We start from the raw sequence: 57,671 nt of genomic DNA, 5'->3' as shown, positions 1-57,671 counted from the left end.
GTCCTGCGCGCTCATCGCGAAGGGGATGACACCGGCATCCGAGAGCTTCTGGCTGTCGGCCAGCAGCTCCTTGTACGTCGTGGGCGGCTCGCTGATGCCGGCCTTGTCGAACAGGGCCTTGTTGTAGATGATGCCGTTGCCCGACAGCGAGATCGGCAGATTGTAGGTGCCGCCGGAGCGCTGGCTGTCGGTGGCGGCTTCGGGAGTGAGCTTCGACAGGTAGCTCTCTCCGCCGTCGGAGAGGTCGGCGGCGAAACCGTCGGCGACGAAGGTCTCGATGTTGCCGAGGTCGAAGCCGTAGACGTCGGGGCCCGCACCACCCGACAGGCGGGTCTTGAGGATGTTGTCGTAGTCGTTCGTGTTGAAGAACTCGGCGTTGACCGTGATGTCGGGGTTGGCTTCCTCGAACTTCGAGATGACGTCCTCATACGCGGTCTGGGTGTCACCGCCGTCGCCCCACATCATGAAGCTGAGCTCGGTCGGGCCGCTGCTCGAGCCTCCCGCGCACCCGCTGAGCGCGCCCACCGCCGTCAGTGCTACGGCAGCGATCGCCGTGTGCTTCAGCCACTTCGTCATGGCCCGTCCCCTCGTCTCCATTGATCGCCGGTCGCTGCTGTGCGGCCGGAGTACGTTGGTAGCGATACTACACAAAGTCGCGGCGAACGCCAGTAACAGATCTCCGAAGCCGCTGATTTCTGCTCGAATCGCTAGTGAGACTACGCGTTCACGTGCTCGCGCTAATAGGGTGTCGCCTCATGGACTTCCCTTCGACGCCGATCGGCCGCCGGCTGACCATCAACACCATCGTGCGCCGCCACCAGATCGAGGCGACCCGCGACCGCTCCCTCTGGGAGGACGAGACCCCCCTTCATTCGGCCGCCCTCGTCGAGCGCTTCTCCGACGCCGTCCGTGACGCCGTCCCCGACGCCTCGCTCACCTGGGCACTGTCATGGGGCGCCCTCACCGACGACTCGCCCCGCTATCGCGATATCCGCCGGACCCTGGCCCGCATCGCCGCGGATCACGACGACGACGTCACCTTCGTCCCCGGCGGGTTTTTCGCCAATCTCTACGGCACCCGCGACGACGTGGCGCGCGACATCTCGGATGCCGTCGACCTCCTGCACACGCACTTCGACCGCCCCACGACGTCGCTGGTCGCCGGCTTCCTCTCCGCCGACAACATCGCGGCGGCCCGGGATCTCGGCATCCGCTCGGTGCAGGGGAACATCTGGAGTCAGTTCGACATCGACCTGCAGGACGGCGACGGCTCGCTCGCGTACCCCTATTACCCCTCGCGGCGGAACTTCCTCGTGCCCGGCCGCGGCGACGACCGCATCGATGCGGTGCAGCTCGACGGGTGGACCGTCGACCTCGTCGCCGCGCGCGGGGCGGGGATGTCGACGGCGTTCAACTCGCGCCTCGGCCTCGGTCCGATCGAGACGCTGCATCGCCTGCCGCGCGAAGACGCGCTGCGCGAGCTGCACGCGACGAGCGAGGCGCACCTGAACGAGCGCAATGTCGAACGCAACGGGCTGGGCTGGCTGACGGTGAACTACGAGATCAGCGAGGTCGCCCGCGGTCTCGACCACGACCCGACCACGCTCGACGCCTGGGCTGGCTGGCTGCGCGGTCTGCGCGAGCGCTGGAGCGACCTCGAGGTCACCACCATCGGCCGGTTCGGCGAGGAGTGGCGACAGCGTCACCCCGACAATCAGGGGCTCGCCTATCTGCTCGAGCAGACCGGCTCCGGAGTGCAGGGATCGACGGCGGGCGAGACGGTGACGTGGTTCATGGGCGCCGACTTCCGGCTCGGCGTCGTGCGTGCGGGCGACGACGTCGACGTCTTCGACTACACCGCGTACGCCGACGCCCCCGGGGAGCCGCAGCAGCTGGGCGACCGCCGCTGGAGCCTGCTCGGCGAGATCAACCAGAAGCAGACGCGCCCGCAGGACCGACCGGTGCCGCTCGGACGCTTCCTCTCGACCCACCCCGAGGTCGAGGAGGCCCTGGATGCCACCTGGGGAGCCGCCCCCGAACTGGCAGCGCTGCGGGTGACCTCGTGATCGCGGTCCGCGACCTCACGGTCGAGCACACCGTCGACCCCGTCGGCGTGGGCGCTGAGCCCCGCTTCGGCTGGACGCTGCACGCCGACGCCGCGGGCGTGCGGCAGACGGCCTATCGCCTCACCGTCGCCGACGCCGACGGCGTCGTCTGGAGCTCGGGCCGGATCGACACCGACCGCAGCGTCGACGTCGCCTACGCGGGGCCGCCCCTGCGTCCGCTCCGACGGCACACGTGGACGGTGGTGGTGACGACGACCGCGGGCGACGCCGTCGCCACCGGCGGCTTCGTCACCGCCGTGACCGACGACGACTGGCGCGGGGCGGAGTTCATCGGCGGTCCGCCCGACAGCGTCGCCGCCCCCCTGCTGCGCGCGACGTTCGAGCTCGACGCCCCGGTCGCCGAGGCCTACCTCGTCGTCGCCGCCGGCGGTCTCGCCCGCGTCGAACTCGATGGGCGGGCGGTCGACGACAGCGTGCTCGGACCAGGGTTCACCGATTACGACGTCACCGCGCAGTACACGCTCGTCGACGTGACCGAGCGGCTCTCCCCCGGCCGCCACACGATCGGCGTCGAGCTCGGCCGGGGCTTCTACGGCATGCGCGGCCGCAACACGTGGGATTGGGAGCGGGCCCCGTGGCACGCCGATCCGTGCGCCCGCGTGCTCCTGCTGCTGCGCGACGAGCGCGGCGAGCGCGTGATCGCCAGCGGACCGCACTGGCGTACGGCATCCGGCCCCACCGCCTTCGACGACCTCTACGCCGGAGAGGACTTCGACGCCCGACTCGACCCCACCGGGTGGAGCACGCCCTCCTTCGACGACGGGGGATGGATGCCGGCGCGGCCCGTCGACGGACCACGCGGTCGGCCGATCGTGCAGCGTCAGCCGCCGATCGTCGAGGGCGAGCTGATGGAGCCGTCGGCGGTGACCCCCCTCGACGACGGCCGTTGGGTCGTGTCGTTCCCACGCGTGATCGCGGGATGGGTCGAGGTCGACGCGGAAGGGGCGGCGGGCGAGGTCGTGGAACTGCGATTCGGCGAGTCGCTGCGCGAGGACGGCACCCCCAACGCGGACGACGAGAAAGGGTACTTCGACGGCCGGTTCCAGACCGTGCGCGTCACCCTCGGCGAGGCGCCGGTGCACTGGCATCCGCGGTTCACCTGGCAGGGCTTCCAGCACGTGGAGGTGCGGGCGCGACGGCTGCCGACCCTGCGTGCGCGGGTGGTGCACACGCGCGCGCCGCGCACGGGACGGTTCGCCAGCTCGTCAGCGCTGCTCGACACGTTGCACGAGCTCACCGTGCGCACGATCCTCAACAACCTGCACGGCATCCCCACCGACACTCCCAAGTACGAGAAGAACGGGTGGACCGGCGACGGCATGGTGGGCGCGCAGATGATGCTGCAGAACCTCGACGTGCACGAACTGCTCGCCAAGTGGGTCGACGACATCGCGGCGTCGCGGCACGGAGAGGGAGCGCCCGAGGTGATCGCCCCGCACGGCGGGTGGCACATGGACTGGTCGCCGGCGCCCACGTGGCACGCGGCGCTGCTGCTGGTGCCGTGGGAGATCCATCGCCAGCGCGGCGACGAGCGCGTGCTCGCCGCCGCCTGGCCCGACGCGCGCGACTACCTGCGGTTCGAGTTGTCGCGCGGAGTCGACGGGATCTTCGACACCACGCTGGGCGACTGGGTGAGCCCGGAGACGGATGCCGGCGGCGGCAACGCCCCGGAGGACACGCGGATCGCGGCGACGGCATTCGTCATCGCCATGTGCGACACCGCGGCGCTCATGGCGCGCGTGCTCGGTCACGACCCCCGGGAATGGGAGGACGCCGCGGCCCGTTCGCGCGACGCCTTCGTGCGGGAGTTCTGGGATGCCGACTCGGCCGAGGTGCGCGGGGTCGGCGACGCCGGGTACCGCCAGGCGCACACCGTGCTCGCCCTCGCCTTCGACGTGCTGCCGGAGCCCGACCGCCGGCGCGCCGCCGATCGCCTCGCGCGGGACGTCGTCGAGCGCGACCATCACCTGTCCACCGGAGCCCTCGCGACGAAGCACCTGCTGCCGCAGCTGACGCGGTACGGGCACGTCGACGTGGCCGTGGGCGTCGCCCTGCAGACCACGTTCCCGAGCTGGGGGTTCTGGGTCGAGCGCGGCGCGACGTCGCTGTGGGAGCACTGGAAGGAGGAGTCGCGCTCGCGCGGGCACTACTTCCTCGGCACCATCGACGACTGGCTCTACGCCGATGTCGCGGGGCTCTCGCCGCGGGAGCCCGGGTGGCGGGAGGCCCTCGTCGCCCCGCGCGTGATCGGCACCGCGATCGACCGGGCCGAGGCGAGCGTGCGCACGCCCCAGGGGGACCTGTCGGTCAGCTGGCGCGTCGAAGGCGCCGAGGTCGTGCTGTCGTGCACCGTGCCGATCGGGGTCTGCGCCGTGATCGAGCTGCCCGGGCTCCGTCGGCGCGTCGAGGCGGGCGTGCACGAGGTGCGGGCCGCGCTGCCGGCGGTCGCCGTGTGACCACGGCGGCGCCGGCGCTCCGGCTCCGGTGCTGCGACTCCGGCGACGCGGGCGACCCGGCGGCCCGCACGCGACGAACACACGAACGGTCCGCGCCGACCCCGACCGGGGTGCCGGCGCGGACCGTCACGGGTCACCAGGCGGCGTATCCGCCGTCGATGAGCACGACCGATCCGGTCATGTACGACGCGGCATCCGAGGCGAGGAAGGCGACGAGCGAGCCGATCTCCTCGGGCGCGCCCAGGCGGCCCATCGGGGTGCGGCGCACCCAGTCGTCCCACCACTCGCCGGGAACGCCCTGCTTGGTGAGCTCGGTGCCGACGTAGCCGGGCGCGACCGCGTTGACGCGGATGTTCTGCTCCGCGAACTCGATCGCGAGCGACTTCACCGCGAGGTGCACCGCGCCCTTCGAGGCGTTGTACGCCGCCTGGCGCTGGGGCGCGTTCGCGAGTTCACCCGACATCGAGCCGATCGCCACGATCGACCCGCCGCGCGCGCCCATCCGCCGCGCGGCCTCGCGGGCGCACCAGAAGGTCCCCGTCGCGTTGACCGCCATGACGCGATCCCACGTCTCGCGCTCGAGCTCGAGCGAGGGCTGGTGATTGGCGATGCCGGCCGAGGTGACGAGGATGTCGACCGATCCCTGGCGCTCGGCCACCTCGGCGAAAACCGCCGCCACGGCGGTCTCGTCGGTGACGTCGAGGTGCACGTACGACACGCGGTCATCGGGGAAGGATGCCGCAGCCTCGGCGCCGAGGTCGTCGAGCACGTCGGCGATCACGACGCGCGCGCCGAACTCCACCAGCGCCGTCACCACCGCGAGACCGATCCCGCGCGAGCCGCCCGTGACCACCGCGACGCGATCCGTCAGTTCCAGCCGTTCCCGGTACATCATCGTCCCCCTTCGACGCTCCGCCATGGAGCGTGGATCCGCTAAGATGTAGCCATACTACATGGAAGGAGCTCGCGATGACCCTCGACGTCGAGCAGGCCAGCGAAGAGTCCACCGACACCCTCCTCGAGCGCATCACGCGGCAACTGCCGTTGCTGCGCCGGTCGGAGCAGCGCGTCGCCGCCATCGTCCTGGACGATCCGGTGAGCGCCGCACAGTTCACGATGGCGGGCCTCGCCGAGGCCGCCGAGGTGAGCGAGCCCACCGTCATGCGCTTCTGCAGCTCGGTGGGATGCGAGGGGTTCCAGGACTTCAAGATCCAACTCGCGCAGACGCTCGCCCTGGGGCTGCCGATCACCCACTCGTCGATCACCGAGGCCGACGCGCCCGCGGACGTGGCCGAGAAGATCTTCGACCACACGATCTCGAGCCTCGACCGCGCCCGCCGCACACTCGCCCCGGCCGCCGTCGAGAAGGCGATCGCCGCGATCCTGGATGCCGGCGACATCCTCTTCGTCGGCTTCGGCGCGAGCGGGGTCATCGCCCAGGACGCGCAACAGAAGTTCCCGCTGTTCGGCGTCCCCTGCCAGGCGCCGGAGGACTTCCACCAGCAGTTCATCGCGGCGACCATGTCGAGCCCGCGCAGCGTCACCGTCGCCATCTCCAACACCGGGCACACCGAGCAGACCCTCACGGTGGCCCGCGCCGCCAAGAAGGCCGGCGGAACGGTGATCTCGCTCACCGGCCGCACGAGCCCGCTGTCGGAACTCGCCGACATCGCCCTGATCGTGCGCACTTTCGAAGACACCGACGTGTACACCCCGTCGACGAGTCGACTGGCCGGTCTGGTGGTGATCGACATCCTCGCCACCGCCGTCGCCCTCCGCCGCTCGCCCGAGCACACCGCCGCGGTGCGCCGCATGAAGAGCGAACTGGCCGCCATGCGCCACGCCGACGACGCCCCCGCGGAGCCGGTGTGACCCCCACCGTCGTGGTCACCTCCCGCTCCTTCGGCTCGGGCGCCTTCGACGCCGAGGCGGCGCTGGCCGAGGCCGGGTATCGCGTCGTGCGGGCCGGCGCCGCGCACGACCCGGCCGAGCTGGCACCCCTGCTCGCCGAGGCCGCGGGGTGGATCGCCGGCACGGGTCCCGTCACCGCCGGCCACCTCGACCTGGCACCGCACCTGCGGGGCATCGCACGCTACGGCGTGGGGGTCGACAACGTCGACCTCGCGGCGGCGGCGGCGCGCGGCATCCCCGTCACGAACACCCCGGGGGCCAATTCGGCCGCCGTCGCCGAGCACACCATCGCGCTGCTGCTGACCGCGCTGCGGGGCATCCCCGCCGCCGACCGCCGTGTGCGCGTGGGCGACTGGTCGGGCGCCCCCGCGCGGGAGCTGTCGGCGCTCACCGTCGGCGTGGTGGGCCTCGGGCGGATCGGGCGCCTCGTGATCGAGCATCTGCGGGCCTTCGGCGCGACCGTGCTGGGCGTGGACCCGTGGGTCGACGCCGCCGATCCCCTCTTCTCGAGCATCGAGCGCGCCGACACCGGGACCCTCGCAACGCGCTGCGATGTCGTGACACTACATGCGCCCGGGGGTCGGACCGTCGTGGACGACGCGTGGCTGGCGGCCTCGGACCGACCCGTGCTCCTGGTCAACACCGCGCGCGCCGATCTCGTCGACGAGGACGCCGTGGCCCGGGCGCTGCGCCAGGGCCGGGTCAGCGCCTACGCCGCCGACACCCTGGCGGTGGAGAACGTGGGTGAGACCTCGTCACCGCTGCTCGCCGACGATCTGGTCGACCGCGTGATCGTGACCGCACACCTCGGCGCGCAGACGCGCGAGGGCGTCGACGGCATGGGGCGCATGGCCGTCGCCGACATGCTCGCGCTGCTGTCCGGCACCGCCCCGGCGCACCTCGTCCCGGCATGATCGGCTCCGTCCGCACGGTCGTCGGCGACCTCGCACCCGAAGCCCTCGGCCGTGTCGACTATCACGAGCACCTCTTCCAGGTGTCGCCGCTGCTGCCCGGCGACGAACTCGACGACGAAGACGCCTCCCGCGAAGAGACGCGGCAGTTCGCGGCATCCGGCTTCGACGCGATGGTGGATGCCACGCCCCTGGGCCTCGGGCGCCGGCCGGCCGCGACGAGCCGCATCGCCCGGGCCACCGGGGTGACGGTCGTGCTGACGACCGGCCTGCACCGACGCGAGCACTACCGCGACGATGACCCCCTGCTCGGTCTCGGCGTCGACGACCTGGCGGCGGCCTTCGAGGCCGACCTCACCGCGGGGGCGGCCGAGCCCGGCGGAGAGCGCGATCCGTCCGTGCGCGCCGGCGTGCTCAAGGCGGGGATCGGCTATTGGCGCATCGATGCCCTGTCGGCGCGCGTGATCGAGGCCGTGGGACAGGCGCACGCCGCCACGGGCGCGCCCGTCATGGTGCATCTCGAGCACGGCACGGCGGCGTTCGAGGTGCTGGAGGCTCTCGCGCGGGCCGGAGTCCCGGCGCACCGCGTGGCGCTCGCGCACATCGACCGGAACCCCGACCCCGGCCTGCACGCCGAACTCGCGGCCGCCGGCGCCTTCCTCGGCTACGACGGACCGGCGCGGGCGCGCGAGCACCCCGACGCGGTCGTTCTCGCGTGCCTGCGGGCGACGGCGGCGGCCGGGGGCGGCGAGCGCATCCTGCTCGGCGGCGACGTCGCCCGGCGCACGCGCTATGCCGCCTACGGCGGGATGCCGGGTCTGCGCTACCTCGGCGAGCGCTTCGTGCCGCGCCTGCGCCGAGAGGGCGGCGACGATCTGGCCGACGCCGTGCTGCGGCGCAATCCGGCCGCCTGGCTCACCTGGCGCTGAGCCGACCGGCTGTCCCGGCCGCGCTCCGTTGGGGGGAGCGCGGCCGGGAGGCGATCAGCGGCGCACCGGCGCCCCGGCGGGCAGCAGGTCGTTCGCCGAGCGCAGCACGGGCGCTCGCGCGAAGTCCGCGGCATCCAGGCCCTCCGGCGCGGCGATGCGGAACACCGCCGACTCCCCCGGCAGCAGGGTGACCAGGGCCCGGTCGACGCGGGCGCCGGGGTGCACGCGATCCACGAGCAGGGTGAGGTCCTTCACCAGCGAGCGGGCGACGGCGGTCACCTCGTAGCCGCCGTCGACGGCCGCCGCCGACACCGCCACCGGTTCGGGGTCGAGCGCGAGCCCGGGGTCTTCGTCGAAGAACCACAGGGCGCGACCGCCGCCCGGCAGGTCGGCCACGAGCACCTCGCGCGCGGGGTCGTCGACGGCGGCGAGCGTGGGCGGGACGGCGACCACCGCGGCCCCGCGCGCCGCGACGTCGATCGCCACCTCGACGCGGGCGCGCTCCGCGCCGTCGAGGGTCACCCGTCGCAGCACCGCCGTACCGGTCCAGGCGGTGTCGTGGTCGTCGTGGAGGGCGAGCACGACAGCTCCCTCCCGCGGCTGGAACGACGCGAAGCGGTCGGCGTAGACCGCCCGCAGCGCGTGCCAGAGGGGCTTGCGGATGCCGAGGGAATCAACCGCCGCCCACGAGATCACCGGCCAGCAGTCGTTGAGCTGCCACACGATCGCGCCCTGATTGAGCGGATGGAGCGAGCGGAAGTGGGCGATGCCGAACGCGACGGCGCGGGCCTGATTGAGCTGGGTCGCCCAGTGCCAGTCGTCGATCGAGCGCGGGGCGGAGATGTGCGCACCCAGCCCCCGCTCGAGCTTGCCGTTGCCGTCGGTGGCCTTCTGATGCACGAGCATCAGCGGACCGTAGGGGTCGGCGGGGTCGTCGTGCACGACCGAGAACAGGGTCGACCACGCCGGCGGGCCCTGGAAGCCGAACTCCGACACGAAGCGCGGGCGGTAGTCGCGGTACACCGCGTAGTCGACCTGGTTCCACACGTCCCAGATATGGGTCGTGCCGTGCGCGGGGTCGTTCGGATGCACGTAGCGGCTGAAGCCGTACGGACTGCCCGGCGAGTACGGCGTCGCGGGCGCGAGCTCGGCGACGATCGCGGGGAACAGCCGCTGGTAGTACCCGTCGCCCCAGGCCGCCCCCTTCAGGCGCGGGCGCCATTTCCAGTCGACCCAGCCCCAGATGTTCTCGTTGCCGCCGTTCCACACCGCCAGGCTCGCGTGGCTCGACAGGCGGGTGACGTTGTCGCGCGCCTCGGCGGCGAATTCCTCCCACAGCTCGGCGTCTTCGCTGTACGCCGCGCACGCGAGGAGGAAGTCCTGCCAGACGAGGATGCCGTTCTCATCGGCCAGGTCGTAGAAGTCGTCGGACTCGTAGATGCCGCCGCCCCAGACGCGCAGCAGGTTCATGTCCGCGTCCGTCGCGTCGGCGAAGCGCTCGGTCAGGCGCGCACGCGTGATGCGTGGGAAGAAGGTGTCGTCGGGGATCCAGTTGGCCCCCCGCACGTAGACGTCGCGGCCGTTGACACGCACAGTGAACGGGACGCCGTCGTCGTCGGGGGTGGTGTCGATCGCGATCACGCGGAAGCCGATGCGACCCGTCCACCGAGCGGCGTCGGTGAAGACGCGGAGGTCGTGCAGCGCCGCCTCGCCGTGACCGCGCGGCCACCACAGCGCGGCATCCGTCACGTCCGCCTCCAGCACGACGTGCGTCTGCGCGCCGGCGGCGGTGGCTTCCACGACCGCTCCCTGCACGGCGGCGCGCACGACGACGTCGCCGGGGCTCTCGCGCTCCAGCTCCACCTGCACGCGCAGGCGTCGCGGGTCGCCGTCGACACCGGTCTGCGGGCGCACGGCGGCGAGACGGTGACCGCTCCACCCGTCGATGCCGATGCGGCGCCAGATCCCGCACGTCACCAGAGCCGGACCCCAGTCCCATCCGAAGTTGCACGCCGACTTGCGGATGGCGTTGAAGGGGTGGACGTACGAGTGGGGACGCTCGCCCAGCACGGCCTCCCGCTCGCGGGCGTAGGCGAGGGGCGAGGCGAAATGCACGCGCAGGCGGTTCTCGCCCTCGCGCAGCAGGTGGTCGACACGCCACCGGTAGGTGCGGTGCTGGTTCACGGTCCGGGCGATCTCGGTGCCGTTGAGTATCACGCGGGCGACGGTGTCGAGCCCCTCGGCGACGAGGTCGTGCACGCTCTCCCCGTCGTCCGTCCAGGAGAAGGCGGTCTCGTACACCCAGTCGGATTCTCCGATCCACGACAGCAGGGCTTCGTTGTCGTCGACGTACGGGTCGGGGATGAGTCCCGCGGCGAGGAGGTCGGTGTGCACGACGCCGGGGACGGTCGCCGCGACCGACCGCCCGCCGATCCGCGCGAACGCCGCGGGCAGGTCTCCACTCTCATGTCGGACGGTCCACTCGGCGGTGAGTTCGAGAAAGCTCATTGCTCCAGAAGTAGCACAACTACCCCTGGCCGCCCTCAATGGTGCACCTATCCCCGGGAATTGCCCCTTCGACCGCCTTTCTTGTAGTCTCACTACTCAGCGCGACCGTCGCGGCCGCGCGCGAAGGAGAACCACTGATGTGCGCCGCTGCACGACCGGCCGAACCGGCCCGGCTCACCGTGGATGCCGCCCGCGGGCTGCTCGACGGACGCTCCGAACGGTACGAGAAGCACTTGGGCGACCTCGCCGGGGTCTACCGCGACGAGGCGGCCTACGCCTCCGCCCTCGACCGCGACACCGGGGAGCCCGTCTACTGGGTCGAGAGCAGCACCCCCGAGACCGGGCGGGGCGCCCTCACGATCGGACTCAGCGTGCTGCAGCCCGGCCGCATCGGCGACGAATACGCCATGACCCGCGGTCACCTGCACGCGCAGTCGGAGTTCGCCGAGCTGTACTACGGCCTGGCCGGATCCGGCGTGATGCTGCTCGAGTCCGTCGACGGTGACGCACGCGCGGTGCCCATCACCCCGGGCGTGGCCGTGCACGTACCGGGCGGCTGGGTGCACCGCAGCGTCAACGTGGGCGACGACACCCTCGTGACGCTCTTCGCCTACGCCACCGAGGCCGGGCAGGACTACGGCTTGATCGCCGATGCGGGCGGCATGCGGCAACTCGTCGTCGCCGACGGCACCGGCTGGACGACCCGCGCCAATCCCGATCATGGGGGCTACCGTGCCTGACGTGCAGACCGTGCTGAGCGACCTCGCCCGTCACATCGACATCAGCTGCGTGCAGGCCCAGCACGATCGCGACGACGTCGACGAGCTCGCCCGGCGCGCGATCGCCGGCGGCTTCGTCAGCGCTCACGTGCTGCCGAACTGGCTGCCCCACCTGCGCGAGCGCCTCGCGGGCAGCACCGTGCTCGCGGGCTCGCCGGTGGCCTTCCCCAGCGGAGGAGCCACCACGGCGACCAAGGTGGCCGAGGCGACCGAGCTGCTGCAGCTCGGCGCGCAGGAACTCGACGTCGTGGTGGCGATCGGCCGGTTGCGCTCGGGCGACGACGCCTACGTCGAGCGCGAGTTGATCGCCGTCGCCGAGGTCGTCGACGGCCGCGTGCCGCTGCGCGCGATCCTCGAGGTCGGTCGGCTCGACGACGACGCCATCCGCCGCGGGGTCGACGCCGCGGTGGCGGCCGGCATCCCGTGGATCAAGACGGGCACCGGCTGGTCGGGCGTGCCCACCACCGTCGCCCACATCCGGCTCATCGCCGAGCGTGCCGCGGGCCGCGCCGCGCTGAAGGCGGCGGGTGGCGTGCGCGACATCGACACCGTCCGCGAGATGGCGCGACTCGGCGTCACCCGCTTCGGCATGAACGCCGACGCCGCCCTGCTCGCCGTTTCGGCCTCGAAGGAGAAGCCATGACCTTTGCCACCCTCACCGCCGATACCCTGCGGCCGGCGACCGCGCCGACGCTGTACTTCATCGGCGTGACGACCGGACGTTCCTCGATCCAGCACGTCTTCCCCCGCTGGGCGGAGCACCTGGGACTCGACGGTGCCGTGCTGCAGGGGATCGACCTGCCCCTGCACGCGCCCGCCGCCGACTACCGCCGCGTGGTGGAGTTCATCGCGGCCGACCCGCTCAGCGTCGGCGCTCTGGTGACCACCCACAAGATCGACCTCTTCTCCGCGTGCCGCGACCTGTTCGACGAGATCGATCCGTTCGCGGCCCTCATGGGCGAGACCAGCTGCCTGTCCAAGCGCGACGGCCGCCTCGTCTGCCACGCGAAGGACCCCATCTCCAGCGGTCTCGCGCTGGACGCGTTCCTCCCGGCCGGATTCTGGGCGGCGGGCCCCGCCGACGCGCTGCTGCTGGGCGCCGGGGGCTCCACCATCGCGATCAGCTGGTACCTCTCGCAACGCGAGCGCCGACTCGACCGGCCCGCCCGCATCGTCGTGACGAACCGCTCCGAGAAGCGCCTCGACCACCTGCGCGAGATCCACGCGGGCCTGCCGACCGACACGCGCTTCGAGTACCGCCTCACCCCGACCCCGGCGGACAACGCCCGCGTCCTCGCCGACCTCGCTCCTCACTCCCTCGTGGTCAACGCCACGGGTCTGGGCAAGGACGCACCCGGCTCCCCCCTCCCCGACGATGCGGTGTTCCCGCAGAACGGCGTCGCCTGGGATCTGAACTACCGCGGCGACCTGGTCTTCCTCGATCAGGCCCGCGCGCAGGCCGACGCTCGCGCGCTGCAGGTCGAGGACGGGTGGACCTACTTCGTGCACGGGTGGACGCAGGTCATCGCCGAGGTCTTCGACATCGACATCCCCACCGCCGGCCCGTCCTTCGAGCGCTTGAGCGACCTCGCGCTGGCCACCCGCTGACGTATGGGGCCCCTCGCTCTCGCGCTCGATCTCGGCACCGGCGGCTGCAAGGCCTCGCTGTGGTCCGCCGACGGCCGCTCGGTGTCGGAGACCGTCGTGTCGTACCCGACGCTGCACCCGGCTCCCGGCCGTGCCGAGCAGCGTCCCGACGACTGGTGGGATGCCGTGGCCTCGGCGACGCGCGCGGTGCTGGCCGCGGTGCCCGGTGCGCGCGAAGCCGTGATCGGCATCGCCCTGTCGGGCCAGAGCCTCGGCGTCGTGCAGGTCGACGCCGGCGGCGGGCTCGTGAGCCGCACGACGCCGATCTGGTCGGACACCCGCGGCGACGTCGCCGACGTATTCGAGCGGATCGAGGAGAGCGACTGGTATCTGCGGACCGGGAACGGCTTCGGCGCGGCCCTGTACCCCGTCTTCAAAGCCCGCACGCTGCGGGGCGAAGACCCCGAGGCCTGGGCGCGGACGCGGTGGCTGCTCGGCTCGAAGGACTGGATCACGCTGCAGCTCACGGGCGAGGTCGCCACCGACCACTCCATGGCCTCGGGCACCGGCGCCTACGACCTGACCACCGGCGACTACTCCGACGACGTGCTCGCAGCCGCCGAGGTCGACCGCTCCTTGTTCGCCCACCCGCGTGAGGCGTCCGACGTCGTCGGCACGTTGCGCGCGGAGGCCGCCGAAATCCTGGGCCTTCCCGCCGGGGTGCCCGTGCACGCCGGCGCCGTCGACAACGCGGCGATGGCCCTGGGCTCCCGCGGCACGCGCGAGGGCCGTCTCTACGCCGCCCTCGGCTCGTCGAGCTGGATGACGGTCACCTCGGCCGCGCCGGTGGTCGACGTCGCGACGCGACCCTACGTCTTCCGTCACGCCGTGCCCGGTCTCTTCATCAGCGCCCTGTCGACCTTCAGCAGCGGCACCACTCTCACGTGGTTGCACGGCATCCTCTCTCCGGACACCGACATCGCAGCTTTCATCGACCGCGCAGCAGAAAGCCCGCGCGGGGCACGCGGCGCGACGATGATCCCCTCGCTCGCCGGGGGGACCCCGCTCGAGGGCGGCAGCGCGGTGCGCGGAGCGCTTCACGGACTCGACCTCGGCACCGGGGCGCCCGACCTGGTGCGCGCGTGCCTCGAGGGCGTCGCGTTCGCCCTCGACCGCAGTCTGCGCCACATCCGCGCGCTGAGCGGCCTGCCCGCCGCGGAGCTGCTGGTCTCGGGCGGCGGCGCGCGCTCCGCCGCGTGGAATCGCATCTACGCCGACGTGCTCGACACCACGCTCGTGCGCACGTCCGTCGACCAACAGGCCGCGACCCTCGGAGCCGCCGCCCTCGTGTTCGTGGGCTCCGGGACGTGGACCTCGTTCGACGCCGTCGACGACGCCCACGTCGAGCTCGAACGACTCCTACCCGACCCCGACGGCGTCACCGCCTACGACGCCCTGCGCGACCGTTTCACCGCGGCGGCCGACGCCGCCGTCCTGTTCGCCCGATCCTCTCCGAAGGAGACCCCGTGACCTCCCTGCCCCTCGTCGTCATCACCGGCGCCAGCTCCGGCATCGGCGCCGCCACCGCGCGCGCCTTCTCGGCCGCGGGCCACCCGCTGCTGCTCATCGCGCGGCGTCTCGCCCCCATGGAGGCGCTCGACCTTCCGGATGCCGAGCTCGCCGCGGCGGACGTGACCGACACCGCCGCGGTCTCCGCCGCGATCGCTCGCGCCGAGGAGCGCTTCGGCCCCGTCGACCTCCTCGTGAACAACGCGGGGCTCATGGCGCTGTCGTCGGTCGCCGAGCAGGACCCCGCCCTCGTGCAGGAGCAGTTCGACGTCAACTGCGTCGCCCTGATCAAGAACAGCCAGATCGTCCTGCCGGGCATGCGACAGCGTGGGCGCGGCACGATCGTGAACATCGGCTCGATCGCCGGCAAGCAGCTCTACGACAACCACGTCGTCTACAACGGCACGAAGTACGCCGTGCACGCGATGACCGAGGGCCTGCGACGCGAGAACGCCGCCCACGGCGTGCGCGTGCTGCTCGTGGCGCCCGGCATGGTCGACACCGGCCTGCTCGGCAACACCGGTGCCGGTGACGTACTGGACGGCTACAACGACTACAAGAGGAGCATCGGCGGCGGACTCGTCCCCGACGACATCGCCTCCGCCATCCTCACCGCCTACCGGCTGCCGCAGCACGTGAGCTTCCGCGAGATCGTCGTGGCGCCCACCTCGCAGGACGCGTGAGGGCCTCCACCGTGTTGAACGGCAGTCGCATCGTCCCCGTCGTCGTGCTCGACGACGCCTCCTTCGCCCCCGATCTCGCCGACGCGCTGACCGCCGGCGGCATCCCGTGCGCCGAGATCACCCTGCGCACCCCCGCGGCCCTCGACGCGATCCGCGCGGTCGCCGGCCGGTCCGACTTCGCGGTCGGCGCCGGGACCGTGCTCACCGCCGCACAGGTCGACGCGGCGGTCGACGCGGGGGCAACCTACCTCGTCTCCCCCGGGTTCGACGACGCCGTGGCGCAACGCGCCGCCCAGCGCGGCGTCCCGCTGGTGCCCGGCATCGCCACGGCCACCGAGATCCAGCGCGCGATCGCCGCCGGCCTCGACCACCTGAAGGTCTTCCCGGCCGCGGCCGTCGGCGGCACCGCGGCGCTGAAGGCCTTCGCGGGTCCCTTCCCCGGGGTGCGCTTCCTGCCCTCCGGCGGCGTTTCGGCGACGAACGCGGCCGAGTACCTCGCCCTGCCGTCCGTCTTCGCGGTGAGCGGGTCGTGGATGGTTCCGGCCTCGGCCCTCGCCGCAGGGGATGCCGAGACCGTGCGCGCCCTGTCGGCGGAGGCGACGGCGGCGGTCGGGGTCATGACGGCCTGAGACTCTCCTCACGCAAGCCCGTGCCCCGCGTGACGACGCGGCGGGGCGCGGGCGTGGTCGCGCGCATCTTCACCCTCGGGGGGTTCCGGGCGAGCGTCGCGTCGATGTTCATGTAGTCGGACTACTACTCGCACGCGCGCCGACCGCGCCGCCCGCCTAAAAACGGCTCTTGCGCCGCCTGAAGGGTCAGCCTAGCCTCGGTATCGTCACCCCCGGCGTAGTGAGACTACATTCTTCGTTCTCCGCGCCCTCCCCCATCACCGGCGATAGGAGATCCCATGAGTCGACGGCGAACAGCCCTCGCCCTGACCGCGATGACGAGCGTCGTCGCCGCTGTCCTGCTCGTCCCCGCGACCGCGGCGTCCGCGGCCGACGAACAGCGCACCGTCACCGTCCACCTCGACCAGACCGTGCAGGAGGACTACCTCGGCGTCGGCGTCAACGTCATCCCGTGGAGCCTGCTCGAGGGCACGACGAAGTACGGCTACGACGACGCCGACTGGGAGGTCGACGTCGAGCGCATCCACACGCTCCAGCCGAAGGTCGCCCGCATCTGGTTCCAGATCGACTGGATGGAGCTCGAGAAGGGGCAGTACGACTTCGAGAGCCCCGAGATGAAGGCGTTCTACCGCTACCTCGACGCGTTCGAAGACGCGGGCACCGAGATCGAGCTGAACTTCGGGTGGAAGGTCGGCGCGCGCGTCCACGACTGGTTCACGATCCCCGGCGCTCCCGACCCCTACATCTCCGCCCCCGCCGACCTCCCCGCATACGGCGCCTCGGCGTCGGCGCTGCTGCAGAACCTCTTCGACCGCGGCTACGACAACGTCGATCACCTCACCTTTTACAACGAGCCCAACGGCAGCTGGGACTTCTGGGCACCGGGAGATGAGAAGGCCTACTACGCCGAGATGGCGCGCGCCGTGAGCGACCGCCTCACCGCTGACGGCCTGCGCGATGACGTGCAGATCTGGGGCCCCGAAGAGGTCAACGCCGTGGCTTGGACCCAGTACATGGCCGAGAACGCCGGCGACGTCTTCGACCAGTACTCGTTCCACCTGTACGGCGAGTCGTACGACGCGATGGGGGATGCCATCGCCCAGCGCCGCGCCGTCATCGGCGACGCCCCGCTGAACCTGTCGGAGATGGGCTGGACCAACCCGGGCACCAGCGTCTGGGAGACCGGTTACGCGAACTACATCATCCGCAGCGCCAACGACGGTGTGCACTCCAACCTCATCTGGCAGCTCAACGGCGTCATGACGGGCGACCCGGCGGGTGACACGAACGGCTCCTACAACCTGTGGGACTCGCTCATCCTGGGCCTCGAGCCCACCGCCGCGTTCTCCGAGGCGGGCCCGCTCATGCGGTACGTGCCCACGCACAGCACGGTGCTCGGCACGGAGGTGTCGGATGCCGATGTGCGCGCGACCGCGTTCCGGGCGCCCGACGGAGAGCTGACGGTGCTCGTCGAGACCCAGTCGGGTTCGTCGAAGGACGTGCGCGTGCAGTTCGAGGGCGGCGACGCCACCGCCGACTTCACCCGCATCGCGTACACGGATTCGATCGCGCAGCCGGGCGAGAACGCCCTTCTCCCCGCCTCGAGCGGAACCCTGACCCCGGATGCCGACGCGTTCACCGACACCGAGGTCGGCGACGAGCACACCTACGCCATCTACACGACGGCCCCCGCGGCCACGCAGGTCGAGATGACGCCCGTGCGCACCTCGGTCGCCGGCGGTGCACAGGTGCAGCTCGGCGCGGCCGTCATCGACGGCACCGGCACGCCGACCTGGTCGGTGGTCGGAGAAGACAACGGCACCATCGACGCGAACGGTCTGTTCACGGCCCCGTCCGTGACCACCGAGCGCACCGTCGCGGTGCGGGCCACGCTTCCCGACGGGGAGTACGGCGTCGCGCAGGTCGAGGTCACCCCGGCCCCCACGGCCGGCGTCACCGACGCCCCGGTGTTCAGCCTCGAACGCGGCGTCTACGACTCGATCGAGGCCGTGACGATCTCGAGCGCCACCCCCGACGCGCAGATCTTCTACACCACCGACACGACCGAGCCCACGGCATCCTCGACGCCCTACACCGGGCAGATCTTCCTCGAGCCGCTCAAGACGACGTACCTGCGGGCGGTCGCGATCGCTCCCGGTGCCGAGCCCTCCGGCGTGACGTCGCGCCTGTACAAGGTCAGCGACGTGCAGAACGCCCCCGACGGGTACACCTTCTGCCAGTACGCGGACGGCGGCGCGTGCGCCTTCGATGGGGAGGCCAACGTGGCTTTCGGCTCGGACGGGCTGTTCGTCTTCGGCACGTTCACCGATGGCGTGGACTGCGCGGTCGCCTCGTTCGCTTCCGACCCCAACCCGGGCGGCGACAACCGCTGCTTCGTCAACCCCGACGTGTCGGAGGAGCCGCCGCTGGTGAGCATCCTCAACGCTGGGTTCGAGCGCCCCGCCACCGGCGGCACCGCGAACGGGCCGATGGTGAACGGGTGGACCTTCAGTGCCCGCGCCGGCATCCAGCACAACGACAGCGTGTTCGTCCCCGCCTCGCCCGCCCCGCAGGGGGAGCGAACGGCGTACCTCAAGAGCGACTCGGGGCTCGCCAGCCGCATCGACCAGACCGTGGTGTTCCCCGCCGGCACCTACGCGATCACCTTCGCCGCGGCGAACCGTGTCGGCTTCGGCGGCCAGCAGGAATTCGACGTCGAGGTCGACGGGCAGAAGCTCGGCCACTACGTGCCGGTCGGCGGGGATTACCAGTCCTACGAGACCGCCCCGTTCACGGTGACGCAGGGCGAGCACAGCATCTCGTTCGTCGCCACCACCACGGAGGGCGACAACACCGGCTTCGTCGACGACGTGCGCGTCGTCGCCGCCGATGCCACGCCCGCCGACACCACGGCGCCCACCGTGACGATCAAACAGGGCGCGGAGTTCACCCGGGGCGCCGACGGCGTCTACGAGAAGGTGAGCTTCAAGCTCTATGACGCCGGCAAGGTCGACCGCGTCACCATCAACGGCGCCGTGAAGGACCTCACCGACGACGTGTGGTCCGACGTGAACTTCGTCAGGCCGGGTGTGTTCGGGGCGGTCTCGGGCGAGAACACCCTCGTCGCCCAGGATGCCGCCGGCAACACCACCACGGTGACGTTCACCCTGCGCTGACCGTCGCAGAAGCCAGAACCCGCCCCGCGTCCTGTCGACGCGGGGCGGGTTCTCGGGTGCGGGGGTTCGTCAGCGCGTCGGCTTCTTCTCCGGAACCGGGGCGTCACCGGAGGCCTTCAGGGCGGCGTAGTACGACGCGGCCTCGTTCTGCCGGTCGTCCTCGACACCCGACGCGATGGAGGCGCGGATGTGCTCGGGTCCGTAGCCGAACGCGTCGACGAGGTCCTGCGCGTGCGGACGGAGCCGCGCGCACAGACGGTCGATGTAGCTCGACACCGCCGCCGCGCGCTGCGTCGACAGCCGGCCGTGGATGAGGTACCACGCGAGGTGCTTCTCGATCAGCTGCAAACCGAACAGGTCGCGCAGCCAGGTGAGCACCTTCCGGGTGCCGCGGTCATCGACGCGGTTGATCGCGTCGGTGAACGCCTCCCATTGCAGCAGCTCGCCGTGGGCGCGCGCCGCCTCGATGAGCTCGGCCTGGTTCTCATTGAACAGCGCCGCCGCGTCTTCGCGCGAGAGCTTGGATGCCGGGCGCAGACGGCCCGCGATGTCGGCGACCATCTGCTGCACGCGGCCGGTCAGCAGCTCGTGCTGCTGCTCGGCGCGTAGGCCCTTCTCGACCGAGCGGGCGGTCGAGCCGAAGTCGCTGACGGCCTGCCCGAGCTGACGCATGCCGGCGCCGTGGAACAGCTTCCCGGCCGTCTGGCCGACGGCGAAGGCGGCGAGCTGCTTGGCATCCTTGCCCTTGAACTGACGGGCGTAGTCGGCGAGCAGGCGCTTGCCGACGAGCTGCAGGAGGATGTTGTTGTCGCCCTCGAAGGTGACGTAGATGTCGAGGTCGGCGCGCAGGCCGACGAGACGGTTCTCGAACAGGAAGCCCTGGCCGCCGCAGGCCTCGCGGGACTCCTGCAGGGTGTCGAGCGCGTGCCAGGTCGACAGCGGCTTCAGGGCCGCAGCGAGCGTCTCGAGGTCTTCGCGGTCGGCGTCGGTGTCGGCCGTGCCGCTGAAGACGCCGTCGAACTTCTGCAGGAACTCGTCGTGCGCGAAGATCTGCGCGTAGGTGGTGGCGAGGCGCGGCAGGAGACGACGCTGGTGCTTGCCGTAGTCGAGCAGGGTCACCTCGGGGGTGCCGCTGCCGGAGTCGAACTGGCGACGCTGGTTGCCGTAGGTGATCGCGATCGTGAGACCGATGGCCGACGCCCACGATGCCGCGCCGTCGAGCGACACACGACCCTGCACGAGCGTGCCGAGCATCGTGAAGAAACGGCGACCGGGGCTCGCGATCTCACTCGAGTAAGTGCCGTCGACCGCGACGTCGCCGTAGCGGTTGAGGAGGTTCGTGCGGGGCACGCGCACCTGGTCGAAGTGCAGGCGTCCGTTGTCGATGCCGTTCAGACCGCCCTTGAGGCCGTCGTCCTCGCCGCCGATGCCGGGGAGGAAGTTCCCCTCCTCGTCGCGCAGCGGCACGTAGAAGCAGTGCACGCCGTGGTTGACGCCCTTGGTGATGAGCTGGGCGAACACCGTGGCCGCCTTGCCGTGCAGAGCGGCGTTGCCGAGGTAGTCCTTCCAGGCACCGCGGAACGGCGTGTGGATGACGAATTCCTCGGTGTCGGGGTCGTAGGTCGCGGTGGTGCCGATGGCCGCGACGTCCGAGCCGTGCCCGGTCTCGGTCATGGCGAAGGCACCGGGGATCTCGAGGCTCATGATGCCCGGGAGCCACTTGTCGTGGTGCTCGCGGGTGCCCAGCTGCAGCACGGCCGAACCGAACAGGCCCCACTGCACCCCCGACTTGATCTGCAGGCTGGGGTCGGCGGCGACGAGCTCCTCGAATCCGGCGATGTTCGCGCCGTTGTTCTCCTCACCCCCGAGGCGCTTCGGGAAGGCGCGGTGCACGGCCTTGTTCTGCACGAGCAGGTGCAGTTGGCTCAGCGTGCGCTCACGGTGGGCATCCATGCCCAGGCTGTCGTCGCGCCACAGCGCGGGGTCCTTGATCATCTCGCGCGCCTCGCGGCGGGTGTCGGCCCACGTGCCGAGAAGCAGGTCGGTGACCCGCCCGGTGTCGATGCGGGCTTCGGCGGCCTCGGCCGCGGTGTGCGCGGCGGTAGGCGCGCCGCCCACGGGCGTGCGCGTGCTTCTGGCGGGCGTGGTGGGACGGACGGCGGCGTCGGTCATTGTCGGCACCTTTCGACGTTGCAAAGGGATGACTCCACGGTAGGTGTCCCACAACGACCGCTCAAACATCCTGTGTGATGTTCACAATGCGCCCGCGACACGCGACGTCAGGTCGTTGTGGACGGTCAACATTCCCGGGAGCGGGCTGAGCGCGGGCGAGATCACCGCGGAGGGAGCCACGGAAGCGCGGTCGGGCGCCGCCGGCCGACCGCGGGCTCAGCGCGCGCGACATCACTGCGGCTGAAGCCACGGAAGCGCGGTCGGGCGGCGCCGGCCGACCGGGGGCTCAGCGCGCGCGACATCACTGCGGACGGAGCCACGGAAGCGCGGTCGAGCGCCGCCGGCCGACCGGGGCTGGGCGCGGGCGACGGCACCCCGGACGGAGCCACGGAAGCAGGGTCGAGCACCGTCCGCCGACGGGGTGCGTCAGTTCGCCGCGACCACCGTCAGGATGCCGTCGCCGTACGCCTCGCGCTTCTTGGCGCCGATGCCGGTGATGCCGTCGAGATCGCCGATCGCCGCGGGCCGCGCGGCGGCGATCGCGCGCAGCGTCGCGTCGCCGAACACGATGTAGGCCGGGACGCCCTGCTCGCGCGCCTTCTCGGCCCGCCACGCGCGCAGCGCCTCGAAGAGGTCGCGGTCGTCGGGGGCGACGTCGTCGGCGCTGCTCTTGCGCTGACGACTCCCCCCGCCGCCACCCGTGCGGCCCAGGGCGTCGCGACGCAGCGGGACGGGCGTCTCGCCGCGCAGCACCCCGGCCGACGCCTCGCTCAGCGCGAGCGTGCCGTAATCACCCTGGGCCACGATGATGCCGCGCGCGAGCAGCTGGCGGATGACGCTGCGCCAGTCCTGATCGGACAGGTCGGCGCCCAGACCGTAGGTGCTCAGGCGGTCGTGCCCCTGCTGCGCGATGCGCTCGGTCTTGGCCCCGCGCAGGATGTCGATGAGGTGCCCGGCGCCGAACGCCTGGCCGCGCTCGCGCTGCAGCCGCACGATCGTCGAGAGGAGCTTCTGAGCGGCGACGAGGCCGTCCCAGGTGTCGGGCGGGGTGAGGCACGTGTCGCAGTTGCCACAGGGTTCGGAGCGCTGGCCGAAGTAGTCGAGGAGGTTCTGCCGACGGCATCCGACCGTCTCGCACAACGCGAGCATGGCGTCGAGATGCTGGCCGAGGCGCATCTTGTAGGAGCGGTCGCCGGGCGACTGATCGATCATGCGGCGCTGCTGCACGACGTCACCCAGGCCATAGGCCATCCACACCACCGACGGGTCGCCGTCGCGGCCCGCGCGGCCGGTCTCCTGGTAGTACCCCTCGACGGACTTGGGCAGGTCGATGTGGGCGACGAAGCGCACGTCGGGCTTGTCGATGCCCATGCCGAACGCGATCGTGGCGACCATCACGACACCGTCGTCGCGGAGGAACCGCGACTGGTGCGCCGCGCGCACCGAGGCGTCGAGCCCCGCGTGGTACGGCAGGGCGTCGAGGCCCTGCGACGCCAGGTAGGCGGCCGTCTGCTCGACGGTCTTGCGGCTGAGGGCGTACACGATGCCGGCGGAGCCCTCGGGCTGCGAGCGGATGAACTGCACCAGCTGCCGTCGCGGGTCGACCTTCGCATCGATGCGGTACTGGATGTTAGGGCGGTCGAAGCTCGCAACGAAGCCGCGCGCGTCGCGCAGGCGCAGGCGTTCGACGATCTCGCGCGCGGTGTCGGGCGTGGCGGTCGCGGTGAGCGCCATACGCGGAACCCCGGGGAAGCGGTCGGCCAGGTCGCCGAGCGCGAGGTAATCGGGCCGGAAGTCGTGCCCCCACTGCGACACGCAGTGCGCCTCGTCGATCGCGATGACGCTCAGTCGTCCGCGGGCCAGGAAACCCAGGGTCTGCGCACCGTTGAGACGCTCGGGCGCGACGTAGAGGAGGTCGAGTTCGCCGGCGAGGTACGCCTGCTCGACGGCCTGACGCTCGGCGGGCGACTGCGTCGAGTTCAGGTAGCCGGCGCGCACACCGTTGGCGATGAGCGCCTCGACCTGATCGTGCATGAGCGCGATGAGCGGGCTGACGACCAGGCCCGTTCCGGGTCGGACGAGAGCGGGCACCTGGTAGGTGACGCTCTTGCCGCCGCCGGTGGGCATGAGCACGACCGCGTCGCCGCCGTCGACGACGTGCTGGACGATGTCGGCCTGATCGCCGCGGAACGCGTCGTACCCGTAGACCTCATGCAGCACCGCGCGCGGGTCGTGACCGGTGAAGTCGCGCACGGCGGGGAGCTCGCGAGCCGTGCCGGTGGCGGCTGCGGCCCGGGCGAAGGCCGACGCGGGGTCGACCGGCGGGGGCGGCGCGTCGAAGTCCTCGGGCGGCACGAACTGATCGGGGTCCCACTGCGCGCCGGCGTAGGGGTCGTCGGGCACGTCGTACGACTCGGGCGGCGCGTCGGCGTACGACTCGGGGGCGGCGCCGGGATATGTCACCCCTCCACGGTAACCCGGGGCACCGACATCGACACCGCCCCGCCATCCGATGGGGATGACGGGGCGAGTGGGGAGGAGGAGTCAGTGCGCGGGCCGGCAGAACGCCAACTGGGATGCCACGAGCCCGTGCTCGCGACTGACGATCTGGGCGCGCCCCGGTGCCGCCCGCTCGGGCTTGACGCGGCCGATCAGGGCGCCCTCCTCGGGGTTGCCGCCGAGCAGGATGCCGGTGACACCCAGGTCGGTGAACCGCTGGATGATCGGGTCGTACGCCGCGCGGCTCGCGCCGCCCGAACGACGGGTGAGGATGACGTGCAGGCCGAGGTCGCCGGCCTGCGCCAGCAGGGGCTGCAGGACGGCGAGCGGGTTGCCCTGACTCGTGGCGACGAGGTCGTAGTCGTCGACGAGGATGAACCCCTCGGCGCCCTTCCACCAGCTGCGCTCCCGCAGCTGCGTCGGGGTGACGTCGGGCCCCGGGATGCGCGTGGAGAAGTACTGCGCCAAGTCGTTCATGCCGCCGGTCGCGAGATCGTGCGAGGTGAGGTACGCGCCGAGGTAGTCGTCGGGGATCTCCCCGAGGAGCGCGCGGCGGTAGTCGACGACGAAGATCTTCGCCTCGGCGGGGGTGTACAGCCGCTGGATCTCGTTCGCCACGCCCCGCAGGAACGACGACTTGCCCATGCCGGAGTCGCCGTAGACGAACAGGTGCGGCTCGACGCGGGGGTCGATCCCGAAGGGCGAGAGCTGCGCCTCCTCGATGCCGAGCAGCATGCGGCCGTCGCCGGGCTCGGTGAGCGCGCGCACCTCGTCGAGCGTGATGTTCTCCGGCAGCAGGCGCAGCTTGGGACCGGGCTCGCCGTGCCACGCCGCCGCGACGCGGCCGATCATGTCGGTGACGCCGTCGGCGATCGTGGCCGGGTCGTCGGAGCCGTCGACGCGCGGCACGGCGGTGAGCATCTGCAGCTTCGAGGCACTGAGCCCGCGACCGGGCTGCCCGACGGGCACGTTCGCCGCCTGCTTGCGGTCGACGTCGGAGTCGGTCGGGTCTCCCAGTCGCAGCTCGAGGCGCGTCTGGATGAGGTCCTTGAGGTTGGCGCGGATCTCGAGCCACCGGTTGGCGGTGACGACGACGTGCACGCCGAAGCTCAGTCCGCGCGCGGCGATGGTCTGCACGCGCGCTTCCAGCGGTTCGAACTCCGAGCGCAGCGTCGACCAGCCGTCGATCACGAGGAAGACGTCGCCGAAGCCGTCGTCGAGGCGGCCCTCGCGGCGCCGCGCCCGGTACGTCTCGATCGAGTCGACCGCGTTGCGGCGGAAGTACTGCTCGCGCGCATCGAGCACGGCCTCGACCTCGGCCACCGCGCGGCGCACCGCTTCGGGCTCGGTGCGCGTGGCGACGCCCGACACGTGCGGGTGCTGCTGCATCGCGGTGAAGCTGCCCCCGCCGAAGTCGAGCACGAAGAACTGGAACTCCTGCGGAGTGCCGGTCAGGGCGAGAGCCGAGACGAGCGTGCGCGCGAGCGTCGACTTGCCGCTCAGCGGCGATCCGACGATCGCGACGTGGCCCGCGGCGCCGCCCAGCGAGACGGTGAGGTGATCGCGACGCTGCTCGAGCGGGATGTCCACCAGGCCGATGGGCACGGTGATCGCACCGGCTTCGCGCCAACGGCGCGAGACCAGCCCGAGCGCGGGGTCCTCCGCCAGGTCCGGCATGAGGGCGTCCAGCGGCGAGGGCTCGGCGAGCGGGGGCAACCACACCTGGTGGGCCTCGGGGCCGCGGTCCTTCATGCGGTCGACCGCGATCTGGAACGTCGACCGCTTCTCGGCCGCCGGGGCCGCGATCGCCGCCGGCGCGGCATCCGTCTCGTCCGTCGACACGTCGTCGTCGGGCTGGGCCAGGGCGGTGAAGACCTCGACGCGGGCGGGGCCGCCGGAGACGGTTTCGTCGCCGCCGACGTCGATCCCGACCGTGCCGCGCGGACGCCCGGAAACGTACGCCGCACGGAACTGCACGAGGTTCTCGGTGTCGCTCTTGAGGAAGCCGACGCCGGGCTCCTGCGGGAGGGTGTAGGCGTCGGGCGTGCCGATGATCGTTCGCGACTCGGATGCCGAGAAGGTGCGCAGACCGATCCGGTACGACAAGTAGGTGTCGAGGCCGCGGAGCTTCCCCTCTTCGAGGCGCTGGGATGCCAGGAGAAGGTGCACGTGCAGCGAACGGCCGACGCGCCCGATGTTGAGGAAGCTGTCGACGAACTCCGGCTTGGCGGTGAGAAGCTCCGAGAACTCGTCGACGACGATGAGCAGGGCCGGCAGCGGCGCAAGATCGGAGCGTCCTCCGCGGCGGGCGGCCTCGTACTCGCCGACGTTCGCGAAGTTGCCGGCGGCGCGCAGCAGCTCCTGACGGCGCACGACCTCCCCCTGAAGGGCGTCCTGGAAGCGGTCGACGAGCGCGAGCTCGCTGCCCAGGTTCGTGATGACCGCCGAGACGTGCGGCATCTCGGCCATGCCCGCGAAGGTCGCGCCACCCTTGAAGTCGACGAGGACGAAGTTGAGCTGCTCGGGCGAATGCGTCATCGCGAGCGCGAGCACGAGGGTGCGCAGCACCTCGGACTTGCCCGAACCGGTCGCACCGACCATCACACCGTGCGGGCCCATGCCCTGCGAGGCGGACTCCTTCAGGTCGAGCACGAGCGGAGCGCCGGAGGGCTCCTGGCCGATCGGCACGCGCAGGCGGTCCCGCTCCAGGCGCGGCGTCCACGCCTGGTCGAAGTCGACGGCGCGCACGTCGGGCAGGCCGAGGAGCTCGGTCAGCTCCGCCTGGCCCTGGGTCGTGGGGGCGTCGACGACCACCATGGGTGCCGGGCGCAGCGGCATGAGCCGGCGGGCGGTCGCCTCGGCTTCGGCGACGGTCATGGCATCCGGGAGGAAGGACTGCGCGCGACCGGCGCCGTCGATGAACTCCGCCGGGGCGGCGACCGGGGCGGCCTCGCCGCGGCGCGCACGGACGGCGGTCGGCGTCTCGGCCAGCGCCACGCGGGCGATCGCCGGGTCGTCGAGCTCGTCCCAGCGGGTGGGGAGGTCGATGACGGTGACGCCCTGGGCGCCCTCGAGTCCGGAGGCGGACTCGACCCCGTCGACCACCAGCACCACGTGCGGGGTGATGCCGCCGCCGGGGGTGAAGCGGGAACGGGAGGCGAGCTGCGCGGGCAGCATGTCCATCAGCTCGTCGGGGGATGCCGCGATCATGCGCGCGGGGCCGAGACGGTCCTGCACGCGCGACGACATCGCGTGCGGCAGCCACTTGACCCAGTCCCAGGCGCCGATCTGCGCGGGCCCGGCGAGGACGGCGATGATGACGTCCTCGGGGTCGTGCAGCGTCGCCGCCGACGCGACGAGCGAGCGCGCGAGGCTGCGGACGGCCTCCTCGTCGGGGCCGACGAGCTCGATGCGCGCGTACTCGCCGAGCGGGAAGCCAAGCGGGAGATCACGCTGGATCTCGTGCGTGAGCATGAAGCGGTGCGCGGCGGAGGCCGCGACGGGGTCGAGCTGGGCGAGGGGCGGCAGCTCGGGAGCCTCGAGCGTGAGGCTCAACGGCTGGTCGGCCACGCCGATGCGCGCGAGCAGGAACGTCTCGTCGCCCGGCTGACGCTCCCAGACGCGCGAGCGCTCCTCGGCGATGAACGGCAGGGCCGCGGGGGCGGGCATGATCCACCCGCCGTGGCGGCGCTGCTTGCGCGCGGCCACGCGCACGGTCTCGCGCAGATCGGACAGGTAGGCGAGATACTCCCGCCTGTTGCCGAGCACCTCGGCGTTGCGCTGCGAGCGCTGACGCCAGCCGTTCACGGCGACGAAGCCGAGCGAGGACAGCAGGAACATGCCACCGATGAGGAAGCCGGTCGGACCGCTGTTCGAGATCGTCACCATGACGATCGCGCCCACGCTGCCCAGCATCGGCAGGAGGGAGGTCAGGATGCCGCTGCCCCCCTCGTTCGGGGCCAGCTCGGGCGGCGGCTGCAGCACGATCCGCCCGTTGGGCAGCGACGGCGGGGCGATACGCGGACCCGTGCTCACGCCGGACCTCCGATCAGTCGGCTCAGGGTGAAGACGCGCTCGCTCAGACGCACACGGGTGCCGTCTTCGAGCAGGGTGCGCGCACCGGGCTGCAAGGGGTGGACGGCGCCGTCGTCGTCGATCAGCTCCGAACCGTTCGTCGATCCGGTGTCGACGACCCACGCGGTCTCGCCGTCGTGCTCGAGGCGCAGGTGCGTCTTGGAGATGAGACGGTCGGGGTCGTCGACGGCGATGAGCACGTCACCGGGCTCCGTCGCGACGGGCGCACGGCCGAAGTTCACCGCGGCGGGCAGGTCGATCTGCTCGCGCTGACCGGTGTCGAAGACCACGAGCAGCTGCGCGCGGCCCACGCCTCCGGTGAGGATCGGTTCCTCCGAGGCGCGCGCGGGCGGCGTCGCAGCGGGAGCGCGCTCCCCCGCGGCGGCGGGCGCGTCGACGACGGCCGCGGCCTCGACGGCGAGCAACGGGGTGTCCCACGCCGGCGCGGTCGGCAGGGCCGCGGCGGCCGCGGACACCTGCAGCGGCTCGCGGCCGGCGGCGGGGCGCGCGTGGACGGTCGGTTCGGCTATCCCGGGTGTGCCGTCGGCATCCTGATCGGGGCGCCCTCGTGGAGCGACGACGAGCAGGGTGCCGGCCGCACGATCGGCCCACGAGCGGCGCAGACCGGAGCGGTCGAAGGCAGCGGAGGCGACCACGACCCAGGCCCCGGCGACCAGCACCAGCCCGCCGAGCAGCACGAGAGAACCGCGCACGAAGGCCCGACCGGCGCCCGGTACGAGCGGCGACTCGGCGCGCGACGTACGCAGGCCGAAGAGCAGAGCACCGGGGCCGAACCCGCGGCGCGCCTGCAGGATCCACAGGCCCAGCAGGGCCTCCGCGGCGACCGCGGCACCGAGGACGGGCGAGCCGAGGAGGGATGCCGCGCCGGCGGCGATGACCACGAGGGCGGCGTCGACACTGAAGGCGCCGATGCGCACCCCCACCGTCGCGGGCACGCCCAACGGCGGCGACTGCGTCATGTCGCCATCATCGCACGCGCGACCTCGATCGCTCCGGCGGCCAGCATGCCGGCCGGAAGCGACAGGGCCGTCGCGAGCGCCTCGAACACATCGCCCGTGCGCGACCATCCGAGCGAGCGCAGTCCGCGCCCGACGGGGACGATCAGCAGGGCTGCGGCGAGCGCCACGACGAGGATGACGCCGGCCACCGTCACAAGCAACGCGGGCTCGATGGTGGGGACGAGCGCCGCCAGGACGGCGGCCACGACGACGGCGACACCGGAGCGGGCGACCCAGCGCAGGAACGGCACCGTGCTCTTGCGCGAGCTCAGCAGCAGGGCCAGGACGACCGTGACGGCCAGGGCGATGCGCCCACCGAGCACGACGGGGTCGGCGACGGCGAACGTCGGTAGCGCCGTGAACGCACTGGCCGCCCCGGCGGCGACCAGCAGCACCACGCCGATCGTCAGCCGCGCGGTCGAGCGCTCCACCAGGGAGTCGGCGTCGTCGGCCTCGATCGTGCGCACCTCGTCGGGCAGGTTCTGCCGCACCGTCCAGCGGGTGCTCTGGAAGCGCCCGTAGTCGATGAAGGTGCCGGGCTCGACGTCGACGAGGCTCGACTGCAGGATGCGCTGCGCGACCGGCACGAGCCCCAGCGTCACCGCCGCCGGGGCCGAGGGGTCGAGGTGAAGCAGGAGCGACACCGCCCACACCGCCGCGAGCACCGCGGCGATGACCGACGCGGTGCGGCTCTGCGCGCGCAGGGTCTGCGTCGCCCCCATCACGCCGGCCACCCCGGTCAGGACGGCGGCGGCGAGAAGGCCCGTGAACACCGCCACCTGCGCGGAGGACGCCGGCAGGTCGGGCACGATCGCCACGCCGCCGCCGAACGCGAGGGCGGCGACGGCCACGACAGGAGCGAGGGTGGGCGTGCGCGGCCGCGCGCGCACCGAGAACACGGTGACGGCGGCCAGGGCCGCGAGCAAAGCCACGGCGGCGACGGGAGTACGCACCCCGGTGGAGAGGGTGTCGGCGTCGAGCAGGCGGAGGAAGGCCAGGATGCCGCCCGCCGCGGCGATCACCATCCACACGGCCGTCGTGCGCGCGGCGATCGGCGCCCGGGTCGTGCGCCGATCAGCCGGATCGGCCGTGGCGGTGGGGTCGACCAGCACGAGGACGACTCCGTCCTCCAGCGCGGTCATCGCGGTCGAGCCGTCGATCTCGCGCCCCGAGAGCCCGACCACGCGCACATCACGCTGGGCCGGAGTGCCCGCGGCGCGCAGCACATCGCGGACCTCGGCGCGCAGTGGCACCACGAGGTCGAACCGCGATGCACCGTCGATGAGCGCGACGCGTCGCCCCTGCATCACTTCCGCGCTCAACGGTCCCCCTCGTTCTCGCGCCGCCGCCCCGAAAGCCGACTCAACCGCACCAGCGTATCCGCCCCGACCGTGGCGGTCTCGCCCTTTCCACACGCCACCGGGGCTAAAGATGAGAGTTTTGTCATTTTGCAAAAAGCGCAAGAGGGTTGTCGGGCCGAGGGGCTTTACGTATGTTCGAAGTCCGGTGGGGGGCTCCGGTCACTCCATCGATCCCGCGCGCGGGGCCGAATCCCGCGCGTGCAGACACGATCCGCAACGCCCGGGCGCGCCCCGGAGGAACATCGAGGAGACAACGTGGCAGATCTCATCGCAGCCCAGGAGGGTGCGCTTCGTCGCGGGGCCGAAGCGGTCAACACCGCGAAGTCGGGCATCGACGAGCAGGTCCGCAAGGTCCGCAGCGAGCTCGACCAGGTGGCCGGGTTCTGGACCGGCGCCGCAGCCGGTTCCTACACCCAGCTCATGCAGCGCTGGAACGAAGAGACGACCAAGCTCAACAACGTGCTCGTCACGCTCGAGGACGCCCTCCGCGGCACCGAGCGCGACCAGGCGGCGTCGGAAGAGTCGCACCAGCAGACCATCGGCAACCTGGGCTCCCTGCTCGGCTGACCCGCTCGACACGAAAGAAGGAACTCTCATGCAGTCCATGTCCGTTCGTCCCGAGCAGGTCATCGCCCTCTCCGGTCAGATCCGCAACGGTGCCTCCGGCATCCGCACCCGCCTCGACGAGCTCGAGTCGCAGGTCAACGCCCTCCGCGCGTCCTGGGATGGTGAGGCGCAGACCGCCTACGACCAGGCCCAGGCGCAGTGGACCCAGTCCATCACCCGCCTGAACGAACTGCTCCAGCAGATCGCCGGCAAGACCGACGAGATCGCCCAGGGCTACACCTCGACCGACAAGTCGGCCGCGGGCCGCTTCGCCTGAACCACTCGGAACCGGCGGTCGCTGCGGCGGCCGCCGGTTCTCTGGGCTCGCGCGCCTTCGTCGCTCACGAGCCCGATCCCCTCGCATCCCGATCACAGAGAAACGAGTGATCCCCCATGGCCGACTCGATCTTCCTCAACCTCGACCTCGCCATCCAGCGCGTTCTGCAGCTGACGCAGGTACCGGAGGAGCTTCCCTCCGCGGGCGCCATCGAGATCGTCGACGGCAACGGCACCGAGCCGGCCGCGGCGGCGTTCACCGATCGCGTCCGCCAGCGCGCGCAGGAGCTGGCCTCGGAGGTGGAGAAGCTGCGTCAGATGGTGGCCGGGAGCGCCGACGCCCTGTCACAGGCTGCGCAGTCGCTCCAGGACACCGACACCTCAGGTTCGGCCATGGCGCAGAACGCCCTCTCGATCGTCGAGTCGGCCTCGGAGCCCACCGCGGCGCCCGCTCAGCCGGCGCCCACCGGGGGTGCGGCGGGCGTGCGCTCCGTTCTCGGCGGAGGACCCCAGTGACCCGACGCCGTCGCCGGGCCCTGCGCGCGCTGGGGGGCGCGCTGATCGTCGGCGTCTTCGCCGGCGCGGGCGTCGCACCGGCTGCACAGGCCGCGGCCGGGGGCGACTACGACTGGTGGTACGACACGTACGAGGTGCAGGCCGCGCACGACTCCGGAATCACCGGGGCGGGCGTCAAGATCGCCGTCATCGACACGCAGATCGATCCCGACCTGCCGATCTTCGAGGGACGCAACCTCACCGTCAGCGACACCCAGATCTGCGAGTCCCGCACCGAACCGGTGTCCGAGACGGCGACCGAACCCTCCATTCACGGCACCACGATGGCCGCCCTGCTCATCGGCAACGGCGCCGGCGCGAGCGGCATCCGCGGTATCGCCCCCGACGCCGATGTGACCTTCTACGGATACGGCACCCTCGACCTTCGGGAGGAGGATTATTGCCGCCCGAACACGGACGACGACGTCTCGATGTTCGGCTACGCGGTGAAGAAGGCCGTGGACGAGGGGGCCGAGATCATCACGACGTCGGTTCAGAGGAGGGCGTACGAGAACGACGCACCGGCCATCGCGTACGCCCTCGCGCGCGGGGTGACGATCGTCGTGGGCACACCCAACGCCGACACTCCCGTGGACAGCGGAACGGACGTGGCGAGCTTCAACGGTGTCATCGCCGCCACCGCGATCGACCGTGACGGCGCCGTCCAGACCGACGGGGCCGGTGCGCCCTTCGTCGTGCCCACGACCGATGTCGTCGCTGCGGGCGTCAATCTGCCGACCGTCGGGATCGACGGCGACTGGAACTCCTCGCGTGCAGCCGTGGGTTCGTCATTCGCCGCGCCCGTGGTGGCGGGCATGCTCGCCCTCGCCGCGCAGAAATACCCCGACGCCACCGGTGACCAACTCGTTCAATCGCTGATCGCGACCACGAACGGCACGCAGCACGATCCGGCGCGCACCGAAGACGGTTACGGCTACGGGGCCGCTTGGCTCCCGACTCTGCTCAGCGTGGACCCGACCACCTTCCCGGATGAATCGCCTCTCCTGAGCAAGCAGGTGGGTGTACCGACGCCGGAGCAGATCGACACGGCGAAGACCGAGGGCTTCGTCCCCGTCACCATCCCTCGCAGTATGGATCAATACCGAGACACCGCTCCGCCGTCCTCCGGTTTCGACATGGCTTCTCTCGTCGTCTGGGTCGTCACCGGCATCGGTGTCCTCATCGTGGTGGCCGCCGTCGTGGTCGTCCTCATCGTCATCGCCCAGCGCCGCAAGGCCGGAAAGGGGAACACACCGTGACAGGTACGTGGGAACAGCGCCTACAGAACCTCGCGGAGGGTGGCGTTCCGTGGGACATGCCAACCCGTTACGAGCTGGCCAACGCCCTCGAAGCGCTGAGGCAGGTCCTCGATGCGGCGTCGAAAGACACCGGCATCGGCGGGGATGCCGGAGATGCGGCGCGAGCGAAGTTCGCGGCCTCGGTCACCGAGGTCGATGCGCAGATCCAATATCTGCGCGACCATGTCAACGAGCGCCTCATCGATGCGAACGATGTGCGTCGCCAGGCGCGGGACTCGGCCGCGTCACTGCCTCCGGGCGAGATGAACGGCAACCAGGAGGCGATGGTCCGCGGGGCGGCCGCGGGCGCGTCGATCGTCTTCGGACCGGTGGCGTTCCTCGCCGGTGAAGGCGCGAGTCGTGCCATCAACGGATACATGGCCTCACAGCGCGAAGACGCCGCACGTACGGCCGTCGAGAAGCATTCGGATCAGATGGATGCCATCGAGATGAGGGAGCCGCCGGCCTTCTCGTCGACGGTGATCTCCTCCGAACCCACGAGCTCACCCTCCTCTTCGGAAGTACCGGCCGGCGGATACGGCGCCCAGCAACGCAGTTTCGAGTCTTACCCCGACTGGGACATGTCCGGCGGCGGCGCTGCCGGTGGCGGAAACGGTGGCGGCACCGCCACTCCGCTTCCCGGGGGCGGTGGCGGCGGCGGCATCCAGCCTCCCCCGAGCGAGTACGGGCCGTTCCCGAACCCTCCCGGCCAGACCCCGGGTGGGCAGCCACCCATCGACATCGGCAACGTCCCGCCCGAACCCACGCCCGACGGTCCCATCAGCGGCAGCCCCACCCTTCCCGGTGGTGTGCCGTTGGCTCCCGGCGGGGGCGGAGGACTGGTCGGAACGCCCGGTGGTCCCGGAGCCGGTCTCGGTTCGGGCCTGGGAGCGGGGCTCATCGCCGGCGGCGGCGGGGCGCTCGCGCTCGGACGTGTCGGCGGCGGAGCGGGAGCACCGGGCGTGCCCGGTGGCCGTCTCTTCGGCGGACCCGCGGGCGGTTCGGTCGGCGCAGGTGGCGCCGGCGGCGCACGATCCGGCGGTCTGCTCGGACGACCCGGTGCCGGCGCCGGTCTCGGAACGCGCGGCGTCGGTGGTCTCGGCGCGGCGGGCACGGGTTCGGCCAACTCGGCAGCGCGTGGCGCGGGTGCGCGAGCGGGCGGCCTCGGCGCCGCGGGCACGCGCGCCGGTGGTGTCGGCGGAGCGGGTGGCTCGGCCACGGGTACGTCCGGCGGTCGTGCAGGTGCGGCGAACGGACGTGCCGGCGTGGGCGCCGCTGGTGGTTCCGGCGCCGGAGCGGCCGGAACCGGTCGCACCGCGGGTGCCGGATCACGCGGCGTGGGCGGCATGGGCGGCCCCGGCTCCCGCTCCGAGCGCAAGAAGGACGAGGCACGCGGCCTCGCGGGTCCGATCGCCCCGCGCATGGAAGACGACGAGCAGATCGGTCCCCGGTCCGAGAACGCCCAGGCCGGCGGCCGCGACGAGTGACCCTCGTCGCCCGATGACCCTCACCGACAGGAAAGAAGACGATGTCTGATCGCATCTCCGCCCAAGAGGGCGCGCTCGTCCGTGGCGCCGAAGTGGTGATGGGCGCGCACGCCGACATCAGCGACAGCGCCCGCCGCGTGCTCGCCGAGCTCGACGAGCTCGCCGCCAACTGGTCCGGCGACGCCGCGAGCTCGTACAACGCGCTCGTGAACGAGTGGACGGCCGGAGCCACGCGCCTGAATGACGTGCTCGTCACCCTCAGCGCGGCCCTGCGTGCGACCGCGAGCGACCAGGAAGCGGTCGAGGAGCAGCACCGCACCACCATCCAGGGCCTCGGCTCGCTGCTCGGAGGAGAGTGAGATGGGCGATCTTCGCGTCACCCCCGAGGCACTGCACGCCGCCGCCGCGCGGCTGCGTTCCGAGAGCGCCCGCATCGACGCCGCCCTCGGCGGACTGGATGCCGAGGTCGCGCGCCTGCGCGGCAGTTGGGAGGGCACCGCTCAGGCGGCCTACAACAACGCCCAGCAGCAGTGGAGCGCGACCCTCGAGCAGATGCGAGACGCCCTGTCGCGCATCTCGAACGCCACCGACTCGATCGCCGACGACTACGTCTCGGCCGACCGGGCGTCGGCCGCGCGTTTCCAGTGATCGGCTCGGCGCTGAACGACCGACGCCGGTCACGCAGTGCCGAGCGCCGGGCGGTGAACGATCACCGCTCGGCGCTCGATCGGCTCCGTGATCGACGGCGATAGGCTTTCGGAGTCTGACCGCAGGGGGGCTTCGGTCCGGAAAGAGGGGGCCGCGGATGGCTGACGTCATGAACGCGACACGAGCGCTGCTGCGACTCTCCGTGCAGAGCGAGGGGCGGCGGCTCGACATCGCCATCCCCGCCCAGGTGCCCGTGATCGAGTTCCTGCCCGGGTTCGCCCGGTCGCTGGGAGTGCTCGACGCCTCGATGACCTCTGCGGGCTACGCCCTGCAGCGCGCCGACGGATCCACCGTCGATCCCTCGCTCGGTGCCTCGGCGCAGGGCATCGTCGACGGCGAGGTGCTCACGCTCGTCCGCGGCGGTCTCGTCGCGCAGCCGCGCGTCTACGACGACATCGTCGAGGCGGTCATCGACGCCACTGCGCAGCAGAACCGTCCCTGGACCACCCGCGACAACGCCCGCACCGCGCTGGCCGTCAGCCTGGCGCTGCTCGGGGTGTGCGCGGTCCTGCTGCTCGCGGCGGGACGCGCCCTGCCCTTCGGAGCGCTCGTCGCCGGCGGGGGCGCCCTCGTGCTGCTCGTCGTCTCGGCCGTGGTCGCCCGACTCGGTCAGCGCGAAGCGGGCCAGGGCCTGGGCATGGCGGCATCCGTCTTTGCCGCCATCGCCGGATTCCTGGCCGTTCCCGCCTCGTTCGACATGTGGGGGTGGCCGCTGGCCGCCGCCGGCGGTGGAGCCTTCATCGTCGCCGGCGTCGCCCTGGCGCTCACCCGCGAGCGCGCCGAACTCCAGCTCACCCCGCTCGTCGCCGGAGGCGCACTCGGCGTCACCGGCACACTCGCGGCGTTCTTCCCCGCCCCGACGGTGTGGACGCTGATGGTCGGAGTCGTCGCGACGCTCGCCGGCGCCCTGCCGTGGCTCGCGATGAGCACGACCCGCCTGCGCGTGGCCTCCCCGCAGAACGACGTCGAGATCTTCGCCGATCCGCAGCCCATCGACGCCGACGACATCGCCGCCCGCGTCGCCCAGGGAAAGCGCATCCTCATCGCGCTCCGCCTGGCCCTCGCGGTGGCGATCATCGTGGCCACGCCCCTCGTCGCGGCGCAGAACGCCACGGGCGCGATCGTGTGCGCCCTCGCGTTCGCCGGCATGATGTTCCCCTCGCGTCAGACCTACGCCCGCTCGGGCGTGCTGACGGTCATGGCCACCGGCATCCTGGGACTCGTCGTCGCGGGCGTCGTGGCCTCTCTCGCGCAGCCGGGCCTGCGCATCGGCATCCTGGTCGTGCTCCTCATCGCGACGGTCAGCGTCGTGACGGTCACGCTGCTCGCCCCCAAGACCCGCCTGCGTCTGATCCGCGTGGCCGACACCGCGGAGCTGCTCGTGCTCGCGGCACTGCTGCCGCTCGCGGTCATCTCGTCCGGGCTGGCCTGACGCGATGGCCACCAAGGGCGACCTGATCGAGGCGCAGAACTTCTCGCGCCGCCGCCTGCTCACCGCCTTCGTCAGCGGCGCCCCCGGCGGCAAGGAGCTGCAGCCGACCGCTCCCCTGCGCGCCGTCATCGCCGCGATCGCGCTGACCGTCATCGTCGTTCTCGTCGGCGTCTTCTACGGACTCATCCGCCCGGGCCTTCCCACGGGCTGGGAGAACGGCAAGCTCGTGCTGGTCTCCGACACGGGCGCCCGCTTCGTCACCGTCGACGGCACCCTGCACCCCGTCATCAACACCGCGAGCGCGCGGCTGCTGCTGCCGGCGAACGAGTACGGCGTGATCTCGACCGATCAGGCCACCCTCGCGGGCACCCCCGTCGGCGACACGCTCGGCATCACCGGCGCCCCCGACGAGCTCCCGCCCGCCGCGGGGCTGCTCAACACCGGGTGGAGTGCTTGCGTGAGCGACGACGCGTCGCTCGACGTGCGGATCTCGACGGCGACCGGGCCCACCCCCGCGACGGATCGAGCCGCGGTCGTCTCGGTCGACGGCATCCTGCACGTCATCCAGGGCGAGCGCAGCTTCGCCGTGTCGAGCGAGGACCCCGACGCGGTGCTGCGTGCGGCGGGCATCTCGACGCTCTCCCCGATCAGCGTCCCGGCGTCGTGGCTCGACCTGTTCACCGCGGGCACCGCTCTGACCCCGATCACGCTGAAGAACTACGGCGAGAGCGTCTCGGGCACGTCGCTGCGCGTCGGCCAGGTCGTGCGCCAGGCCGGCGCCCCCGAGGACGAGCGCTTCCTCGTGCAGACCGGCGGCGTCCTCGAGACGCTGTCGCCGCTCGCGTGGCAGCTGTACCAGCTCGGCAGCGGCAGCGCCCTGAAGGGCGAGGTCACCGAGGTGACCGGGAGCGAGATCCGCGGGCTGCCGACGGCCGCGAAGGGCGTCGGCGACCAGTGGCCCACGACCGGCTTCGAGACGGTGGAGACCGGACAGCGCCCGTGCGCGGTGCTCGTGGGCGCCGAGGGGCAGGCGGTCACCGCGCTGGCGACGCAGCCGACCTCGACCGACATCTCGCCGGGCGTGCGGGTCGACCCCAGCCATGGCGCCCTCGTGCGCGCCGGCGGGCGCGGTGACCAGAACACGAACGTGCTGACCCTGGTGGATGCCACGGGCACCGCGTATCCGCTGCCGAACGCGAACGACGAGACCATCGCGCGCCTCGGCTACTCGACAGACGACATCGGGTCGATCGCCGACGGGTGGACGGCGCTGCTGACCACGGGACCGTCGCTGAGCGAGAGCGCGGCGCAGCGCACGCCGGAGGCGAAGTGAGGCACCGCGGCGCCGCGAGGCGTCTCGGCGCGCTCGCGCTCGTCCTCGGTCTCGTGAGCGCCGGGGTCCCCGCGGCCGCGCACGCCGCTCCCGTCGCCCTGTTCCCCGTCCTCTCGGCGTCGGAGGACGGCTGCCTCGCCTCCACACGCGTGCCCGAGACACCGCCGGCCCTCGGCGAGCTGCAGAGCACGGCCGCGTGGGAGATCACGAAGGGCGCGGGCGTCGTGGTCGCCGTCGTCGACTCCGGCGTGGCTCCGAACCCGCACCTCGACGCCTCCGTGCTTCCGGGGATCAACCTCGTGCCCGACGGCACCGACGCCACCGCGCGTACCGACATCTACGGTCACGGCACGGTCATCGCCGGTCAGATCGCCGCGCAGATCATCCCCAAGTCGGGAGTGCAGGGCCTCGCCCCGGATGCCAAGATCCTCCCGATCCGCGTCTTCGCCGGGACCTCGGACCAGCTGAAGGACGCGGGCTTCGGTCCGAACACCGCACGGATGGCCAATGGCATCCGGATCGCCGCGGACCTCGGCGCGCAGATCATCAACGTCTCGATGAGCACGACCGCCGAAGACGGCGACCTCTCCTCCGCCGTCGCCTACGCGCGCGAGCGGGGCAGCCTCGTGATCGCGAGCGCGGGCAACCGCGACTCGGAGGCGGCGGTCGAGGAGGACGACTCCGACGGCGTCCGCTACCCGGCCGGTTTCCGCGGAGCGATCGGGGTCGCGGCCACGAACGAGTCCGGCACCGTGACCAGCGCCAGCATCCGAGGGTCGCACGTGAAGCTGTCGGCCCCGGGCCAGGCGATCGCGTCGTCGTGGCCCCAGGGCGGGGACTGCGTGGTGTCCGGCGACAAGCCGGCGACCAGCTACGCGGCCGCGTACGTCTCCGCGGCCGCCGCGCTGGTCGCGTCCGCGCATCCCGACGAGACACCCGACCAGTGGGCGTACCGTCTCGAGGTGACCGCCGTGCGCGGACAGCCCGACGCGCGGTCGAACACCTCGGGATGGGGCGTGGTCCAGCCCTACGACGCCATCGTCCTCGTTCCGGGGTCGGGCCTGCGCGGACCCTCCAGCCCGTTCGTGCGGTCCACCGCCTCGCCCGAGCCCACGGGCACGCCCGCGCCGGTGAGTATCGCGGTGGGTCCGGGTCCGGATGCCGCGGCCATCACCACGGCGACCGGCATCGGCGTCGGCGCGCTGGTGCTGCTCGGTGCGATCGGGACGATGGCGGTGTTCGTCAGCCGCCGCCGCGACGACACGGTCTCGCGTCGGCCCGCGCCCACCGGCCGCGGCCTGTACGGCGACGACACGGCGGGATAGCGCCCCGACGCCGAGCGCCGCGCCTCAGCCCGCGGTCGGGCGCAGCTCGAGATCGGCGTCGCCGAGACGGAATCGACTCGGCACGGGCGAGGTCCCGCCGCTCGGCAGGCGTTCGACCCGCCCATCGTCGTGCACGAGGGTCACGCCGTTGGTCGACTGCAGGTCGGTGATCGTCCACCCGGTGACGGTCCAGTCGAGGCGCGCGTGCTCCTTCGACATCGTGCGCGTGTCATCGTGCACCGCGACGTACTGCACCGCGTCGTCGGCGTGGGAGGGCTTCCGCCCCAGCACGACGGTCCGTCCGGTGAGCGCCGCCGCGGCGCCGCCGGGGAGTCCGAGCGTCCACTCGCCACGGCGGCGGGAGCGGGGCCGCGCCGTCTGCGTCGACTCGTCGAGGGGGGCGGCGCCGTCCGTGCGTCCGGCGGAGCGCTCGGCCGTCGAGTCGGTCGTCTCCGACACGCGGTCGTCGCCGCGGCCGTCGGTCCGGTCGTCGATCTTCGCGGCAGTGGTCTCGGCCTGCGCGGTGGTGACGTCGGCGGACCGCGTCAGCGCGGCATCCGGAACCCGCGTCACCAGGGCGTCGCTCGCCGGAACGGCCGCTGGAGCGTCGGCCATCGGAACGGCTTTCGACGGAGCCGCGGCCATCCGACCGGCGGTTGCAGGGCTCGCGGTCACCGCCACGGCGCCGTCGAGGTCCGCCGCCGCGGCCGGCTCGACGGTCGGTGCGTCCGCCCCGATCTCGCGGGGCCCCGGCAGGACGGGGACCGCGTACGGCTCGTCGTGCTCCGGGGCGGTCCGTCGACCACCGGCGGCGGCGGCGGGAGGCGCGGCGTCCGCGGACGTTCCGGGGACCGCGGCGATGGGCGCGACGGCATCGTCCGTGGTGGTCGTCTCGGCCACGGTGATCTGCCCGGACGCCGAGGGCTCGGCATCCGTCTGTGGGGTGCGCGCGAGGAGCATCGCCCACGCGGGCGGGAGGACCACGGCGAGCGCCGTCGTCCCGGCCCCGCGACCGGAGCTCTCGCCGAGGCGGTGCGCGGCCCTCGCCTTGAGCACGAGGGCGTACACGTTCACGAACGGCACGGCCAGCAGCACGGCGCGGACCGGGTCGAGCCGACCCAGCCGGAACACCTCCGCCTCGTTCACGAGCGGCACCCAGGCGCGCCACGGCTCGCCGCCGTGGACGGCGATCACGCGCGACAGCCCGATCGCGTACCAGACGTGCAGCACGAGGGCGATCACCAGCACCGCTCCCGCGATCGTGGCGATCAGGCTCAGGGCATCCATGCGTCCTCCGTCGACGGTCTCCCCCGACGCTACCGTGCGGGCGTCGCCGACGGGTGGCGCCTCACAGGGTCGCGGGTGCTCCCGCCTCGGGCGACCCCACGACGCGCGAGATGGCGGCGGGCGGCATCCGTGTCGCCGTCTCGGCATCCACCCGCCACGCACCGCAGCCCGCGCACCGCACGTATCGCACGACGGCGTCGCTCGTGCGATGCACCGAGGCGGTGAGCCAGCCGTGTTCGTGGACGGATGCCGCGGCGGCGGCCGGTCGGATGCGGGAGGCGGTCATGATCCCAGCGTGTTGTAATGCCCTTATGCATCTCAACCCTTACGGCGAGTACGCGGTGCTGCTCGCCGCGTCGCTGGCGAACGACTGGCCCGCCGACCGGGCCGGCATCGAGGAGCGCACGATCGAGGGAGGGATGACGATGCGCTTCCCCGTGGCATCCGACGATCACGCGAAGACGCGGGAGGTCATCGACGAATGGCTGCGCGTCGTCGACGAGACCGACCCGGCGGCCCGGGCCGCGCTGCTGAACGAGCAGATGGCGGCGGTCGCGGCGTACCCGCGCCTCACGAACCACGACGGCGAGGGATGGCACCTGCACTACCGCGACAGCGACGAGGCGCTGCCCCGCGTGCTCGCGGCGGTCATCTCGGTCGGCACCTCGCTGCACCTCGTCACCCGCGGCATGGACCGCCTCGGTCGGTGCGCCTCGGAGCCCTGCGCGCGCGTTGTCGTCGACGTCACCCGCAACGGCCGGCAGCGCTACTGCTCGGTGCGCTGCGCCAACCGGGCCGCCGTCCGCCGTCACCGCGCCCGCGTCTGACGGGCGTGGGACACGTCCGGGAGACGACGGATGCCGGGCTCGGGCGCCCGCAGCATCCCTCGGTCGTGCGGTGAGCGGATCGAACGGACGACACGCCGGCGGCGTCGGCAAGCTCAGCCACCTCACCCGGTCACGAGCCCACAGGACAGTCGGATGCCGCCGTGTCGAGGGATGGCGGAACATCCATGCCAGCGCATACGTTGCTGTGAGCACCGACGACAGGAGACCCCATGGCCGACGAACTGACCGTGACCCGCAACGACGAGGCGAGCCGATACGAGATCCACGTGGGCGACGAGCTCGGCGGATTCCTGGAGTTCGAACCGGCCGGCGACCGCGTCGAACTCCCCCACACCGAGATCGACCCGGCCTTCACGGGCAAGGGTCTCGGCTCGAAGCTCGCGGGCGAGGCGCTGTCCGACCTCGCACGTCGGGGCGACACCGTCATCCCCTCCTGCCCGTTCGTGGCGCACTACCTCGGCGAGCACGACGTCGAGGGCCTCTCCGTCGAGTGGCCCGAAGGCGCCGGCGAGCCGTCGTGACCCGCCTCGACGTCGCCCCGCCCGAGGCGGAGGGTCCGGTCGAGTGCGACGGACCCCGTGCGCTCGTGGTCGAGGCGCGCGAGGTGCCGTTGGGCGGGGTCCGCGGCATGCAGGTGCACCGCACCCTCCCGCACCGCTCGCTGCCGATGGTCGGCGCGTGGTGCTTCCTCGATCGCTTCGGTCCGCAGGACACCCTCATGCGCGTCGAGCCGCACCCCCACATCGGGCTGCAGACGGTGACGTGGCCGATCGTCGGCGAGGTGCGCCACCGGGATGCCGTGGGCAGCGACGTCGTCGTGCGCCCCGGCGCCCTGAACCTCATGACCAGTGGCGCGGGTATCGCGCACTCGGAGTACTCGGTGGGCGAGTGGCCGATCCCCCTCGACGCGCTGCAGCTGTGGGTGGCCCTCCCCGAGGCGCGACGGCACGGCGCCCCCGCCTTCGAGCGGCATGAAGACCTGCCCATGCTCGACCTCGGCGACGGAGCCGACGCGGTCGTCGTGATGGGCGACCTCGGCGGCGTGACCTCCCCCGCGACGGTGCACACGCCGATCGTCGGCGCCGAGCTGCGCCTGCCCGCCGGGGTCACCGTGCGGGTCCCCCTGCATCCCACGTGGGAGTACGCCCTCTACGGGATGATCGGCACCGCCGACGCGGTCACCGGGATGGATGCCGTCGACGCCGACGCCCCGAGACGACCGGCGCCGGCGCTCGGGGGCGGCCCCGTGGCATCCGTGGACCACACGCGCCTGATCTACCTCGGCACCGGCCGCGACCACCTCGAGCTGCGCAGCGAGGAGGGGGCCCGGGTCTTCCTCCTGGGCGGGGAGCCGTTCGAGGCCGACATCGTCATGTGGTGGAACTTCGTCGGTCGCTCGCACGGCGAGATCGTCGAGGCGCGCGAGGCGTGGGAAGCTCGCGCCGCACGGTTCGGCGAGGTCGTGGACCACGGTCCCGAGCGCATCCCGGCTCCGCCGCTGCCCGCGGTGCGTCTCACCGCACGGCGACGCCGGGTCTGACGCATTCGCGCACCCGCGGGCGATCGTCCGTGGTCAGGGCTTCATGGACGCGCGTCGCCGATCGGCGTGTCCAGACGCCGGCCCGCGCGATCGGGCACCGGTCACCGCCGCGACGTCGCGCTCAGTACGTCGGCGCGGCCGGGAGACCGAAGAACTCCTCGAGGGTGGTGTACCCGCCATCGTGGTACGCCTGCGCGAGCTCCGGCCCGATGTAGCGCAGGTGCCACGCCTCGGGCTCGTAGCCGCTGTAGTCCTCGCGCCCCTCGGCGTAGCGGGTGATGAAGCCGAACTCCCACGCGTGCTCGCGCACCCATTCGCCCTGCCGTGACGCGGCGACGTCGTCGAGCGTCCCGCAGGAACCGCTGCAGGGGACGATGTCGACGGCCTTGCCCGTCTGATGCTCACTGAATCCGGGTCGCGCGCTCTCGCGATCGGCCTCCGCCACGCCGCCCACCGCGACCCGGCCGGCGTACGTGGACTGCTGGGTGGAGTACGACCGGAAGGCGCTGAGGTAGCCGATCTCGCCCGCACCGGCGTCGGCGGCGGCGCGCACCATCGCGGTCAGCGCCTCAGCGGGCGCGGCCCGCAGCGCCGACTGCTCGAGCGCGCGCACGTTCGACGGCATGACGAGGTCGCCCGGGTAGTAGTCGAGCGGTTCGAGCGGGCGCTGCTTGTTGACCACGAGCCATTCGCGGTCGGGGTCGCTCAGTGAGACGCAGGGGGCGAGCCCGGATGCCACCGCGGTGCGGAACGCCGACCCGCCGCCCGCCGCGGCGATGGCGGCGGTGTCGTCGCCCTGCGCGAGCGCGGCGGTGAAGGCCGGATCGTCGCAGGGCGTCGCGGTCGCGGCGACGGCGGCGACCTGCGGAATCGGCAGGCCGTCGTCGGGAACGGCCGGCGGGCCCGCCACCGCGGCGCTCACCGTGTCGTCGACGGATGCCGAGGCGGCGATGTCGCGCGCCGAACCGGCGGCCGCGCCGATCGCCACCGCGACGCCGAGGACGACGGCGACCGCGGCTCCCGCCACGACGGCGAGCCGACGACGGCGGTGCGGGGGAAGAGCGGCGACGACCTCCGGAAGACGACGCCAGGACCCGCGCGCCGCGCCGGCGCCTGCGTCGACGGCGACCGTGCTCGCGGCCGCGGCTTCACGCAGCTGGCGCCGCGTGGGGGCGGGCGGGGGGACCTGCGCGAGCGCCGCCGTCGCGAGTCGCTCGGCCTCCGCGCGCGCGGCGCGGCGGGGAGAGAGCTCGGGATCGGGGGACATCACTGCCTCCATTGTCCCCCGGACGCGCGGTGGGGTCGACCCGTCGCCGGGCGACGGTTGCCCCGGCACCCGCCGGGCGGGCAGTCTGGAGGCACCGAGAGCCGACCGGGGGGACGAACCGGGAGGCGTCAGGCGATGTCGCTGAACCCGACCTCGGCGGCCGCGAAGATCGCGACCACGATGCTCAGCAGGCCCGCTACCAGCAGGAGCAGGGGGTGGGCGAACCCGATCACGACGCGCCGGGTACGCGGCAGGTCGGCGAAGAACTGATCCGGGATGCGATGCCGCTCGGGCACACCCGCCCATCCGCGCAGCCGCGCGATGTAACCGACGCAGCGGAAGACGAGGACCGCCCAGAGCATCGCGACGATGAACGGCACGACCGCGCCGAAGATCTCGAAGGCCTCGACCCAGGCCTTCTCGGGATCGGACCCGGTGTCCTGCGCGAGCTGGACCGCCACGGCCGCTCCGAGGACCACCGACCCGACCCACAGGATGAGCGCGCCGAGGACGGCGAAGAACCGCGCGAAGAAGTGCCCGAGGATGGACTCCTCGTATTCGAGATGCGTGCGCGGGGTCTGCGCGAGCACGATCAGCGTCGCGCCGAGCGACGGGAGGGCGCCGACGAGCGAGACCACGACACCGGCGGTCTCGTCTTCGATCCAGATCTCGCAGACCACGAGCAGCACCACCGCGACCGCGAGCCAGATCCATCCGGACAGGGTGGGATGCCGCACCACGAAGGCCGGATGCCGGGACTCGAGCGCCCGCGCGGATCGGTGCACGAGGGCGTGGCCCCTGACCTGCCGATCGTCGACCACTGCGCCTCCCCTGTCATCCCGTCCGGCGAGCGGGCTCCGCTGTCACAGTATCGGTTCGCGGATCGTCCATGGGAACGTATGTGAGCAACGCCGCCTTGCGCTTGAATAGAACATGTGTTCGACTGTTGCGATGAGATGGCAGGGTCAGCAGCTGGGCGTCGACGACACGGCGGCGCTTCCCGGCATGGAGCGCGTGGACGGTCTCGTCCGGTCGGTCACCACTCCCGAGTTCGCGGGGATGACGTTCCACGAAGTCCTCTGCAAGACCGCGCTGAACCGCGTTCCCGGCGCCTCGGCGATGCCGTTCGATTGGACCGTCAACCCGTATCGCGGCTGCAGCCACGCGTGCTCGTACTGCTTCGCCCGCAAGACGCACGAGTACCTCGACCTCGATTACGGCGCCGACTTCGACTCGCAGATCGTCGTGAAGGTCAATGTCGCCGACGTGTTGCGCACCGAACTGCAGCGCGGATCCTGGGCGCGCGAACCCGTCATGCTCGGCACGAACACCGACCCCTACCAGCGGGCCGAGGGCCGTTACCGGCTGATGCCCGAGATCGTGGGCGCCCTGACCGACACCGGAACGCCCTTCTCGATCCTCACGAAGGGCACGTTGCTGCGGCGCGATCTGCCGCTGCTCGCCGAGGCCGCCCAGCAGGTGAAGGTGTCGCTGGCGATGTCGATCGCCGTCTTCGACGACGCCCTCCAGCACTCGATCGAGCCGGGCACCCCGAGCGCCGAGGCCCGCCTCGAGACGGTGCGCGCCGCGACGGCGGCGGGCTTCCGCGTGACGGTGTTCCTCATGCCGATCCTCCCCCACCTCACGGACTCGATCCCGGCGCTCGACGACGCCCTCGCGCGCCTGCGCGCGGCCGGTGCCGCGAGGGTCGTCTACGGCGCGTTGCACCTGCGACCGGGCGCAAAGCAGTGGTTCTTCGAGTGGCTCGAACGCGAGCACCCCCACCTCGTCTCGTCGTATCGCGGCCTCTACCCCGGCGTCTCTGTCACCGCACCGAAGGCGTACCGCACGTGGCTCGGCAAACGTCTCCGCCCGCTGTTGCGCATGCACCGACTCGACGGGTGGGACGAAGACGACCACCCTCGCGGCCGGCCGCAGCCCGGACTCGCCGCCCGCACCCCGGCCACGAACAACCTCGGGCCGGTCCGCACCACCCGCGGCCTGGCGTCCGGTCGCCCTCTGGTCGCTCCGGCGAGCGAGCCGACGCTGTTCTGACGGACGAGACGCCGCTGTGCGCGATCCGGACCAACGCAGAAGCCCCCGCCGCGACGTGCGCGGACGGGGGCCCTGGATGAAACGGATTACGACGTGACGTCGGCCAGCTGACGGCCCGAGATCTCCTCGAGCACGTCGTCGCCCAGCTGCGTCGGCTCGAACGGCGCCTCGATCTCCGCGCGGTCGAGCAGCTCGGTCATCCGACGCTGACGCTGACGCGTGATGAGCGTCACCACCGTGCCGCTGCGCCCGGCGCGGCCAGTACGGCCGGAGCGGTGCAGGTACGTCTTGTACTCGTCGGGAGCATCGGCCTGGATGACGAGGTCGATGTCGTCGACGTGGATGCCACGAGCGGCGACATCCGTCGCGACGAGCACGTTGACGCGGCCCGAGGTGAGCTTCTCGAGGTTGCGTGTGCGCTTCTGCTGGTTCAGATCGCCGTGCAGCGCGACGGCGGCGATACCGGCGTCGTCGAACTGCTCGGCGAGCATCTCGGCGTAGGCGCGGGTGCGGGCGAAGACGAGGGTCTTGCCCTCACGGTCGACGAGCGAGTCGAGGATCTGCGCCTTGTCGCGGTGCTCGATCACGAGCACGCGGTGCTCGATGGTGCTCGAGTCCTGGTCCTCCCCGGCGACCTCGTAGACGGCCGGCTCGACGAGGAACTCGTCGACCAGGGCCGCGACCTCGCGGTCGAGCGTGGCGGAGAACAGCAACTTCTGGCTGCCCTTCGCGGTCGCACGCAGGATGCGCTGCACGGGCTCGAGGAAGCCGAGCTCGCACATGTGATCGGCCTCGTCGAGCACGGCGATCTGCACGTCGGAGAGGTCGAGCTTGCCCTGGTTGAGCAGGTCCTCGATGCGACCGGGGGTTCCGATGACGATGTCGACGCCCTTCTTGAGCGCACCCACCTGACGCGCCTGCGGCACACCGCCGTAGACCTGCGTCGTGAAGAGTCCCACGCTGCGCGCGAGAACCTGCACGGTGCGGTCGATCTGGAGGGCGAGCTCGCGCGTCGGCGCCATGATGAGCGCCTTCGGGGCGCGCCCGAACTCGCGACGCTTGCCGGCCTGCGAGCGCAGAATGCTCTCCACCAGCGGAGCGCCGAAGGCGATGGTCTTCCCCGAGCCGGTGCGGCCACGGGCGAGGACGTCGCGCCCCTCCAGGATCGGCGCCACGGTGGCGGCCTGAATGGGGAACGGCTTGTCCGCGCCGAGACCCGCGAGAGCACGGACGATGTTGTCGCCCAGTCCCAGCTCGGCGAAGCCGGCGCCGGTCACCGTCGCGGCATCCACCGCTTCGGCCTGCAGGCGCTCGTGCACGACATCGACGCGCTGCTCGTGCTCGGCGGAGCGCTTCGGGCCGGCGTTCCAATCCGAGCGGCTCGGACCGTCGGCACGACGGGGGCGGTCGTCGAACGAGCGCGCGGGGCGGTCGGTGCGGTCGAACGACCGCGCGGGACGGTCCTCGAACGACCGAGCCGGACGGTCGTCACGGCGGGGACGGTCGTCGAACGAGCGAGCGGGACGGTCGTTCCGGTCGAACGACCGAGCCGGACGCTCACCGGCATCGCGACGCGGACGCTCGTCACGGTCGAACGAACGAGCCGGACGCTCGCTGCGGTCGAACGAACGAGCGGGGCGATCGCTCCGGTCGAAGGAACGCGCGGGACGCTCGTTGCGGTCGAACGACCGAGCCGGACGCTCACCGGAATCGCGACGCGGACGCTCGTCACGGTCGAACGAACGAGCCGGACGCTCGTCACGGTCGAACGAACGAGCGGGGCGATCGCTCCGGTCGAACGACCGAGCCGGACGCTCACCGGCATCGCGACGCGGACGCTCGTCACGGTCGAACGAACGCGCAGGACGGTCGTTGCGATCGAACGAGCGCGCGGGACGGTCCTCGAACGACCGGCGGGGGCGGTCATCGAACGACCGAGCCGGGCGGTCGCTGCGGTCGAAGGAGCGAGCCAAACGCTCACCCGCATCGCGACGCGGACGCTCGTCACGGTCGAACGAACGAGCCGGACGGTCGCTGCGGTCGAACGACCGCGCGGGACGGTCCTCGAACGACCGACGCGGGCGCTCGTCGCGGTCGAACGAACGCGGCGAACGGTCGTCGCGAGCGGACTGACGGATGCCACGGGCCTCGTCGCGGCCGGCTCGGTCCGACGCGCTCCAGCGGCGCTTGTCGGGGGCGGCCTCGGTCTCGGGGCGGTAGCCGCGGTGGTTCGGGCTCTTGCTGCCGGGCTTGGCGGGACCCTCGGCGCCGGGGCGACGCTTGCGGTCCTGGAACGAGGTCTTCGCGCCGTAGCGCGGCTCGAAGTTCTTCGCGGCGCGGCCGCCGGCGGGCTTCTTGTTCTTGGGCATGGAAAACTTCCTGGGTTCTGTTCGCGCGAAACAGCGACACCGCTCGTGGCGGTGCGATACCCGGACTGTCGTCGGCCGGGGGCCATTCACTGATGATGGTCGAGGCCGCGATCGCGTCCTGTCCATCGGCCCCTTGGACTCACAAACCCATCCGCGCATCACACGCGGTGTCCAGAGCCGACCCGACAACGTTACAGGTCGCCCCTGGGAATGGCATCCATGTCCCACTTCGTGCGGATCCACCCGCCCTCTCTTGCACAAAGCGGGACACCCCACCCGGCCCCGCGGCGCCGCACCCGCCACGGCGCACATCCCTCACGCCCTGACCCAAAATGGAACCATGGCAGACACCGACGCCCACCCCATCACGGTGGCGATCGAGCGGCGCATCGACCCGACGCGCACCGCCGAAGCGACCTCCTGGATGCAGGCCGGCACCGACCTCGCGACCGCTTTCCCGGGGTTCCTCGGCTCGGGGTGGGTGCGCGCGGGCGAAGACAGCGACCTCTGGTACATGCTGTACCGCTTCCGCGACATCACCACGCTCGAGGGGTGGGAGACTTCCTCGCAGCGGCAGTGGTGGCTCGATTCCGGGCGCCCCTTCGCGCGCGAGGAGCGCACCGAGCGCCGCACCGGCATCGAGGGGTGGTTCGACGCCGCGTTCGGCTCGGTCCTCGCCCCGACGGATGCCACGACCTCCCCGGTGCAGCAACCCGTGCCGCCCGCACCCCCGCGGTGGAAGCAGGCCGTGACGATCTGGGTGGGCTTCTTCCCCACCAATTTGCTGGCGTCGTGGCTGCTGGGCTTCGTCCCCGGTTTCGCCGAGGTCCCCCTGCCGCTGCGCGTGCTCGCCACCACCCTCATGCTCACCCCCGTCATGACGTACGCCGTCTTGCCGTGGGTCACCCGGCTGCTCCGTCCGTGGTTGCAGCGTCCGCCCCGCTCTCGAAAGGCCTCGTCATGACCGCTGATCCCACCGGCCGGCGCTTCCACCTGCGCGGCGCGCACTCGTCCGCCGAGATCGCCCAGGTCGGGGCGGCGCTGCGCGCGCTGACCGTCGACGGCGTCGACCTCGTCCCCCGCTATCCCGACGACCTGCCCACGCCCGCGGCATCCGGGGTCGTCCTCGTCCCGTGGCCGAACCGCATCCGCGACGGCCGGTACTCCTTCGACGGCGACGATCTGCAACTGGCCATCAGCGAACCGAAGTTCGGCAACGCGAGCCACGGCCTGCTGCGCTTCGGCGCGTACGAGCCGGTCGAGCACTCGGACGAGCGGCTCGTGCTCGCCGCCGATGTCGTCCCGCAGACCGGTTACCCGTTCCACCTGCGCACGCGGGTCACCTTCTCCCTTCGGCCCGATGGGTTGGACGTCGCCCACGACATCGAGAACGTCGGCCGCAAGGCGGCACCCGTCGCCCTCGGCGTGCACCCCTACCTGCAGATCGGCGGCGTCGACACCGCCGACCTCGTCGTGCGCTCGACAGGCACGACGACCCTCGTGCTCGACGAGCGCAACATCCCCGTCGACGAGGTCCCCGTGAGCGCGGGCACCGACCTGCGCGACGGCGTACGTCTGGGCGATGCCGCCCTCGACAACGGCTACCGGGGCCTGGAGAGGGATGCCGAGGGCGTCGCTCGGCACAGCCTCACCGCCCCCGATGGTGCGCGCGTCGAGCTCTGGCAGGACGAAGGGTTCCGTTGGGCGCAGGTGTTCACCACCGATCGCTACCCCGGCCATCCCCTCGCCGTCGCGATCGAACCGATGACGGCCCCGGCGAACGCTTTCGCCACCGGCAAGGACCTGGAGCGTCTCGAGCCCGGAGATATTCTGCATCGGGAATGGGGCGTGCGTTTCACGGCATGACATTTTTTGTCCCCCAAATGGGGGACAAGAAATATCGCATATGACCTGGGAAAAGGTGCGACAAGCCCTTTCTCATTTTCGGGGCGCGAACGATACCATTCGGGTGACGGTTTTCCGTCGAGGCCGGGGGCGGCAAAGGGTCAAGGTTCGCCCCGGTTCATCACCCGAATGAGCCGACGGGGGCCGAGGGTCTCGCGATGTGGGGGGACCCTCGTTCCGTCACGAGGAAAGATCCCCCATCATGAGCACGCTCCGCTCCGCCGTCCCCGTTTCCCTCACGACGTCCCTCGTGACCCCTCGCCTCGCCGGATTCGCCCGGCGGGTGGGAGCAGCACCCTCGCTGCACGTCGGCGCCGTGGCTCTCATCGTGCTCGTCGGCGGCCTGCTGCTGGCGATCGCCACGACGACGGATCCGCTGTGGTGGCAACTGCACTTCAGCCAGCTGGGAACGTTCGGAGACCTTTCCAGCGCATTCTTCAACACGACGCTGAAGGTCAGCGGATCGATCGTCGTCTTCTTCGCCTTCTGCGTCCGACGCGACGTGCGCCGTCTCGGCAGAGGGCCGGTGCGCCGCGGCGCGGCGACGGTCGCCTTCGTGTGCCTGAATGTCGTGGGCGTCAATCTCGCGCTCGTCGGGTGCATTCCGCTGAACACCGACAAAGACCTCCACGATCGTGTGGCCGGCTCGATGGTGCTCGGATTCCTCGCCCTCCTTCTCACCGCGCCCTTCCTCTTCCACCGCCTCGGCAAGCGCATGGCCGTCGGCACGGCGATCGCGACCGTCTGGCTCATCATCTCGATCGCGCTGTTCGTCTCCGCCACGATCAACCTCGCCCTGTTCGAGACGATCGCGTGCGCCGCGATGTTCGCATGGTCGGGCATGTTCACGTCCGTGCTGGCCGGTGCCGCCGCGCGCACGCTCGCGCCCGCACCCGCCGACCGGCGAGCGGACGTCGCGCACGTCGCTCGCCGCCGCATCCGGCGTCCCCTCGCCGCCCGCGCACCGATGACCCCCCGCTCGGTCGCGCCCCGCACCGGCCGAGCGACTCGCGCCGCCCACCGCGCCCCGCTGAACCCCGTCGCCCCGGTCGACACGACCGCGCGTCGCTCAGCCCTCAACGGTGTCGCGCTCGAGCTCCTGTCGACGTCGCCGCTGATGCGCACCGCGCGCCCGCTGGCGATCGACGCCCGTGCCCGCAGCGCCTCCCCGCCCACCGCCTCCCCCGCTCGCGACACCGCGACCCCGCAGGCCGCAGCGTCGATGCGACAGCTCACCGCCCCGTGCGGCGACCTCTCCACGGCCGGCGGCGGGCGCGTTCGGAGCGCGATGCACCGCGCACCGGCACGTCGGCCGGCCGCCGCGGCACGCCCGCTCCTGGCGTCCGGCCCGCGTGCGGTCAGTGCTTCTCGCGCAGCTCGCGTCGGCTCAGCGGGTGTCCGTCGTCCGCGATCGTCGCGGCCGTCGCCGTCGGCCCTGCCTCGTCGCGCGCGGAACGCCGGGCCCGACGCCGTTCGCTCGCTCCTTCGATGAGGTTGTAGAGCGTCGGCAGCACCAGCAAGGTCAGGAAGGTCGACGACACCAGACCGCCGATCACGACGACGGCGAGCGGCTGCGAGATGAACCCGCCGTGGCCGGTGATGCCGAGGGCCATCGGCACAAGCGCGAAGATGGCGGCGAGCGCCGTCATCAGGATCGGCCGCAGTCGTCGCGCCCCTCCCACGATGGTCGCGTCGTGGACGCTGAGTCCGCGTGCGCGGTACTGATTGACGAGGTCGATGAGCACGATCGCGTTCGTCACGACGATGCCCACGAGCATGAGCGCACCGATCATCCCCGCGACGCCGAGCGGCACGCCGGTGACCAGCAGCAGCAGGATCGCCCCCGTCGCGGCGAACGGCACCGACACCAGAAGCTCGAGCGGCTGACGCAGCGACTTGAACGTCGCGACCATGACGACGTACACGATCAGGATCGCCGCGAGCAGCGCGAGACCGAGCTGGCCGAACGCGTCCTGCTGATCGGTGACCGCGCCGCCGACCTCCGCCGTGGCCCCGTCGGGCAGCTGCACGTCGGAGAGGGCCTCGTTGACGCTGGCGGACGAACTGCCGAGGTCGTCGGTCGTGGGCGTGACGGTCACGGATGCCGTGCGGAGCCCTCGGGAGGTGGTGATCGACGGCGGGGTCTGACTCTGCTCGACGGTGGCGATCTCGTCGAGGCGCACGGTGCCGCGGGCGCTCGGGATCTCGAGGGCGCGGAGATCGTCGATGGTCTGCGGCGGGTTCGCCGTGGCGAGGTAGACCGTGACGCCGCGGCCGTCGATTTCGACCGTGCCGGCCTGGCGCGGCTGCTGCGCGCTCGACACGAGCGCGCCCACCGTCTGCTCCGACAGGCCGCGCTCGGCGGCCTTGTCGCGGTCCACGCGCACCGACACGAACGGCAGCGAGGCCGACAGGCTGCTGGTGACCTGGCCGATCCCCTCGCGTCCGTCGAGGCCGGCGACGACCGCGTCGTTCGCCTGCTGCAGCGTCGTCGCGTCGGGCGCGGTCACGTCGACGGTGATGTCGGTCGACCCGAAGCCGCTGCCCTGCGCCGAGACCTCGATCTCGCCGGCATCCGTCAGCTTCTCGAGCTCGGTGCGCACGCGCTCGCGCAGCTCGACCTGGTCGGTCCCCGACTGCGAGGTGATCGAGTAGGTGATGCCCGAACCGCCGCCGGAGAAGGCGTCGCGCAGCGCCGAGCCGCTGGAGCCGATGGAGGTCTGCACGGTCTGCACGCCCTCGGTGTCCAACAGCACGGCTTCCACCTTCTGCGCGGCCGCATCCTCGGCATCCAGGCTCGGGGCGGAGCCGATCTTCTGCGTGACGGTGAAGGTGTTCTGACCCGAATCGCCCAGGAAGTCGGTCTTCAGCAGGGGCACCGATGCGAGGGTGCCGCCGAGCACCAGCACCGCGAGGCCCAGGGTCACCCAGGAGTGCTTCAGCGTCCAGCTCAGCACCGGCACATAGGCCTTCTGCAGGCGGGACGGCGGTGCATCGGGCGCTTCGGGGTCGATCGCGTGGCCTTCGGCGTCCCGCACGACCTTCCCCGGCTTGAGGAACCACGACGCCAGCACCGGCACGATCGTCAGCGACACGAGGAGCGAGGCCGCCATCGCGATCGTCACCGTGAGCGAGAACGGGCGGAACAGCTCTCCCGTGACGTCGCCGACGAACGCGATCGGCAGGAACACCGCGACGGAGGTGATCGTGGATGCCGTGATGGCGGCCGCGACCTCGCGCACGGCCCGGATGATGGTCGGGATCTTCTCGGCGTCGCCGACGTAGTGCCGCTTGATGTTCTCGATGACGACGATGGAGTCGTCGACGACGCGGCCGATGGCGATGGTGAGCGCGCCGAGGGTGAGGATGTTCAGCGAATAGCCGAAGGCCTGCAGCCCCACGAAGGTGATGAGCACGCTGGTGGGGATCGAGATGGCGGTGACGAGCGTCGATCGCACCGACATCAGGAAGATCAGGATGATGACGACCGCGAAGACGAGGCCGAGCAGACCCTCCTGCGCGAGCGCCTCGATCGACTGCGTCACGAAGGGCGCCTGATCGAACACGACGGTGAAGGTCGCGCCCTGACCGAGCTGCGACTCCAGGCCCGGCAGGGCGTCGAGCACGCCGCGGGAGACGTCGACGGTGTTGGCCGCGGGGAGCTTGGTCACGGCGATGGTGAGCGCCGGCTGGCCGTCGACGCGCGAGAGGGTGGTGACGGGATCCGTCTGCAGCTCGACGGCGGCGACGTCGCCGATCGTCGTCTGCCCCGCCTGGAACTGCGCGGCATCCGTCGGCAGGAGCGGGAGGGCGGCGACCTCGTCGACGCTGGTGAGCTTCGTGCCCGTCTGCACGGTGAGCGTCTGATCGCCCTCGGTCAGCGAGCCGCCGGGGAAGAGGACGCCGTTCGCGTCGAGCGCGTCGGTGATGGCCTGCTGCGAGAACCCGCGCTCGCCGAGCTTCGTCGTGTCGGGGGTGATGGTGACGCGCTGGCCCGTCCCGCCGACGATCTGGGCGCCGTTGACGCCGTCGACGTCTTCGAGGTCGGGGATGACGCTGGTCTCGAGGATCGACTGCGTGGCCTGGGCGTCGGTGAAGCCGGTGACGGCGAGCTGGATCACGGGGAAGTCGTCGATGCTGGCGGAGGCGACCGTGGTGTCGGCGGACTCGGGCAGCTGGTCGTCGATACGCGCGATGGCCGCGAGGATCTTCTGCTGCGCGGCGGCGAGATCGGTTCCGTAGGTGAACGACGCCGAGACGATCGACGAGTTCGACGTGCTGGTCGCGGTGGTCGACTCGAGGCCTTCGACGCCGCGGATCGCGCTCTCGATGGGCGTGGACACGTCGGCTTCGACCACCTCGGGCGAGGCGCCGGGGTAGGTCGTGACGATCGCGAGCTGCGGGAACTCGATCGAGGGGATGAGCTCCTGCTTCAGGCTCGTCAGCGCGAGGCCGCCGAAGATCGCCGCGACGATCGTGACGAGGGCGATGAGGGCACGGTTCTTCAGGCTCAGAACGGCCAGGTACGACACGAAGGCCCCTTCAGGGTCACGGTTCGATACAGGGGTGTATCCAAACCCCAGTATCCCACGGCCCTTCGCTCGCGGGCGCGGCTCAGAGCAGCGAGCCCAGCGTCAGACCGAGGGCTGCGGCGACCACCGATCCGACGAACGACAGCACCGCGTACGAGACCGCAGCCCGCGTCCGCCCCTCCTCCGCCAGCAGCGCCGTGGTCACCGCGACCGCGCTGAAGGTCGTGTATCCGCCGAGCAGCCCCGTGCCGAGGATCCCGCGCCAGGCCTCGTCCGCGGGGAGGGGGGTCAGGATGCCGAGCACCAGCGCCCCGGTCAGATTGACGACGAGGATGCCCCGCGGGAACCGCTCCCCCGTGCGCCGACGGATCGCGACGTCGAGCAGGTACCGCAGCGCCGCACCGACACCGCCGGCGACGGCCACGGAGAGGAAGACGAGGGGCGTCATCGGGCCCTCCCCCCGCGTCCGATGAGGACTCCGCCCCACGCGGCCGCGGTGCCGACGATCACCGTCGCGACGCCCCACCACAGCAGCGCGAGATCGGCCGACTCCACGGCGAGCGCGCTGTAGGTCGTGAATCCGCCCAGCACCCCCGTGCCGACGAAGAGCTGCACGCGCTGCGCGCGCGAGGACTCCGGCATCCGGGCCCGCCATCCGAACAGGATGCCGATCGCGAACGCCCCCACGACGTTGATCAGCGGAACGAGGGCGGACCCCAGGTCGTCACCGAGCGCGAGGGTCAGGCCCGCGCGGGCCGCCGTGCCGATCGCGCCGCCGACGGCGACGAGGACGACGTCACGCCACATGCTCACCGCGCCACCCTACGCCCGCGCGGTCCGACCCTTCCGCCCGGAGCGCGATGTCCGCATACGACCGACACGACGGCGCCCGCAACCCCCGCGACAGCGCGCGTGCCACCGGCGCACGATGCGGAGCGTCGACACACTGTGGAGGACCCATGCTCAGACCACGAGGGGTCGCCGCGCTCGCGCTCGGGCTGGCGGTTCTGCTGACGGCCGGGTGCGGCATCCGCATCCCCGCTGATCCGGAGGGAACGCTCGAGGCCGTCGAGGGCGGGACGCTGCGGGCGGGCGTCTCGCCGAACGGCGACTGGATCCGCCTCGGCGACGACCAGCCGGCCGGAACCGAGGCCGACGCGCTGCGCGCGTTCGCCCGGGCGCACGACGCGACGGTCGAGTGGACGGTCGGCAGCGAGGAGGCTCTCGTGCGCGGCCTCGAGAACGGCGACCTCGACGTGGTCGCGGGCGGCCTCACCGACGAGACCCCGTGGACGAACAAGGCCGGCATGACCCGGCCGTACGCGGAGTCCACCCTCGCCGACGGGTCGACCGTGAAGCTCGTCATGCTCGTCCCGCTGGGGGAGAACGCGTTCGTGTCGGAGCTGGAGACCTTCCTCACCGCAGAGGCGACGCGGAAGGGGACGGCGCCGTGACCGGGTCGACGGCCCGGTTCGGGCGCACGACGCTGCCCCCGGAGCAGGCGCAGGTGCTGCGCCGCGCGGTGCGGCTGGAATGGATCACCATCGCGTTCCTCGTCGTCACGGCCACCGCGGTGTTCCTCGTCCTGGGCAATTCCCAGGCCATGAAGGCCGCGTGGATCGAGGACCTGCTGTCGTTCATCCCACCGCTGGCGTTCCTCGTCGCCGTGCGCCTGGCGCGGCACCGTCCCACGGTGCGGCATCCCTACGGGCTGCACCGCTCGGTGGCCGTGGGGCACCTCGTCGCGGCCGTCGCCCTCACCGCGATGGGCGGGTTCCTCATCGTCGACTCCGGCATCTCTCTCGTGACGGCGGAGCACCCCACGATCGGCACGGTGAACCTCTTCGGCGCCACCGTCTGGCTGGGCTGGCTCATGATCGCCGTGATGGCGGTGACCGCGGTCCCGCCGGTGATGGTCGGCAGGCTCAAGCTCGGACTCGCCCGCCAACTGCACGACAAGGTGCTCTACGCCGACGCCGACATGAACAAGGCCGACTGGATGACCTCGCTCGGCACCATCGTCGGAGTCCTCGGCATCGGGGTGGGCCTGTGGTGGATGGATGCCGCGGCCGCCGTCTTCATCGCCGGAAGCATCGTGCACGACGGGGTGAGCAATTTGCGCGCCGCCGTCGTCGACCTGATGGACGCCCGCGCGACGACCTTCGACGACACGCAACCGCACCCGCTCGTGGGACGGGTGGATCAGTACCTCGCGGACCTCCCCTGGGTCCGCGAGGCCGGGAGCCGGGTGCGCGACGAGGGGCACGTCTTCCACATCGAGGCCTTCGTCGTCCCGCGCCGCCGGAAGGTCGCGATCGCCGACATCGAAGACGCGCGCGAGGCGTGCGCGGGGCTCGACTGGAAGATCCAGGACGTCGTGATCGTGCCCGTCCCGGAGCTTCCCGACGTGGTCGACGCGGTCACTCCCCGAGGATCAGGCGCCTGATCGCGGCATCCTT

At 71.9% G+C, this 57,671-nt stretch carries 47 protein-coding genes and 1 pseudogene (2 of these 48 cut by a window edge); 31 read left to right on the top strand and 17 right to left on the bottom strand.

Annotation, left to right across the window (positions count from 1 at the left end):
• A protein-coding gene (locus B0B15_RS03875; RefSeq protein WP_076673431.1) for an ABC transporter substrate-binding protein crosses the window boundary here: on the bottom strand, window positions 1-576 show its 5' end (the start). Its footprint begins 687 nt before the window's first position; the window shows 576 of its 1,263 coding nt (coding positions 1-576); the start codon lies at window positions 574-576; its stop codon lies beyond the left edge, outside the window.
• Window positions 577-755: 179 nt separating this feature from the next.
• Here B0B15_RS03875 and B0B15_RS03870 point away from each other — a divergent pair, with 179 nt between their 5' ends.
• Together B0B15_RS03870 and B0B15_RS03865 are read left to right on the top strand one after the other, a co-directional pair.
• Window positions 756-2,066: a DUF3863 domain-containing protein gene (locus B0B15_RS03870; RefSeq protein ID WP_076673429.1), complete on the top strand. Its 1,311-nt coding sequence runs from the start codon at window positions 756-758 to the stop codon at window positions 2,064-2,066.
• Complete coding sequence (locus B0B15_RS03865; protein ID WP_076673427.1) at window positions 2,063-4,582, top strand: family 78 glycoside hydrolase catalytic domain; 2,520 nt, start codon at window positions 2,063-2,065, stop codon at window positions 4,580-4,582. Before B0B15_RS03870 ends, B0B15_RS03865 begins: the two co-directional genes overlap by 4 nt.
• A gap of 133 nt (window positions 4,583-4,715) precedes the next feature.
• On the opposite strand, the gene B0B15_RS03860 is transcribed toward B0B15_RS03865, so the two are convergent.
• The gene (locus B0B15_RS03860) at window positions 4,716-5,477 is read right to left on the bottom strand and encodes an SDR family NAD(P)-dependent oxidoreductase (RefSeq protein WP_076673426.1); all 762 of its coding nucleotides are present in this window, start codon (window positions 5,475-5,477) and stop codon (window positions 4,716-4,718) included.
• A 74-nt stretch (window positions 5,478-5,551) separates the two neighbouring features.
• On the opposite strand from B0B15_RS03860, the gene B0B15_RS03855 reads away from it, so the two are divergent.
• The 3 genes from B0B15_RS03855 to B0B15_RS03845 are packed head-to-tail and all read left to right on the top strand — an operon-like array spanning window position 5,552 to window position 8,333.
• On the top strand, window positions 5,552-6,454 hold the full coding sequence (locus B0B15_RS03855) for an SIS domain-containing protein (protein ID WP_076673424.1): 903 nt from the start codon (window positions 5,552-5,554) through the stop codon (window positions 6,452-6,454).
• Window positions 6,451-7,407: an NAD(P)-dependent oxidoreductase gene (locus B0B15_RS03850; RefSeq protein WP_076673423.1), complete on the top strand. Its 957-nt coding sequence runs from the start codon at window positions 6,451-6,453 to the stop codon at window positions 7,405-7,407. The genes B0B15_RS03855 and B0B15_RS03850 overlap by 4 nt, the downstream gene beginning before the upstream one ends.
• Window positions 7,404-8,333, top strand: a complete 930-nt coding sequence (locus tag B0B15_RS03845; RefSeq protein WP_076673421.1) for a phosphotriesterase family protein — start codon at window positions 7,404-7,406, stop codon at window positions 8,331-8,333. The genes B0B15_RS03850 and B0B15_RS03845 overlap by 4 nt, the downstream gene beginning before the upstream one ends.
• Window positions 8,334-8,387: 54 nt before the next feature.
• On the opposite strand, the gene B0B15_RS03840 is transcribed toward B0B15_RS03845, so the two are convergent.
• Window positions 8,388-10,841: a glycoside hydrolase family 2 protein gene (locus tag B0B15_RS03840; protein WP_076673420.1), complete on the bottom strand. Its 2,454-nt coding sequence runs from the start codon at window positions 10,839-10,841 to the stop codon at window positions 8,388-8,390.
• A gap of 137 nt (window positions 10,842-10,978) precedes the next feature.
• Between B0B15_RS03840 and B0B15_RS03835 the strand changes: the two genes are divergently transcribed.
• The 7 genes from B0B15_RS03835 to B0B15_RS15970 all read left to right on the top strand — a co-directional run bounded on the left by B0B15_RS03835 (window position 10,979) and on the right by B0B15_RS15970 (window position 19,264).
• The gene (locus B0B15_RS03835) at window positions 10,979-11,581 is read left to right on the top strand and encodes a glucose-6-phosphate isomerase family protein (protein ID WP_076673418.1); all 603 of its coding nucleotides are present in this window, start codon (window positions 10,979-10,981) and stop codon (window positions 11,579-11,581) included.
• 1 nt (window position 11,582) lies between these two features.
• Window positions 11,583-12,263: a deoxyribose-phosphate aldolase gene (gene deoC, locus B0B15_RS03830; RefSeq protein ID WP_179078791.1), complete on the top strand. Its 681-nt coding sequence runs from the start codon at window positions 11,583-11,585 to the stop codon at window positions 12,261-12,263.
• Complete coding sequence (locus B0B15_RS03825) at window positions 12,260-13,228, top strand: shikimate dehydrogenase family protein (RefSeq protein WP_076673415.1); 969 nt, start codon at window positions 12,260-12,262, stop codon at window positions 13,226-13,228. Before deoC ends, B0B15_RS03825 begins: the two co-directional genes overlap by 4 nt.
• Before the next feature lie 3 nt (window positions 13,229-13,231).
• On the top strand, window positions 13,232-14,737 hold the full coding sequence (locus B0B15_RS03820; protein WP_076673413.1) for a xylulokinase: 1,506 nt from the start codon (window positions 13,232-13,234) through the stop codon (window positions 14,735-14,737).
• Window positions 14,734-15,459, top strand: a complete 726-nt coding sequence (locus tag B0B15_RS03815; protein WP_076673411.1) for an SDR family oxidoreductase — start codon at window positions 14,734-14,736, stop codon at window positions 15,457-15,459. Before B0B15_RS03820 ends, B0B15_RS03815 begins: the two co-directional genes overlap by 4 nt.
• A complete protein-coding gene (gene eda, locus B0B15_RS03810; RefSeq protein ID WP_076673410.1) occupies window positions 15,456-16,088 on the top strand; it encodes a bifunctional 4-hydroxy-2-oxoglutarate aldolase/2-dehydro-3-deoxy-phosphogluconate aldolase in 633 nt (210 codons plus the stop codon). The genes B0B15_RS03815 and eda overlap by 4 nt, the downstream gene beginning before the upstream one ends.
• 278 nt (window positions 16,089-16,366) lie before the next feature.
• A complete protein-coding gene (locus B0B15_RS15970) occupies window positions 16,367-19,264 on the top strand; it encodes a chitobiase/beta-hexosaminidase C-terminal domain-containing protein (RefSeq protein WP_083708847.1) in 2,898 nt (965 codons plus the stop codon).
• 69 nt (window positions 19,265-19,333) lie between these two features.
• Here B0B15_RS15970 and B0B15_RS03795 read toward each other — a convergent pair whose 3' ends face one another.
• From B0B15_RS03795 to B0B15_RS03775, 5 genes are all read right to left on the bottom strand, one after another.
• Complete coding sequence (locus tag B0B15_RS03795; protein WP_076673408.1) at window positions 19,334-21,436, bottom strand: acyl-CoA dehydrogenase family protein; 2,103 nt, start codon at window positions 21,434-21,436, stop codon at window positions 19,334-19,336.
• Between the two features lie 426 nt (window positions 21,437-21,862).
• On the bottom strand, window positions 21,863-23,839 hold the full coding sequence (recQ, locus tag B0B15_RS03790) for a DNA helicase RecQ (RefSeq protein ID WP_076675137.1): 1,977 nt from the start codon (window positions 23,837-23,839) through the stop codon (window positions 21,863-21,865).
• A 141-nt stretch (window positions 23,840-23,980) separates the two neighbouring features.
• A complete protein-coding gene (eccCa, locus tag B0B15_RS03785) occupies window positions 23,981-27,970 on the bottom strand; it encodes a type VII secretion protein EccCa (RefSeq protein WP_076673406.1) in 3,990 nt (1,329 codons plus the stop codon).
• Window positions 27,967-28,989 carry an FHA domain-containing protein gene (locus tag B0B15_RS03780; RefSeq protein ID WP_076673404.1) on the bottom strand — a complete coding sequence of 341 codons (1,023 nt, stop codon included), beginning with the start codon at window positions 28,987-28,989 and terminating at the stop codon, window positions 27,967-27,969. Before B0B15_RS03780 ends, eccCa begins: the two co-directional genes overlap by 4 nt.
• Window positions 28,986-30,350, bottom strand: a complete 1,365-nt coding sequence (locus B0B15_RS03775) for a hypothetical protein (RefSeq protein WP_143016327.1) — start codon at window positions 30,348-30,350, stop codon at window positions 28,986-28,988. Before B0B15_RS03775 ends, B0B15_RS03780 begins: the two co-directional genes overlap by 4 nt.
• 294 nt (window positions 30,351-30,644) lie before the next feature.
• Here B0B15_RS03775 and B0B15_RS03770 point away from each other — a divergent pair, with 294 nt between their 5' ends.
• From B0B15_RS03770 to B0B15_RS03725, 10 genes are all read left to right on the top strand, one after another.
• Window positions 30,645-30,956, top strand: a complete 312-nt coding sequence (locus B0B15_RS03770) for a WXG100 family type VII secretion target (RefSeq protein WP_076673401.1) — start codon at window positions 30,645-30,647, stop codon at window positions 30,954-30,956.
• 28 nt (window positions 30,957-30,984) lie between these two features.
• On the top strand, window positions 30,985-31,272 hold the full coding sequence (locus B0B15_RS03765; RefSeq protein WP_076673399.1) for a WXG100 family type VII secretion target: 288 nt from the start codon (window positions 30,985-30,987) through the stop codon (window positions 31,270-31,272).
• A gap of 116 nt (window positions 31,273-31,388) precedes the next feature.
• Window positions 31,389-31,787, top strand: coding sequence for a hypothetical protein (locus tag B0B15_RS16420; protein WP_076673397.1), 399 nt, complete (start codon window positions 31,389-31,391; stop codon window positions 31,785-31,787).
• Complete coding sequence (locus B0B15_RS03755) at window positions 31,784-33,085, top strand: S8 family serine peptidase (protein ID WP_076673396.1); 1,302 nt, start codon at window positions 31,784-31,786, stop codon at window positions 33,083-33,085. Before B0B15_RS16420 ends, B0B15_RS03755 begins: the two co-directional genes overlap by 4 nt.
• Window positions 33,086-33,141: 56 nt before the next feature.
• Window positions 33,142-34,611 (top strand): hypothetical protein, encoded by a 1,470-nt coding sequence (locus B0B15_RS03750; RefSeq protein ID WP_076673394.1) that lies wholly within the window; start codon window positions 33,142-33,144, stop codon window positions 34,609-34,611.
• 41 nt (window positions 34,612-34,652) lie between these two features.
• Window positions 34,653-34,970: a WXG100 family type VII secretion target gene (locus B0B15_RS03745; protein WP_076673392.1), complete on the top strand. Its 318-nt coding sequence runs from the start codon at window positions 34,653-34,655 to the stop codon at window positions 34,968-34,970.
• 1 nt (window position 34,971) lies between these two features.
• Window positions 34,972-35,259: a WXG100 family type VII secretion target gene (locus B0B15_RS03740; RefSeq protein ID WP_076673391.1), complete on the top strand. Its 288-nt coding sequence runs from the start codon at window positions 34,972-34,974 to the stop codon at window positions 35,257-35,259.
• Between the two features lie 157 nt (window positions 35,260-35,416).
• On the top strand, window positions 35,417-36,751 hold the full coding sequence (gene eccD / locus B0B15_RS03735) for a type VII secretion integral membrane protein EccD (RefSeq protein WP_076673389.1): 1,335 nt from the start codon (window positions 35,417-35,419) through the stop codon (window positions 36,749-36,751).
• Window positions 36,752-36,755: 4 nt separating this feature from the next.
• The gene (eccB, locus tag B0B15_RS03730; protein WP_076673387.1) at window positions 36,756-38,084 is read left to right on the top strand and encodes a type VII secretion protein EccB; all 1,329 of its coding nucleotides are present in this window, start codon (window positions 36,756-36,758) and stop codon (window positions 38,082-38,084) included.
• Window positions 38,081-39,409: a S8 family serine peptidase gene (locus B0B15_RS03725; protein ID WP_176776557.1), complete on the top strand. Its 1,329-nt coding sequence runs from the start codon at window positions 38,081-38,083 to the stop codon at window positions 39,407-39,409. Before eccB ends, B0B15_RS03725 begins: the two co-directional genes overlap by 4 nt.
• Before the next feature lie 24 nt (window positions 39,410-39,433).
• Here the strand turns inward: B0B15_RS03725 and B0B15_RS03720 are convergent, their stop codons facing one another.
• Together B0B15_RS03720 and B0B15_RS03715 are read right to left on the bottom strand one after the other, a co-directional pair.
• A complete protein-coding gene (locus B0B15_RS03720) occupies window positions 39,434-40,696 on the bottom strand; it encodes an FHA domain-containing protein (protein WP_076673384.1) in 1,263 nt (420 codons plus the stop codon).
• A gap of 61 nt (window positions 40,697-40,757) precedes the next feature.
• A complete protein-coding gene (locus B0B15_RS03715; RefSeq protein WP_076673383.1) occupies window positions 40,758-40,982 on the bottom strand; it encodes a hypothetical protein in 225 nt (74 codons plus the stop codon).
• Between the two features lie 25 nt (window positions 40,983-41,007).
• On the opposite strand from B0B15_RS03715, the gene B0B15_RS03710 reads away from it, so the two are divergent.
• The 3 genes from B0B15_RS03710 (at window position 41,008) to B0B15_RS03700 (ending at window position 43,084) form a co-directional block, all read left to right on the top strand.
• Window positions 41,008-41,523 carry a CGNR zinc finger domain-containing protein gene (locus B0B15_RS03710; RefSeq protein WP_076673381.1) on the top strand — a complete coding sequence of 172 codons (516 nt, stop codon included), beginning with the start codon at window positions 41,008-41,010 and terminating at the stop codon, window positions 41,521-41,523.
• A 230-nt stretch (window positions 41,524-41,753) separates the two neighbouring features.
• On the top strand, window positions 41,754-42,065 hold the full coding sequence (locus B0B15_RS03705; protein ID WP_076673380.1) for a GNAT family N-acetyltransferase: 312 nt from the start codon (window positions 41,754-41,756) through the stop codon (window positions 42,063-42,065).
• Window positions 42,062-43,084: a pirin family protein gene (locus tag B0B15_RS03700; protein ID WP_076673378.1), complete on the top strand. Its 1,023-nt coding sequence runs from the start codon at window positions 42,062-42,064 to the stop codon at window positions 43,082-43,084. Before B0B15_RS03705 ends, B0B15_RS03700 begins: the two co-directional genes overlap by 4 nt.
• A gap of 121 nt (window positions 43,085-43,205) precedes the next feature.
• Here B0B15_RS03700 and B0B15_RS03695 read toward each other — a convergent pair whose 3' ends face one another.
• Window positions 43,206-44,351 carry a M15 family metallopeptidase gene (locus B0B15_RS03695; RefSeq protein WP_083708844.1) on the bottom strand — a complete coding sequence of 382 codons (1,146 nt, stop codon included), beginning with the start codon at window positions 44,349-44,351 and terminating at the stop codon, window positions 43,206-43,208.
• Between the two features lie 128 nt (window positions 44,352-44,479).
• Window positions 44,480-45,172, bottom strand: a complete 693-nt coding sequence (locus B0B15_RS03690) for a hypothetical protein (RefSeq protein WP_076673377.1) — start codon at window positions 45,170-45,172, stop codon at window positions 44,480-44,482.
• Window positions 45,173-45,302: 130 nt separating this feature from the next.
• Here B0B15_RS03690 and B0B15_RS03685 point away from each other — a divergent pair, with 130 nt between their 5' ends.
• The gene (locus tag B0B15_RS03685; RefSeq protein WP_076673375.1) at window positions 45,303-46,406 is read left to right on the top strand and encodes an Rv2578c family radical SAM protein; all 1,104 of its coding nucleotides are present in this window, start codon (window positions 45,303-45,305) and stop codon (window positions 46,404-46,406) included.
• An 86-nt stretch (window positions 46,407-46,492) separates the two neighbouring features.
• Here the strand turns inward: B0B15_RS03685 and B0B15_RS03680 are convergent, their stop codons facing one another.
• The gene (locus B0B15_RS03680; RefSeq protein WP_076673373.1) at window positions 46,493-48,775 is read right to left on the bottom strand and encodes a DEAD/DEAH box helicase; all 2,283 of its coding nucleotides are present in this window, start codon (window positions 48,773-48,775) and stop codon (window positions 46,493-46,495) included.
• Between the two features lie 340 nt (window positions 48,776-49,115).
• Here B0B15_RS03680 and B0B15_RS03675 point away from each other — a divergent pair, with 340 nt between their 5' ends.
• The 3 genes and pseudogenes from B0B15_RS03675 to B0B15_RS16745 all read left to right on the top strand — a co-directional run.
• Window positions 49,116-49,739, top strand: coding sequence for an antibiotic biosynthesis monooxygenase (locus B0B15_RS03675; RefSeq protein WP_076673372.1), 624 nt, complete (start codon window positions 49,116-49,118; stop codon window positions 49,737-49,739).
• Window positions 49,736-50,641 carry an aldose 1-epimerase family protein gene (locus B0B15_RS03670; protein ID WP_076673370.1) on the top strand — a complete coding sequence of 302 codons (906 nt, stop codon included), beginning with the start codon at window positions 49,736-49,738 and terminating at the stop codon, window positions 50,639-50,641. Before B0B15_RS03675 ends, B0B15_RS03670 begins: the two co-directional genes overlap by 4 nt.
• A gap of 241 nt (window positions 50,642-50,882) precedes the next feature.
• A pseudogene (locus tag B0B15_RS16745) lies at window positions 50,883-51,470 on the top strand (hypothetical protein); the annotation flags it as partial.
• Window positions 51,471-52,038: 568 nt separating this feature from the next.
• On the opposite strand, the gene B0B15_RS03665 reads toward B0B15_RS16745, so the two are convergent.
• The 3 genes from B0B15_RS03665 to B0B15_RS03655 all read right to left on the bottom strand — a co-directional run bounded on the left by B0B15_RS03665 (window position 52,039) and on the right by B0B15_RS03655 (window position 56,019).
• Window positions 52,039-55,212 carry an efflux RND transporter permease subunit gene (locus tag B0B15_RS03665; protein ID WP_076673369.1) on the bottom strand — a complete coding sequence of 1,058 codons (3,174 nt, stop codon included), beginning with the start codon at window positions 55,210-55,212 and terminating at the stop codon, window positions 52,039-52,041.
• 82 nt (window positions 55,213-55,294) lie between these two features.
• Entirely contained in the window at window positions 55,295-55,660 is a 366-nt protein-coding gene (crcB, locus tag B0B15_RS03660) for a fluoride efflux transporter CrcB (protein ID WP_076673367.1), read from the bottom strand.
• On the bottom strand, window positions 55,657-56,019 hold the full coding sequence (locus B0B15_RS03655) for a fluoride efflux transporter FluC (RefSeq protein WP_076675134.1): 363 nt from the start codon (window positions 56,017-56,019) through the stop codon (window positions 55,657-55,659). Before B0B15_RS03655 ends, crcB begins: the two co-directional genes overlap by 4 nt.
• A gap of 152 nt (window positions 56,020-56,171) precedes the next feature.
• Here B0B15_RS03655 and B0B15_RS03650 point away from each other — a divergent pair, with 152 nt between their 5' ends.
• Both B0B15_RS03650 and B0B15_RS03645 read left to right on the top strand, forming a co-directional pair.
• The gene (locus tag B0B15_RS03650; RefSeq protein WP_076673365.1) at window positions 56,172-56,666 is read left to right on the top strand and encodes a transporter substrate-binding domain-containing protein; all 495 of its coding nucleotides are present in this window, start codon (window positions 56,172-56,174) and stop codon (window positions 56,664-56,666) included.
• Window positions 56,663-57,658: a cation diffusion facilitator family transporter gene (locus B0B15_RS03645; RefSeq protein WP_076673363.1), complete on the top strand. Its 996-nt coding sequence runs from the start codon at window positions 56,663-56,665 to the stop codon at window positions 57,656-57,658. The genes B0B15_RS03650 and B0B15_RS03645 overlap by 4 nt, the downstream gene beginning before the upstream one ends.
• Here the strand turns inward: B0B15_RS03645 and B0B15_RS03640 are convergent.
• Window positions 57,633-57,671, bottom strand: the final stretch of a protein-coding gene (locus B0B15_RS03640) for a DNA topoisomerase IB (protein ID WP_076673361.1). Its footprint extends 927 nt past the window's final position; only the last 39 of its 966 coding nucleotides appear in the window; its start codon lies beyond the right edge, outside the window; it ends in the stop codon at window positions 57,633-57,635. The genes B0B15_RS03645 and B0B15_RS03640 overlap by 26 nt on opposite strands.

The sequence above is a fragment of the Microbacterium sp. RU1D genome, from assembly GCF_900156435.1.
Lineage (GTDB): Bacteria > Actinomycetota > Actinomycetes > Actinomycetales > Microbacteriaceae > Microbacterium.
The sequence above is the reverse complement of the archived record's forward strand: the minus strand, read 5'-3'. Positions and strand labels throughout refer to the sequence as shown.

Coding starts and splice junctions, on each gene's coding strand:
- B0B15_RS03685 (WP_076673375.1), top strand. CDS start 45,303: ATGAGATGGCAGGGTCAGCAGCTGGGCGTCGACGACACGGCGGCGCTT.
- B0B15_RS03655 (WP_076675134.1), bottom strand. CDS start 56,019: ATGTGGCGTGACGTCGTCCTCGTCGCCGTCGGCGGCGCGATCGGCACG.
- B0B15_RS15970 (WP_083708847.1), top strand. CDS start 16,367: ATGAGTCGACGGCGAACAGCCCTCGCCCTGACCGCGATGACGAGCGTC.
- B0B15_RS03705 (WP_076673380.1), top strand. CDS start 41,754: ATGGCCGACGAACTGACCGTGACCCGCAACGACGAGGCGAGCCGATAC.
- eccB (WP_076673387.1), top strand. CDS start 36,756: ATGGCCACCAAGGGCGACCTGATCGAGGCGCAGAACTTCTCGCGCCGC.
- B0B15_RS03675 (WP_076673372.1), top strand. CDS start 49,116: ATGGCAGACACCGACGCCCACCCCATCACGGTGGCGATCGAGCGGCGC.
- B0B15_RS03780 (WP_076673404.1), bottom strand. CDS start 28,989: ATGACGCAGTCGCCGCCGTTGGGCGTGCCCGCGACGGTGGGGGTGCGC.
- B0B15_RS03855 (WP_076673424.1), top strand. CDS start 5,552: ATGACCCTCGACGTCGAGCAGGCCAGCGAAGAGTCCACCGACACCCTC.
- B0B15_RS03720 (WP_076673384.1), bottom strand. CDS start 40,696: ATGGATGCCCTGAGCCTGATCGCCACGATCGCGGGAGCGGTGCTGGTG.
- B0B15_RS03795 (WP_076673408.1), bottom strand. CDS start 21,436: ATGACCGACGCCGCCGTCCGTCCCACCACGCCCGCCAGAAGCACGCGC.
- B0B15_RS03840 (WP_076673420.1), bottom strand. CDS start 10,841: ATGAGCTTTCTCGAACTCACCGCCGAGTGGACCGTCCGACATGAGAGT.
- B0B15_RS03715 (WP_076673383.1), bottom strand. CDS start 40,982: ATGACCGCCTCCCGCATCCGACCGGCCGCCGCCGCGGCATCCGTCCAC.
- B0B15_RS03650 (WP_076673365.1), top strand. CDS start 56,172: ATGCTCAGACCACGAGGGGTCGCCGCGCTCGCGCTCGGGCTGGCGGTT.
- B0B15_RS03845 (WP_076673421.1), top strand. CDS start 7,404: ATGATCGGCTCCGTCCGCACGGTCGTCGGCGACCTCGCACCCGAAGCC.
- B0B15_RS03750 (WP_076673394.1), top strand. CDS start 33,142: ATGCCAACCCGTTACGAGCTGGCCAACGCCCTCGAAGCGCTGAGGCAG.
- B0B15_RS03670 (WP_076673370.1), top strand. CDS start 49,736: ATGACCGCTGATCCCACCGGCCGGCGCTTCCACCTGCGCGGCGCGCAC.
- B0B15_RS03740 (WP_076673391.1), top strand. CDS start 34,972: ATGGGCGATCTTCGCGTCACCCCCGAGGCACTGCACGCCGCCGCCGCG.
- B0B15_RS03680 (WP_076673373.1), bottom strand. CDS start 48,775: ATGCCCAAGAACAAGAAGCCCGCCGGCGGCCGCGCCGCGAAGAACTTC.
- eccD (WP_076673389.1), top strand. CDS start 35,417: ATGGCTGACGTCATGAACGCGACACGAGCGCTGCTGCGACTCTCCGTG.
- B0B15_RS03820 (WP_076673413.1), top strand. CDS start 13,232: ATGGGGCCCCTCGCTCTCGCGCTCGATCTCGGCACCGGCGGCTGCAAG.
- B0B15_RS03825 (WP_076673415.1), top strand. CDS start 12,260: ATGACCTTTGCCACCCTCACCGCCGATACCCTGCGGCCGGCGACCGCG.
- B0B15_RS03765 (WP_076673399.1), top strand. CDS start 30,985: ATGCAGTCCATGTCCGTTCGTCCCGAGCAGGTCATCGCCCTCTCCGGT.
- B0B15_RS03745 (WP_076673392.1), top strand. CDS start 34,653: ATGTCTGATCGCATCTCCGCCCAAGAGGGCGCGCTCGTCCGTGGCGCC.
- B0B15_RS03695 (WP_083708844.1), bottom strand. CDS start 44,351: ATGTCCCCCGATCCCGAGCTCTCTCCCCGCCGCGCCGCGCGCGCGGAG.
- B0B15_RS03710 (WP_076673381.1), top strand. CDS start 41,008: ATGCATCTCAACCCTTACGGCGAGTACGCGGTGCTGCTCGCCGCGTCG.
- B0B15_RS03860 (WP_076673426.1), bottom strand. CDS start 5,477: ATGATGTACCGGGAACGGCTGGAACTGACGGATCGCGTCGCGGTGGTC.
- B0B15_RS16420 (WP_076673397.1), top strand. CDS start 31,389: ATGGCCGACTCGATCTTCCTCAACCTCGACCTCGCCATCCAGCGCGTT.
- B0B15_RS03870 (WP_076673429.1), top strand. CDS start 756: ATGGACTTCCCTTCGACGCCGATCGGCCGCCGGCTGACCATCAACACC.
- crcB (WP_076673367.1), bottom strand. CDS start 55,660: ATGACGCCCCTCGTCTTCCTCTCCGTGGCCGTCGCCGGCGGTGTCGGT.
- B0B15_RS03835 (WP_076673418.1), top strand. CDS start 10,979: ATGTGCGCCGCTGCACGACCGGCCGAACCGGCCCGGCTCACCGTGGAT.